General features: G+C 55.4%; 43 protein-coding genes and 1 riboswitch (2 of these 44 running past the window's edge). Of the genes, 20 read left to right on the top strand and 23 right to left on the bottom strand.

Annotated elements, in window-relative coordinates:
- From IFJ82_RS10745 to IFJ82_RS10715, 7 genes are all read left to right on the top strand, one after another.
- Positions 1-784, top strand: the 3' portion of a protein-coding gene (locus tag IFJ82_RS10745) for a dihydrolipoamide acetyltransferase family protein (RefSeq protein WP_192264523.1). Its footprint begins 467 nt before the window's first position; 784 of the gene's 1251 nt are visible here — the last part of the coding sequence; its start codon lies off the left edge, out of view; it ends in the stop codon at positions 782-784.
- Positions 785-838: 54 nt separating this feature from the next.
- Positions 839-1813: a cyclase family protein gene (locus tag IFJ82_RS10740; protein ID WP_192264521.1), complete on the top strand. Its 975-nt coding sequence runs from the start codon at positions 839-841 to the stop codon at positions 1811-1813.
- A 26-nt stretch (positions 1814-1839) separates the two neighbouring features.
- Positions 1840-2604 (top strand): SDR family NAD(P)-dependent oxidoreductase, encoded by a 765-nt coding sequence (locus tag IFJ82_RS10735; protein WP_192264519.1) that lies wholly within the window; start codon positions 1840-1842, stop codon positions 2602-2604.
- Between the two features lie 65 nt (positions 2605-2669).
- Positions 2670-4004: an MFS transporter gene (locus IFJ82_RS10730; RefSeq protein WP_192264517.1), complete on the top strand. Its 1335-nt coding sequence runs from the start codon at positions 2670-2672 to the stop codon at positions 4002-4004.
- A gap of 43 nt (positions 4005-4047) precedes the next feature.
- Positions 4048-4722 (top strand): GntR family transcriptional regulator, encoded by a 675-nt coding sequence (locus IFJ82_RS10725; protein WP_003619250.1) that lies wholly within the window; start codon positions 4048-4050, stop codon positions 4720-4722.
- Positions 4723-4752: 30 nt separating this feature from the next.
- Positions 4753-5277, top strand: coding sequence for a VOC family protein (locus tag IFJ82_RS10720; protein WP_192264515.1), 525 nt, complete (start codon positions 4753-4755; stop codon positions 5275-5277).
- 387 nt (positions 5278-5664) lie between these two features.
- Positions 5665-7332 carry a carbohydrate porin gene (locus tag IFJ82_RS10715; RefSeq protein WP_225578637.1) on the top strand — a complete coding sequence of 556 codons (1668 nt, stop codon included), beginning with the start codon at positions 5665-5667 and terminating at the stop codon, positions 7330-7332.
- Between the two features lie 86 nt (positions 7333-7418).
- Here the strand turns inward: IFJ82_RS10715 and IFJ82_RS10710 are convergent, their stop codons facing one another.
- Both IFJ82_RS10710 and IFJ82_RS10705 read right to left on the bottom strand, forming a co-directional pair.
- Positions 7419-8357, bottom strand: coding sequence for a ketopantoate reductase family protein (locus IFJ82_RS10710; protein ID WP_075595194.1), 939 nt, complete (start codon positions 8355-8357; stop codon positions 7419-7421).
- Between the two features lie 979 nt (positions 8358-9336).
- Positions 9337-11760 carry a TonB-dependent receptor gene (locus tag IFJ82_RS10705; protein WP_225578636.1) on the bottom strand — a complete coding sequence of 808 codons (2424 nt, stop codon included), beginning with the start codon at positions 11758-11760 and terminating at the stop codon, positions 9337-9339.
- A 416-nt stretch (positions 11761-12176) separates the two neighbouring features.
- Here IFJ82_RS10705 and IFJ82_RS10700 point away from each other — a divergent pair, with 416 nt between their 5' ends.
- Entirely contained in the window at positions 12177-13379 is a 1203-nt protein-coding gene (locus tag IFJ82_RS10700) for a YdcF family protein (protein ID WP_192264513.1), read from the top strand.
- 121 nt (positions 13380-13500) lie between these two features.
- Here IFJ82_RS10700 and IFJ82_RS10695 read toward each other — a convergent pair whose 3' ends face one another.
- From IFJ82_RS10695 to IFJ82_RS10685, 3 genes are all read right to left on the bottom strand, one after another.
- Positions 13501-15567 carry a phosphocholine-specific phospholipase C gene (locus tag IFJ82_RS10695; RefSeq protein ID WP_192264512.1) on the bottom strand — a complete coding sequence of 689 codons (2067 nt, stop codon included), beginning with the start codon at positions 15565-15567 and terminating at the stop codon, positions 13501-13503.
- A gap of 262 nt (positions 15568-15829) precedes the next feature.
- Positions 15830-16789: an aliphatic sulfonate ABC transporter substrate-binding protein gene (locus tag IFJ82_RS10690; RefSeq protein WP_192264511.1), complete on the bottom strand. Its 960-nt coding sequence runs from the start codon at positions 16787-16789 to the stop codon at positions 15830-15832.
- A 13-nt stretch (positions 16790-16802) separates the two neighbouring features.
- The gene (locus tag IFJ82_RS10685; protein WP_225578635.1) at positions 16803-19268 is read right to left on the bottom strand and encodes a TonB-dependent receptor; all 2466 of its coding nucleotides are present in this window, start codon (positions 19266-19268) and stop codon (positions 16803-16805) included.
- A gap of 273 nt (positions 19269-19541) precedes the next feature.
- Between IFJ82_RS10685 and IFJ82_RS10680 the strand changes: the two genes are divergently transcribed.
- The 3 genes from IFJ82_RS10680 (at position 19542) to IFJ82_RS10670 (ending at position 23294) form a co-directional block, all read left to right on the top strand.
- Positions 19542-20396, top strand: a complete 855-nt coding sequence (locus IFJ82_RS10680) for an ABC transporter permease (RefSeq protein ID WP_225578634.1) — start codon at positions 19542-19544, stop codon at positions 20394-20396.
- Entirely contained in the window at positions 20389-21141 is a 753-nt protein-coding gene (locus IFJ82_RS10675; RefSeq protein WP_003619271.1) for an ABC transporter ATP-binding protein, read from the top strand. Before IFJ82_RS10680 ends, IFJ82_RS10675 begins: the two co-directional genes overlap by 8 nt.
- A gap of 209 nt (positions 21142-21350) precedes the next feature.
- The gene (locus IFJ82_RS10670) at positions 21351-23294 is read left to right on the top strand and encodes a CocE/NonD family hydrolase (RefSeq protein WP_062809266.1); all 1944 of its coding nucleotides are present in this window, start codon (positions 21351-21353) and stop codon (positions 23292-23294) included.
- Positions 23295-23448: 154 nt separating this feature from the next.
- Here IFJ82_RS10670 and IFJ82_RS10665 read toward each other — a convergent pair whose 3' ends face one another.
- A complete protein-coding gene (locus tag IFJ82_RS10665; protein WP_192264509.1) occupies positions 23449-24810 on the bottom strand; it encodes a voltage-gated chloride channel family protein in 1362 nt (453 codons plus the stop codon).
- A 136-nt stretch (positions 24811-24946) separates the two neighbouring features.
- Positions 24947-25029: riboswitch (Fluoride riboswitch) on the bottom strand.
- A 321-nt stretch (positions 25030-25350) separates the two neighbouring features.
- Between IFJ82_RS10665 and IFJ82_RS10660 the strand changes: the two genes are divergently transcribed.
- On the top strand, positions 25351-26763 hold the full coding sequence (locus tag IFJ82_RS10660; RefSeq protein WP_192264508.1) for a M20 family metallopeptidase: 1413 nt from the start codon (positions 25351-25353) through the stop codon (positions 26761-26763).
- Between the two features lie 160 nt (positions 26764-26923).
- On the opposite strand, the gene IFJ82_RS10655 is transcribed toward IFJ82_RS10660, so the two are convergent.
- Positions 26924-27790 carry a 23S rRNA (adenine(2030)-N(6))-methyltransferase RlmJ gene (locus IFJ82_RS10655; RefSeq protein WP_225578633.1) on the bottom strand — a complete coding sequence of 289 codons (867 nt, stop codon included), beginning with the start codon at positions 27788-27790 and terminating at the stop codon, positions 26924-26926.
- Positions 27791-27841: 51 nt separating this feature from the next.
- Entirely contained in the window at positions 27842-29260 is a 1419-nt protein-coding gene (gene eat, locus IFJ82_RS10650; protein ID WP_062809264.1) for an ethanolamine permease, read from the bottom strand.
- 191 nt (positions 29261-29451) lie between these two features.
- Here eat and IFJ82_RS10645 point away from each other — a divergent pair, with 191 nt between their 5' ends.
- Genes IFJ82_RS10645 through eutC form a run of 3 tightly spaced genes read left to right on the top strand, consistent with a single transcriptional unit; the run spans position 29452 to position 32650 of the window.
- Entirely contained in the window at positions 29452-30390 is a 939-nt protein-coding gene (locus tag IFJ82_RS10645) for a polysaccharide deacetylase family protein (RefSeq protein WP_192264506.1), read from the top strand.
- A 45-nt stretch (positions 30391-30435) separates the two neighbouring features.
- Entirely contained in the window at positions 30436-31857 is a 1422-nt protein-coding gene (locus IFJ82_RS10640; protein ID WP_003619280.1) for an ethanolamine ammonia-lyase subunit EutB, read from the top strand.
- Entirely contained in the window at positions 31850-32650 is an 801-nt protein-coding gene (gene eutC / locus IFJ82_RS10635) for an ethanolamine ammonia-lyase subunit EutC (protein ID WP_192264504.1), read from the top strand. The genes IFJ82_RS10640 and eutC overlap by 8 nt, the downstream gene beginning before the upstream one ends.
- A 95-nt stretch (positions 32651-32745) precedes the next feature.
- Here the strand turns inward: eutC and IFJ82_RS10630 are convergent, their stop codons facing one another.
- Complete coding sequence (locus tag IFJ82_RS10630) at positions 32746-33738, bottom strand: DMT family transporter (protein ID WP_062809262.1); 993 nt, start codon at positions 33736-33738, stop codon at positions 32746-32748.
- Positions 33739-33999: 261 nt separating this feature from the next.
- Here IFJ82_RS10630 and IFJ82_RS10625 point away from each other — a divergent pair, with 261 nt between their 5' ends.
- On the top strand, positions 34000-37197 hold the full coding sequence (locus tag IFJ82_RS10625) for an Eco57I restriction-modification methylase domain-containing protein (RefSeq protein ID WP_192264502.1): 3198 nt from the start codon (positions 34000-34002) through the stop codon (positions 37195-37197).
- Positions 37198-37635: 438 nt separating this feature from the next.
- Here IFJ82_RS10625 and IFJ82_RS10620 read toward each other — a convergent pair whose 3' ends face one another.
- The 3 genes from IFJ82_RS10620 to IFJ82_RS10610 form a co-directional block, all read right to left on the bottom strand.
- Positions 37636-38598, bottom strand: a complete 963-nt coding sequence (locus tag IFJ82_RS10620; RefSeq protein WP_192264500.1) for a D-2-hydroxyacid dehydrogenase — start codon at positions 38596-38598, stop codon at positions 37636-37638.
- Positions 38599-39005: 407 nt separating this feature from the next.
- Positions 39006-39757, bottom strand: a protein-coding gene (locus tag IFJ82_RS10615; RefSeq protein ID WP_192264498.1) for an IS5 family transposase whose coding sequence is annotated in 2 segments (ribosomal slippage) — positions 39006-39427 and positions 39427-39757 — 753 coding nt in all. Because the reading frame shifts where the segments join, the coding sequence is not laid out codon by codon here.
- A 151-nt stretch (positions 39758-39908) separates the two neighbouring features.
- The gene (locus IFJ82_RS10610) at positions 39909-40997 is read right to left on the bottom strand and encodes a saccharopine dehydrogenase family protein (RefSeq protein ID WP_192264497.1); all 1089 of its coding nucleotides are present in this window, start codon (positions 40995-40997) and stop codon (positions 39909-39911) included.
- Between the two features lie 128 nt (positions 40998-41125).
- On the opposite strand from IFJ82_RS10610, the gene IFJ82_RS10605 reads away from it, so the two are divergent.
- Entirely contained in the window at positions 41126-41596 is a 471-nt protein-coding gene (locus tag IFJ82_RS10605; RefSeq protein ID WP_048859198.1) for an Lrp/AsnC family transcriptional regulator, read from the top strand.
- Between the two features lie 223 nt (positions 41597-41819).
- On the opposite strand, the gene IFJ82_RS10600 is transcribed toward IFJ82_RS10605, so the two are convergent.
- Both IFJ82_RS10600 and IFJ82_RS10595 read right to left on the bottom strand, forming a co-directional pair.
- The gene (locus IFJ82_RS10600) at positions 41820-43217 is read right to left on the bottom strand and encodes a glucoamylase family protein (protein WP_225578632.1); all 1398 of its coding nucleotides are present in this window, start codon (positions 43215-43217) and stop codon (positions 41820-41822) included.
- Positions 43218-43430: 213 nt separating this feature from the next.
- A complete protein-coding gene (locus tag IFJ82_RS10595) occupies positions 43431-43871 on the bottom strand; it encodes a DOPA 4,5-dioxygenase family protein (RefSeq protein ID WP_081254455.1) in 441 nt (146 codons plus the stop codon).
- A gap of 281 nt (positions 43872-44152) precedes the next feature.
- On the opposite strand from IFJ82_RS10595, the gene IFJ82_RS10590 reads away from it, so the two are divergent.
- The gene (locus IFJ82_RS10590; protein WP_192264495.1) at positions 44153-44674 is read left to right on the top strand and encodes a hypothetical protein; all 522 of its coding nucleotides are present in this window, start codon (positions 44153-44155) and stop codon (positions 44672-44674) included.
- Positions 44675-45112: 438 nt separating this feature from the next.
- On the opposite strand, the gene IFJ82_RS10585 is transcribed toward IFJ82_RS10590, so the two are convergent.
- From IFJ82_RS10585 to IFJ82_RS10565, 5 genes are all read right to left on the bottom strand, one after another.
- Complete coding sequence (locus IFJ82_RS10585; RefSeq protein ID WP_192264493.1) at positions 45113-46438, bottom strand: cytochrome c; 1326 nt, start codon at positions 46436-46438, stop codon at positions 45113-45115.
- Positions 46431-48068: a GMC family oxidoreductase gene (locus IFJ82_RS10580; protein ID WP_075595178.1), complete on the bottom strand. Its 1638-nt coding sequence runs from the start codon at positions 48066-48068 to the stop codon at positions 46431-46433. The genes IFJ82_RS10585 and IFJ82_RS10580 overlap by 8 nt, the downstream gene beginning before the upstream one ends.
- A gap of 18 nt (positions 48069-48086) precedes the next feature.
- Positions 48087-48692, bottom strand: coding sequence for a sorbitol dehydrogenase family protein (locus tag IFJ82_RS10575; RefSeq protein WP_062809256.1), 606 nt, complete (start codon positions 48690-48692; stop codon positions 48087-48089).
- Between the two features lie 347 nt (positions 48693-49039).
- A complete protein-coding gene (hpxZ, locus tag IFJ82_RS10570) occupies positions 49040-49426 on the bottom strand; it encodes an oxalurate catabolism protein HpxZ (RefSeq protein ID WP_040511838.1) in 387 nt (128 codons plus the stop codon).
- 78 nt (positions 49427-49504) lie between these two features.
- Entirely contained in the window at positions 49505-50731 is a 1227-nt protein-coding gene (locus tag IFJ82_RS10565; protein ID WP_225578631.1) for an MFS transporter, read from the bottom strand.
- A gap of 588 nt (positions 50732-51319) precedes the next feature.
- Here IFJ82_RS10565 and IFJ82_RS10560 point away from each other — a divergent pair.
- Positions 51320-52099 carry a sulfite exporter TauE/SafE family protein gene (locus tag IFJ82_RS10560; protein ID WP_075595199.1) on the top strand — a complete coding sequence of 260 codons (780 nt, stop codon included), beginning with the start codon at positions 51320-51322 and terminating at the stop codon, positions 52097-52099.
- Positions 52100-52340: 241 nt separating this feature from the next.
- Here the strand turns inward: IFJ82_RS10560 and IFJ82_RS10555 are convergent, their stop codons facing one another.
- Positions 52341-53882 carry a flippase gene (locus IFJ82_RS10555; protein WP_003619307.1) on the bottom strand — a complete coding sequence of 514 codons (1542 nt, stop codon included), beginning with the start codon at positions 53880-53882 and terminating at the stop codon, positions 52341-52343.
- Positions 53883-54012: 130 nt separating this feature from the next.
- Positions 54013-55107 carry a UDP-glucose 4-epimerase GalE gene (gene galE / locus IFJ82_RS10550; RefSeq protein WP_062809252.1) on the bottom strand — a complete coding sequence of 365 codons (1095 nt, stop codon included), beginning with the start codon at positions 55105-55107 and terminating at the stop codon, positions 54013-54015.
- Between the two features lie 420 nt (positions 55108-55527).
- On the opposite strand from galE, the gene IFJ82_RS10545 reads away from it, so the two are divergent.
- The gene (locus IFJ82_RS10545) at positions 55528-56646 is read left to right on the top strand and encodes an acyltransferase family protein (RefSeq protein ID WP_192264491.1); all 1119 of its coding nucleotides are present in this window, start codon (positions 55528-55530) and stop codon (positions 56644-56646) included.
- Here IFJ82_RS10545 and IFJ82_RS10540 read toward each other — a convergent pair.
- Both IFJ82_RS10540 and IFJ82_RS10535 read right to left on the bottom strand, forming a co-directional pair.
- Positions 56592-57461 (bottom strand): glycosyltransferase family 2 protein, encoded by an 870-nt coding sequence (locus tag IFJ82_RS10540; protein ID WP_003619314.1) that lies wholly within the window; start codon positions 57459-57461, stop codon positions 56592-56594. The two genes, IFJ82_RS10545 and IFJ82_RS10540, sit on opposite strands and share 55 nt — an antisense overlap.
- Before the next feature lie 19 nt (positions 57462-57480).
- Positions 57481-57671 carry the 3' portion of a glycosyltransferase gene (locus tag IFJ82_RS10535; RefSeq protein WP_225578630.1) on the bottom strand. 1849 nt of this gene lie beyond the right edge of the window, so the window shows 191 of its 2040 coding nt (coding positions 1850-2040); the start codon falls outside the window, past its right edge; its stop codon occupies positions 57481-57483.

Raw genomic sequence — 57671 nt, 5'->3', positions numbered from 1 at the left:
CCCAGGGGGAAGGATACTGCGTCGCGATATCGAATGCCTGCTGTCGAATGAAAAAATCATTCAGGTAAAGGAAAAGACGAAACCGGATGTTGATCGCGTTGTTATGTCGGGCATGCGACGGACCATTGCCGCGCGTCTGACGAACGCAAAGCAGACGATCCCGCATTTTTATGTTTCCGTGGATGTGCAGGTTGATGCCTTACTGGACCTGCGCGAAGAACTCAATCGCGTGGCGCCATTCCACGGCGCCCCCGATGCGTTTCGCATTTCGGTTAATGACATGCTGATCCGTGCCTGTGGTGTGGCCTTTGCCACGGTGCCATCCATGAATGTCCTGTATGCCGAAGATGCGCTGCTTTTCCCGCGGCAGGTTGATATTGCCGTGGCGGTTTCTGTATCTGATGGATTGCTGACGCCGGTCCTGCGTGACGTGGGTGGAAAATCGCTGCTCGTCACCAGTTGCGAAGTCCGCGCACTTATCATGCGTGCGCGTGAAGGAAAGCTGAGCGTGGAGGAAATGCGCGGTGGCAGCTTTACAATCTCGAATGTCGGAATGTTTGGTATTGATAGCGTGACACCGATCATCAACCCACCCCATGCTGCGATATTGGGGATTGGGGCGATCCGTCGCCTGCCAATCGTCAGGGACGGGCAGATTGCAATTGCATCCCTCATGACCTGCACCCTTAGTGTCGATCACCGCGTTGTGGATGGTGCGTTGGCTGCGCAATGGCTGGCCGCGTTCAGGAATATCGTCGAACACCCCATAAGATTGCTGACCTGATAAACGTTTTCTTCAGATGATGCCCCTGTGGATTGGGGTATGGGAGACAGGATTATGGCTGACGGCAAATTACGGTGTTATATGCCCGACCTTGGGCGTCTGCTGGAGCAGCTTCCAAAAAACTGGGGGCGGTGGGGCGAAAATGATGAGGTTGGTTCGCTCAATTTCCTGACCGCGCAAGAAGTCCTGCGCGGCGTGGCATCAGTCCGCCAAGGAAAGGTGTTTACGCTTGGCATTCGTATCGCCGCCCCCGAAGGGGACCCGATCTGGCCCGGCCGTGCGACGGCGCACCGGGTCAACGTTATGGATCGTGGCCATTTTATGTGTGGCAAGGCCGAACCCCTGTCGGGTGGGGGCGAATGGGCCGACGACATGGTGGTGATGTATCTGCAGGGATCCAGCCAGTACGATGCGCTGGGGCATGTATGGTATGATAACACCCTTTATAATGGCTACCCCGCCGCGACGACAGTGGGGGGCATGAGCAAGGCCAGTGTCCTTCCCATTGCCGAACGTGGCGTGGTTGGGCGCGGTATCCTGATTGATATGGCCCGTTTCCGGGGCAAGGAATGCCTTGATCGTGGAGAGACCTTTACACATACGGACCTTGAAGCCGCAGCAGCGCAGCAGGGGGTTGAGATCCTGCCCCATGATGTTCTGGTGATCCGCACAGGCTGGATTGGCAAATTCTATCGCACGCCAAAAGAGGAGTTCTATCGCGACTTCCTTGAACCCGGCCTGACCTACAGCCCGGAGCTGGTGCGCTGGTTTCATGAAAAGGAAATTCCCAACCTTGTAACGGATACGATCGCCAATGAAGTGACCGTTGATCCCGAAAGTGGGGTAACTCTTCCGCTGCATTGCGCATTGATGCGTAATCTTGGGGTGGCCTTTACCGAAATCATCGCCCTTGATGCACTGGCGGAGGATTGTGCTGCCGACGGGCAGTGGTCTTTCCTGTATACAGCCGCACCGCTGAAGGTGGTTGGTGGATCGGGTGCGCCAGTCAATCCGGTTGTCATAAAATAAAAATACCGCTCGGCGGAGGAACTTTCATGAAACCACTATCTGGTAGTACGGCGCTTGTGACCGGTGCAGGGTCGGGTATCGGCCGTGAAACAGCTATAGCCCTGGCAAATGCAGGTGCGGCCATTCTGGTCAATGACGTCTCGGGCGATGCCGCACGTGCGACATGTGCGATCATTGGCAAAACCGGTGGGCAGGCCACTCCTTATGTTGCGTCCGTGGCGGACCCGGATGCGGTACGCGCCCTGTTTGAAATATTTGATGATGAAGGGAAAACGCCTGATATTTTGGTCAATAATGCAGGGATCAGTGGAAATGGACCAACATTGGACCTGACGGATGAAAGCTGGCTGCGTGTCGTGGGCATCAACCTGAATGGAGCATTTTTCTGTAGCCGTGAGGCCGCGCGTCGCATGAGCGCAACGCGGAAGGGGACGATTGTCAATATCGGCTCGATTTATTCCATTGTCGCCGCCCCGCAACGCCTGTCCTATTGCACGACAAAAGCTGCGATTGCGATGATGACGAAATGCCTCGCGCTGGAGTGGGCGGACGCTGGCATTCGTGTCAACTGCGTGGCGCCTGGATATGTGGACAGTGCCTTGACGCGCGAACTTGCCGCGGCAGGGCGGCTTGATATGGCGGCGCTGGAGCGTCGTACACCACAGCATCGCCTGGGCAAGGCAAGCGAGATTGCAGACGCGGTGTTATATCTGTGTGAACCGCGCAGCGCGCATATCACGGGTCATGTCCTTTCGGTGGATGGTGGCTGGACAGCAAATGGATATCTCTGATCTGTGTCTGCAGGCTGTTTCCAAATATATCGGTATCGAATCCATGGGAATGAAAGACAGTCATCATGGAGCAATCCCATCCGGTTCCAAGGTTCAGATGGCGTATCGGCTGTCTGCTCGCCCTTGGGGTTTTCGTCAACTATATTGATCGTATCGCCCTTTCGGTGGCTTCACCGCAGATACAGGCTGAATATGGTCTTGATAGCATTCAGCTTGGCTGGCTTTTCAGTGGTTTCTTCTGGGTCTATGCATTTGCCCAGATCCCCAGCGGGCTGCTGGCTGACCGATATGGTGCATGTGCGACAATGCGGGTCAGTACTGTCCTGTGGACGGTTTCATCCGGCCTGATGGCATTGGCGCGTGGGTTCCCCGGCTTCTTTGCGGCACGTATGCTGCTGGGACTGGCGGAAGCTCCTGCTTATCCGGCTGGTACAAAAGCGACCGGATACTGGTTCCCACGCAGTGAACGTGGAACGGCTACGGCGGTATTCGACGCATCCGCACGGTTTGCGAATGTGCTTGGGGTTCCGCTGGTGGCACTTGTGATCGTTTACCTGGGCTGGCGCTGGGCATTCGTCATGACGGCATGTTTCAGCCTGTGTTACGCGATTACATTTTTTCTTGGTTATCGCGATCCATCACAGCATCCGCGACTGAGTTCACATGAACATCGTTATATGCTGGCGGGTGGTGCCTGTGTCGAAGGGGATGCAAGCGCAGGAAGTGGCTGGGCCACTATTCCACACCTTCTGCGGCAGCGTAAAATATGGGGTATCATACTGGGGTTTGCGGCATATGGGTATTTTTTTACGCTGTTCCTGACATGGATGCCAAATTACCTGGTTCGTGAACTACATGTCGGCACGATGCAGTCGGCGATGTATGTCATGATCCCGTGGGGTATTGCCACGCTTGGCGAACTGTTGGTCGGTGGCTGGTTTATTGATGCGCTCTGCCGTCGCGGGTATGACGATACATGGACGCGCAAGGGGATGCTCCTGCTTGGTTTCATTCTGGGCATGGCCATGATCGGCGCCATTTTCACGCATCGTCCCGGATGGGCGGTATTCTGGATTTCACTTTCCCTCGGGGGCTTGTCGAGCGCCGCGCCAGTAATCTGGAGCTTGCCTTCTCTTGTCGCACCACGTGGGGTAGGGGGAACGGTGACTGGTATTGCCAATTTTGTAAATAACGGCGCGGGCATCGTGGCAACGATTCTGACCGGGTATCTGGTCAATCTGACGGGATCGTTCGGGGCGGCGTTCACGTGCGCATCAGCGATGTTGCTGGCGGGTTTTGTCGCTATTGCCATCCTTGTGGAATCCTTTACACCCGTTGGGGAACCACCGGAATGCGTGATTACAATACCCTTGTCCGGCAGATGGATGAAGGGACGGTGAAGCCCTGAGGGTGACAGGGATAATTTTCCATGCTGGGTAACGTATGACAGAGAATGCCGCTTCGCAGCCATTGGCCCCGACCGCCCGCCGGATTGCAGATGCATTGCGACATGACATCCTGTCGGGTGTGCTTGTTCCGGGAACACGTATCCGGCAGGAAGATTATTCGACCCATTTCGGTGCCAGTCGCATTCCCGTGAGGGAAGCCCTCAAAGCCCTGCAAAGCGAAGGATTGCTTGTCCTTCAGGCGAACAGGGGGGCATGGGTTGCCCATATGAACCAGGCACAATGTCTGGAGATCTATAAGATACGCGAACGTATAGAGCCACTGGCCCTGAGCGAAAGTACGCAACGCATGCCATCTGCAACCATGGACGTGCTTGAGGAACTTGTCGATCGTATGGAGCAGGCGGAAACTGTTGATGCGTTCATTCCCCTGGATCGGGAGTTCCATCTACGAAGCTATGAGCATTCATCACTTCCTGAACTGAATGCGATGATCCTGCGATACTGGAACACGACGCAGCAGTATCGTCGGACATATATGAACGAGGTGGGATTCAGCCTGCGCACGATCGTCGATTCTGAACACAGGTTGCTGATGGATGCAATCCGGCGACGTGACAGTTACAATGCGGAATGCCTGCTTCAGGTGCATATCCGTCGGACACGCCTTGAGTTTGAAAAAAACAAGGTTGTCGCGACAGGGGAGAGGTAACACCATTTACCATACGAAGGGAATGCGGTCATGGTCGGATTGCCGGGATTGCGCGGTGTGGAACATATTGGTTTCACCGTGCCGGATATTGAAGAAGCCACGCGTTTTTTCGTCAATGTCATCAGATGTGAATATGTCTATTCTCTGGGACCGTTTCAGTCGCCTGATGATTGGATGACCACGCATCTGAACGTTCCTGCAGATGCGGTTATGCGGGAATTAAGGTTTTTCCGGTGCAGAAATGGTCCAAACTTTGAGGTATTCCAGTATGAAACACCAGCCCAGCATTGTATCCCGCCCCTGAACAGTGATGTCGGTGGGCATCATCTGGCCTTTTATGTAGATGATTTTGACGCAGCACTTACACATCTGAAGTTGCATGGTGTCCGTCTACTGGGCAAGCCCACATACCGCAATACGGGGCCAAGTGCTGGTCAGACATGGGTATATTTCCTGACCCCATGGGGGATGCAATTGGAATTGGTAAGTTTTCCAGAAGGCAAGCTGTATGAACGCACAGCAACCACTATGTTGTGGCAGCCTGCGTCAGCCTGAATGACAGTAATATTCATTTGAATGACCGCAACCCATACAGAGCAGTGTTCGTTATGACGGGCAACGAAATTCTTGCAATGTGTGGATGGGTTATAAATGGCAGAATGAAGTATTTTTGCACTATGTAAGTAATATATTTTTCTGTACGTTTTGGGAAAATATTCCTTAAGTCCGTGTTCCAAAAAATAAAAATAATTCATGAACCAAGCGAACTCAGGCTGATGCATAAAATCAACATGTCCATGGATGTTAGCTTAAGGAACATAAGGTAATAGTTCCTGGGTAATGGTGATGTTGTCATGGGTATCCATGGATCAATAATTCGTATTGATATTATCAGCGCTGGTTGATTCTGGTTCATGATCTTCATCGGATGAGGTTCAGGGCATGCGCGTCCTTCATGAATCATTTCTTCTTTATGTTTTAAATCATATCCGCTCAGCAACATGGACTTCACGAAGTCGGAATGCCGTGAAGCTTCCATTGGGGATCGCCGCCTGTTTTGGCTGCTGTCTCCTGCTTCAATCTGTGGCACTGGCTGCAACAGATCAGGATTCGGTAATTCTGCCGGTTCAGCAACAGCAAACAAAAGCGGCAGATCAAGATACGCAGGATGTTAAACTGCCACGCTGGATTCAGAAAATACTAGGAAAAAAAACCAAGGCGACAGGTCCAGAGGAGGTATCAAACCCTACGCCATATGCCGAAACGCAGCCCACAACGCCGTTTTATCTTGCGATACCGGGATTTTTACAGGCACCATATGGCCCACCTTCTTTTGGTCCGCCATTCGGTACTACCCATTTGCTGGGTGATTGGGGCGGGGTGCAGCCTTGGCTTCAGAAACGGGGGCTATATTTTGCATTTGATGTTTATGAGGATCTTGCCGGAAATGTGGCTGGTGGTAAAAAGCGTGATTACAGTGTGGCTGGACAGGTCGGTTCTACACTCGACGTGGACTGGGAAAAATTGCTGAATGCCGGATCATGGTCAAAGGATCTATGGCTGCATCTGCTTGTTGTAAATGGGCATGGTCGGAATCTGAGTCGCCTGTTTGGTGACAATAGCAACCAGGTGCAGCAGATATATGGAAGCCGTGGTAACGTAATTGCACATATGGTCTGGGCTTATTTTGAAAAATCCTGGCTGGATCACAGGATTGATTGGTCCATGGGTTGGATACCAACCGGCGTTTTCTTCCAGAATTCTCCATGGGTCTGTAACTATATGAACGTGTGGTTATGTGGTGGGGAGGCACCTACAAAATTCTTGACGGGTGGTCGTGGCTGGCCATCGGGGAATATTGGGACGGTCCTGCGTGTGATGCCGACAAAACAGGTATATGTCATGGGCGGATTGTTCGCCGTGTCGCCACATCCCTATAATGGTGGTATTTCTGGATGGTCCTGGGCGCAGGATGGGTTGGGAAAACTTTCGACACAGGTTGAAATCGGCTGGATTCCTGCGTTCGGTCGCGACCATCTTGTAGGGCATTACAAGGTTGGCGTGATGTATGATAATTCCCGTTACAGTCATCTGTATGAAGATATCAATGGCAATCCATGGGTGTTGACCGGTCAGCCCGCACGCAGAGAGAGCGGCCAGACATCATTGTGGGTGATTGCAGACCAGATGTTGGTTCGCCATGGGCCAGGAGAACTGAATGGTCTGATACTGGGTGGATATTATGCCTATGCATCCGGTCAGACGTCGCAGATTAATCATGCCTTTGTGGCGGCCCTGATGGATACCGGCGCGGCATGGAAACGTCCGTTGGATAGTGTGGGTATTGCGTTCTTATGGGCCAGTTTCAGCCGTTCCGCAATCCTGTCACAAGAAGCTGCTGCTGGGCATGGGCTGTCACTGCCAGGGGCAAATTTCGGTGTTCCATATGGTATTCAGGGGCATGAGAGCATTTATGAAGCATATTACGGTTTTCATATAATGGATGGCCTGTCGATCAAGCCGGATTTTCAGTATATAAATCATGTTGGTGGCACAACAACCTTCAGAGATGCTGTTGTGTTGAGCACCGCTGTCAACGTTGCGTTCTGATTTTTCAAGACTACAGGAAGCCGTGGCATGACTTGCTACGGCTTTTTTGTATTTATCCTTAATAAAAGGTATTTTCCAAAAATGGTTTATGTAAGGGGTATTTGATTGTGCTGTTGCTCATAAACACCCAGATTTATGTTTGTGAGGTCAAGGAGGGGAGTTGAAAGATCATGCTTGCGTGCCCGTATCACAAGATCACCAATAATCTGCTGGGCTTCTATCGGTCCACCCCGGCAAAGATCACGAAACATTGATGATGTCAGGGAGGAGTCTTTCTTACTCAGTAGCTTTATAATGCCGTCTATGGTTTGTCCATCAGGGCAATATCCTGTTGCTGTGGCAATGGCAACACATTCGTCAATGACGGCGTGTATAAAATTTGTTCCGTATTTTTGGCTTGATATTTCCCCAACTGTTCCGCGCATCAAGCAACAAATACTTCCAAGAGATGCAAGAAGTACCCACTTATTCCACATATCTTGCAAGATATGCGTCGAACATATTGTTTCAAAACCAGGGCTGGAAAGAATTTTTTCGATTTGTTGTGCTTTGACTGTTTCCCGACCGGATATTTCCCCAAAAGATAGCCGCGGCATGGAGCCGCTTTGTTCGATATGTCCTTGCTTATTCAGTTTGCTGACAATAAAGCATGTTCCGCCCATGACGGCATGTTGGCCGAAACGTGCTGTCAGGATATCAAGATGTCGCATGCCATTGAGCAGCGGTATGATATGGGTGGCTGTACCGACAGCAGCAGAAAAATCATCCATGGCAGACGCAAGGGAATAGGCTTTTACGCTGAGCAGCACAATGTCATACGGATTTGTGATATCTTGGGTGCTGGTGGTTTTGGGCGTGAGTGTAATATCTCCGATGGTGCTGCGCAGGCAAAGGCCGTCTGCCAGTAATTGGGACCGCCGTTTTGGGCGCACAAGGAATGTCACATCATGTCCGGCTGCGGCCATGCGGGCACCAAAATATCCCCCCACAGCGCCTGCGCCGACAATAAGGATTCTGCTAGTCATCGGGCGATTTCCTGTCTTTGTTGAGGCCTGACCCAGGCAAAGGAATTCAGTGAACGCATTCAGTCAGATATTAACCTATCACACGAAGGTTTACATCTGGCTGAATGCGTAGGCAGTTCAGGCCACTTGATTTGTGATTCAATATGATGCTCGGGTGAGGACAGATCATCATATCGATGGTATTATCAATTAGCTTATTTGTATGTACACCTGACAGCAACAGATCCATAATCTGCATGGATTGCAAAGCTACCCGAGCATCATCAGGACTGATACACATTGGCGGAAAGGGGGCGCATTCTGATTGAGGCCCTCTCAATCCTTGCTCAGGTGCCGATCGCGGCTTGGACAGGAGAACATGCGTTTCACAATCCAGCGTTCGGATAAAATTTCCGCATCGCATTGTGCACGATTTCGACGTTTACAGCGCAGCAAACCTGGTTCAGTCCTTGCCGAAATTTCGATCTCTGATAGCCAGTGCTGATATAGAAGTTTCAGAAGGAATGGATGCAGCCCAAACAAGGTTGCCATTAACAAGCCCTGTGTATCGACGAGGAGATGACGTTTCTTCCCCTTGATGTTTTTGCTGCTGTCGGGCAGCCATAATGGGTCGTCTGTTCTCAACACAGGACGTAGAACGCATGGTGCAGACGATCGAGTGTGCCCTCATGTTGCCAGCAGCGAAAGTAGTAGTTCACTGTGCTGCACGACGGCAGATCTTTCGGGATTGCACGTCACTGGCAACCTGTTCCAAGAACATACATCAAGTCGTGTTTGAAACATGCTGACAGATTGTGAACATTGCAATCTACAAGTGCTGCCTAAAAAGCAACTTTCTGTCAGGAAATAGCGGTTTCATCTTTGTCCATCAGGCATTCATAAATCTGATACAGTTTATAAAGATATTTCCTGACAGACTCTATAATACATTCCGGCATTCCATTATTCAGGGTTGGTTTTGGAATGCCGGAACTGTTAATCAGAAATCAGCACTTAATGAGACCATGGCCGTAAAGGCAGAACCAACGACATAAGTCGGTGTCGATGCATGAACCGTGTTGCCCTGAAGACCTTTCTGGGTCACGGCAGCCATGCCAAAACCGTTGATGGAGGAGAGGTAGTTAACCCCTCCCATATTCACCAAGTTAAGCATAATTCTGGGGCGAACATGTGTGTGGAATGACGGAAGTGTCCTGCCTATATTCAGGTCCGCGGTAAAATATCCGGGAATTTTCTGGTCATTCATCAGGGTTGAATACTGCTTCCCCTGATAGCGCAGGTTAAAATTACTGAAATAGGTGCCATCATCATATGTCAGGCCAATCGCACCACTCCATTTAGGAGAGCCCGGTTCTTCTTTTCCTTTGGTCGGCAGATAGTCAGTGCCTGCATTCACGTTATTCCCGATGGTTGTATTTAGATACTGCCCTGAAGCATAGGCACTGATATGATGCCATGGGCGGGTACCAATTTCTCCCTGGAAGCCCCATGCTTCCTCGCCGCCAGCAGAAATGGGCGTACTGATCAGTACGCTTGTTCCCGGAAGGTAGGATGAACTTGAAATCTGGTGGTTCGTCAGGTTGTAGTGAAACCATGCCGCAGAGAAATTGACAGGACCATTATGTCGGAACCCGACTTCCTCCCCAATAAAATATTCAGCATTCAAGTTGGAAGTAGGCTGGCTGGAGGGTTTAGGGGATGTCATGGAGAACTGCTGTACGTAAGGACTCCATCCGGCAGGAAGTCGATAAGATGTCGTCGCATTCATATAAACCTGATCAGATTTGGTAATATTATAACTGGCCAGGAATTGTGGTGTAGGTTCAAAATAATTTTTCCCAGCCTTGTAAGGTGAAGCACCGGGCAGATTTTCTGTTGAAGTCACTGAAGCCATGGAGGCTTTGAAACCAGCATCAAGGACAAGCCTGCCCCCGAGCAGGATAACCTTGTCATCAATACCTATGGCATTGACCTGCTGACGTGTATTTTCCTGATATCCGGTAACACGCATCCCATTGGCCGTCAGGTATTTTTCGCCATAATTCCACGATCCCGTGGCCGACAGAGGATACTGGTCCTGATATTCGGTATGCCCCCCATAGGAATACCAATAAAATACAGACAGTGAATTATGCTTTGTCTTCCAGTTGAGGTTTGTCGTAAAGCCACTGGTATTCTGACGCCAGGGATGGACACTCTCAACAGTGACGGTGCCTGATTGAGCTGCATAACCATCAAGGTGATCATATTGCTGTGTGCCGATATAACCACCAGAAATGGGAATTGTGGAACCGTAATTATTCGGGCCGCTCTGAAACGTTGTATAAGGTTCGACATGTAATGTCAGGCCGTTCCCAAGGGCAAAATCATTATGTATCGCACCAAAAACGACATTCGTAAAACGTTCGTTGATGGCGTAATAGTTTGAATCCCCTGCCTTATATTTCCCGTCGTAATTGAAGCTGGTTCCGTACTGGTTCCACTGTGCAAGAGATGGATTACGATAAATATTCTGGTGCGATGTTGTATATCCAAATACAATATCAGAAGAACTATTTTTTGACCAACGTTTTTCAAGATTCGCATCAATATGATAACGCTCGATATTACCCATTCCACGCCATAGGTTGCCAGCGGAATGTGAAAAAGAAGCAAAGGCCCTTACATCGCTATGGCCGATTTCGCCTGAATTAAGACGAATGAACTTCTTTTGCAGACTATGAGTGCCGCCAGCGAAGTCAACGCTGCCACCAAATTTATCTGATGGGCGGATTTCCTGCATGGAAACAATTGCGCCATCGGCATTGTAAAGCGGTGCAGACAGATCAACAGATCCCTGTGTTACCTTTACCGAAGCGATATTTTCGTTATCAACCATCGATGATGCCCAAGGGGCATAGCTGAAAGCATCCGAAACTGGAACACCTTCAAACAGAAAACCGATCTGGGTCTGGTCAAGGCCGCGGATATGCATGGTTTCCGTTTCGGTATTCAATGGCCCTTCATTGCCGGCCTGAACACCCGGAAGGCTGGCGATCAACTGAGTTGGTGAAACGGTTGGTACCTGTTTTGAAATATAGGCGCGCGAAACCTCACTGACTGACACTGGGGCCGTCTGCCGTACAAGAAGGCCACCACCAGAATTATGGTGCTGCGCGGTGACGCTCAGTTCTTCATTCTGCGGAGGCTGCTTGTTCTGGCTTGTGGTGGGTCTATGTGAGGCTGAGGAGCCTGATACCACCTCTTTGGCTTTGCGAGGGGATGGTTGCTGGTCTGATCTTGCCGCAAGGGCATGCCCCGTGGTCATCAGAATGCCACAGCTCATCATGATGCATGAAGAGAGAAGATGGCGACGCAATCGGCCATGTCGGGTACTATCTCTTCCGATGGTCAGAATCGTCATAGAATAAACCTTGGATTGATAAAGATGTTGGACAGGAAGATATGGTTTACAAACCATAGATTTTTGCATGTAAAAATCAGGGCAGATTGCATGGAAAGACAGCACACATCCTGAATGAGAGGCAGTTTGTGATCCTGTTCGGTATCGACAGGTTTCTGGTCATTGCGTATCAGAACATATCAAGCAGCCTCGCATATGCGCCCTTTTGGGGAGAAGAAGATGCTACAAAATCTATGAGAGGAGACATGTTATTATTTTATGATATTTTTGTTTCTATCGTGTAAAAACGATTTATTAATATTTTTGATTTTCTTTATTTTTTCTGGATCAAGTATCGTTTATGATGTCTTGTAATTTTTGAGGATGTAAAAGTCAGTGTTGATAATGCTGATGGATATTGACACGGGGAATGGAATTTGAAGAAAATCTTATATAAGACGTCTCTGGTGCTTGTATGCGTAGGCTCTCTCAGCTTCTCGTTGCCAGCGGTGGCACAAGAACTTCCGCAAATACATGACCATGTCACAGAAAGCCTGCAGCGTCGGATATTTCCGCAACTTTCTGCCATGATAGCTGATGCTGGTTGGAGAAAAATTTTCTTTTCTGATCAGAATATACAGAAAATATTACAAGACCGCCGTGCCAGGTTTTCAGATATAACCAAATGTATTCCTGCCCCTCATTGTGTTGTGGAGGCATGGAAAATCACCCCCGATGAACGGCGCATCATTGGGGAGGTTCTTGGACAGATATCCTCTCATTTGCCGGTATCCCGTGGTTATGGCATATCTCAATGGGAACATGATGCAGATGCAATTAACTACATCCTGTCAGTGTATGGCGAAGGTAGCCCGCCTCATTATCCACATATTGACGCGATGACACAGGATACAACGTCAAAAGACTTTAATCAGTTGATTTCAGGTCTGCAATTGCAGGAGCTTCAGAACTGGCCACAACAGGACATGGATATTTTTTCTGCCCCTCTGCGGTATGCAGCGATCCTGCTTGATATGAATGATCGTGATGATGCCATACATTTCCCGATGTTATGGCAGACGTGGAATGCGCCAGCCCTTCATCTCGCGCAGAATCTTGACTGGCGTCACTATCCTTATACAGCAATCATTGTGCCTGGGGCGGGGCCGGAGGCGCAGGGCGTATCTTTGTCGGCAATGGGAAAGTTGCGACTGATGTTGGCGGTGGATGCTTTCCGTAAGAAGCAGGCGCCGTTTATCCTGGTTTCAGGTGGAGCAGTTCATCCCGCACAAACCCATTATGTTGAGGCGCAAGAAATGCGTCGTGAGTTGATTTCCCGCTTTGGTATTGCGGAACGCAATATTATTATAGAGCCCTATGCAAGGCATACGACAACCAACCTGCGTAACGCATCAAGGCTTCTTGCCACGATGAACGCACCACGACAACAGCCTGCCTTGATTGTAACGGATCAGGATCAGAGCGCATATATTGCAAGTCAGACTTTTGCACATCGTAACCTGAGGGAGTTAGGATGCGCGCCAGGCGTGCTTGATGCACGTATATCCCTGTTTGCCATCCCGTTTCATCCTGATGTGCATTGCAATGTTACGGACCCGATGGACCCGCTTGATCCATAAAGATCAAGCGGGGGGCAGGATATTACAAACACAAGGAATACAAGTTTTTTGATGAAAATTTAAATATATTTTTGCATGCTCTTGGGCGGATACTTAGGAATATCTCGACAAGGGTGAAATTTTATTTGCTATAGCGTCCAATTGCCGGGTCTGTTGTGCTGTTGCTTCCTGTTTCAATATGCCCAGCAATATGCCATCGAATATGGTGATGATGATTGTTGCGTAAGATCAGGTCATACCACCCGGATGTGTGCCGTGTATCAACCTCGATACGAACAGGGGCGGGGGTGGGGGCATAATCCGTCACATGGCCTGTATAACCATTTTCTATCTTCAGATGAGTGAATGGGGAATGGAATGTAAGAATGCAGATGCCACGCTTGGGGTCATTTTCTGTTGAAATCGATGTCTTTCCATAATCATGATGCATGTATCCCGAAAAGCTACGAAAGAAGCCATTAGGGCCATGGATATCGATGTCATAATGACCGTGCTTTGTTGTCCACCTGTCTGCAAGGGTGCTTCCCGGCTGGACACTATAGGATCGGGGCTGGGTATTGTCGGTAATGTCACGGACATGAAAAACTGCTGCGGCTTTTCCGGTATTGATAAAAACAAGACTTATTTCCTTATCCGAATTGTCAATCCCTGCCGTCACATGCAAATCATAGGGAAGGGGCCGGGCACGACGGATGCCGGGTTCCTGGATCGGCATGGCCTGGTGCCGTGGAAGGGTGATGTTGGAATTGGGATGTGTTTTCTGGTCCTGTGGTGCGTAGGATTTGGTGGAGGGAAAAGCCGGCAGGATCGTATTGGGATTCGTAAAATCAAATGCTGATGTCAGGTCGCCGCAGATGGCGCGCCGCCATGGGGTGATTTGAGTTTCCATAAGCGTTGGATGTTCGTCCCTGAACCGACGTTCAATGAAACGGATGAGGGAGGTATGATCAAACACTTCTGAGTTGACCCAGCCTCCTTTACTCCATGGGGAAATGACCAGCATGGGAACGCGTGGCCCAAGGCCATATGGGCCTGCATCATGCGTGGCGTTACCTGGAAAAATCTCATGTTCTGGTGAAATGTTGGATTGTCCCTGCATTGGATGCGCCGGTGGGGTGGGGGGCATGACATGGTCAAAAAAACCATCATTTTCATCATATGTAATGAACAGCGCTGTGCGGCCCCATATATCCGGATTGGATGTCAATGTCTCGATGATCCGCGAGATGAACCAGGCCCCGTAATTTGCAGGCCAATTTGGATGTTCATCATATGCATTGGGGCACATCAACCATGAAACTTGCGGCAGTGTACCATTGGTCACATCTTTCTGTAGGTCATCAAACAGCGTGCCGGAAACGGCGATGTTCGTACCGGTTCGTGCTTTGCGCGCCAGTGGACTTTGCATCGTTGCATTCTGGTAATTGACAAAGCGCAGTAGCGTATTGTTGGCAGAGTTCCCGATATAATGGTTTGGGTCATCGCCCCAGTTGTTTGCTGCTGTCAGGCCGCTGCCAACATCCTGATAGATTTTCCATGACAGACCCGCATGCTCCAGCCGTTCTGGTAAGGTGTGCCAGTCACAGACCATGTCATTCGTGTCAAGTTGCGGTCCATATCCCTTGCCATCATTGCCTGTCCATCCGGTGAACATATAATTGCGGTTGGGGTATGTCGGTCCCATGACCGAGCAATGATAGCTGTCACAGATGGTGAATGCATCTGCCATGGCATAATGGAACGGAATGTCGGTGCGGTTGAAGTGTATCATGGTTGACGGCGTCTTGTGTGCAACCCACTCGTCCCATCGCCCCTGGTTCCAGGCGCGATGTGTACTGTTCCAGTCATGGGGGGTATCCCCGATGAAGCTCAGGCCCAGATTGTCGCTGGCAGGGCGAAAAGGCAGCAGGACATCTTTGCCATATGGCTGTTTCCAGACGGGTTGTCCGTTGGGTAATCGCATCGCCCGTGGATCACCAAAGCCACGCACGCCCGACAAAGTCCCATAATAATGATCAAAGGAGCGGTTTTCCTGCATGAGGATGATAACGTGTTCCACATCCTTGATGGAGCGTGTGCGGGTATTGGCAGGTAGGGCAAGTGCCAGCCGAATGCTCTCCTGAAGTGCGGTGACAGTCGCGCCTGCTCCAAGAAATTTTAAAAAGGAACGGCGATCCGACCGTTGCATGGCATGCTCCTAAGGTAACATCAGGAAGGAAGATGTTATCTTAGGGTAATTTATGTTCAGGAAGTGTACGGTTTGAATGAAGATTTTATGACAGCGGGCGGCGTCCAAAACCCCTTCGGAATGGTTCAATCAAATCCCGGGGCTTCTTTTACTGATGAATTTCTGGCCCCGGAATATGTGTGTTTCTTGTAAAGATATTTATTGGATGGATATTCCCTGAATGGGTTTCATGTCTTGGGTCTATGAAACCTGTATCTGGATGTTACCTGTCCAGTTGGGCAATACTTTTTCTGATATCAGGCTGGGTGGTAATCAGCTTTTCCTTGTAGAACGCCGCTGCGATGGCCTCTTGCTGCGCAATCGCGTCGTCATCCATGGTGTTGAAGCTGAAGGTCAGTTTTTCAACGGAATTCCCCACAATGTCCGGTGACAGACCAGTACTGCTGGCAAGGATATGCGTGACATCTTCCTTATGTGTCTGTGCCCAGTTGTCGCATTCAATGATGGCATTTCTGACGATGGACAAAAGGTTGGGATTGTTTTTGTAAAATGGAAGGCTGGCAAGATAGAATGCCATCGCCCCTTTGATGTCTGCGCCCGTGGCAAGGGGGCGGACCTTCTGACCTACGGCGGAAAGGTAGGGGTCCCATATGGCCCATGCGTCAATGGTTCCGGCCTCAAACGCCGGTCTTGCCGCCGCAGGCAACAGGTAGGAAAGGTGAATGTCATGGAATGACAGGCCTTTTTGCAAAAGGGATGACAATAGCAGCCAGTTGGCGTCCGATCCCCTTGTTACGGCGACTTTCTTGCCTTTCAGGTCTTCAATGCTGCGGATTGGGCTGTCGTCATGGACGATGATTGCCTCACTCGATCCGCATTTGGGTTCATGTCCGAAATATACAATTGAATCCGGTATGTTCGCCTGTGCAAATACGGGGGGCAGATCGCCAGTCTGTCCTATATCTATTGCACCTGCGGCCATGGCTTGCAGCAATGGTGGCCCAGCAGGAAATTGTGACCATTCAACCGCAATGCCTGTATTGGCAAGTGCCGTCTCCAGAAATCCTTTTTCCTTGAGCAGGATAAGCGTACCATATTTCTGGTATCCGATCCTGATTGTCTGGGGCGCAGCAAATGCTTTCTTTCCCATCGACATGCTGGTAAGGGCAGACAGCGTGAATGTCATTAAGCTGCGTCGGTCCAGCATCATCCTGTTTTCCATAAAAACGTTCCCTTCAAAGGTGATAGGTAAATTCGCCGCCAAACATGGCGGGATCACCCAGTTGCCCGTAAAACATTCCCCCGTGCGCCTGTGGGGTCATTGTAATGAAATAGCGTTTGTCCAGCATGTTATGTCCCCAGAAACTGACATCCCATTTCCCGGAACGTGGGCGTGCACCGATATGGGCGTCAAACAGGCCATACGGCGCGATCCGGGTATAGGCAGATTCAGATGGGTCTGCGTAATAACTGCTGCGATAGGTATAGTCTCCACCGATATAGAGCAGGAGATCCGATCCCCAGTGTGACGATGTGGGCAGGAACGATTGAAACGGGATCGTATATTCCAATCCGGCGGATAGGTTCCATTTGGAATTAAGGGGAATCTGGTTTCCAGAAAGATCGCGCATGGTTTTGATATTTGAGGACTCCAGCGGCTGTGTCGCATTTCTAAACGATGCATAGAAGGCATCGGTGTAGGCAGCGGAGAGGCGTCCTTCCAGCCCCGGTGCAATCGTTCCGCGCGCATCAAGTTCGAATCCCCGTGAAACCACGTGCTTTGCGTTGGTAAGATAGGAAATGATCGTGCCTGTAGGCGTATAATAGCTGGCGCTGGTGATATAGTTATGGACGTTATTCCAAAATGCCGATGCGTTCACCAGCAGTCTTTTGTTGAAAAAGGCGTTCTTGACCCCAAATTCAAACATGTCATTCAGTTCAGGCTTCACATCGGGATTCGCCCCTTGTGAAACATTCAGGTTGGCCACATTGATTCCCCCGTTTCTGACGCCACGGCTGTATGTCGCATACAGCAGGTGTGCCTCACTGGGCCGGTAAACCAGACTGAGGCTACCGCTGGGTTCCGTTTCACGGTGAAACGCACGATAAGACATGGCCGATCCAAACATGGAATTGCGCAATGTCGCGGCCGTACGGGCATCCGTTGCCGACAGACCTGCAAATGACGCGCCTGAACTTGTGCTGGACTCATATCCTCCTGATTTGGTTACGAAAGAATATCGGAAGCCACCTTCGATCGTCAGTTGGCGGTTGATCTGGTATTTCGCCCTTACATATCCAGCAAGGGAATTCGTGACCGGATCGTCTGATGCGCTATATCCATATCCGTTCAGGGCGGCGTTATAGACGGCCGGGCTGTATCCATAACCATAATATTTCGCCCCTTGTGGCGTGATGGCGTCATAGATTGAATCAGGTACGGCTTCGTACATGTAAAATACCCCGCCGCTGACCTGCCATGGTCGGTTTTCTGGTGAAGATATACGCAGCTCTTCGGTGGCATGCTGTTCATACACCTGATTGTTTCCGGCGGTCTGGGCCCATATGCCCGGAATGATACCCGTGCCACCGGTATAGGCATTGTGGGGATACCAGTACCAGGTTCGCCACGCCGCGATGTTTTCCAGCTTCCAGCCGTGCGCAAGCCGATAATTGAGGTTAAGCGACACGCCAGAGGATTCCTGGTCATAGGCCTGGCTGCCTGGCCCGCTGATCAGCATGTCACGAAAGCTGTGCGCCGGGATTGCCGTCGCCCCCGCATAGGCCGCGCGTTGTGCATAGGTCCCGGCAATCGCCGCGCCGTTGGCGTAATGCGACAGCATGGTGGAGGGAACGGACACGCAGCAACTGCCGCGCATGTGGGTATAATCGGCGATCAGGCGCAGATTCAGTCTGTCTGTCGGGTTCGCGAGTATCTGTCCCTTGACGCCGATATCATGGTAATCCTGATACATGCGACCAGTCGTCACATTTTTTATATACCCATCACGATTATTGGAAAAACCTGAGATACTGTAGGCAACCTTGTCACTGTTTCCGATCGCCCCTGTTGCGCGGAGCCGTATATTCCCCGTGTTATAGCTGCCGTAATCCCCGGTGATGCTATACTGTCGCTTGAATGACGGGGCGGCTGTGTCGATATTGATCATCCCGCCATCGTTATCGACGCCACCACGTGTCGCCTGTGGCCCCTTGAGCACTTCGAACCCACTCAGGTCACTGATATCGTAAAGGGCAGATCCCGGTCGTGTCTGGTAAACTCCGTCGATATAAACCGCCGTCCCGTTTTCCAGCCCGTCCTGCGCCGTGGAACTGAAATTCCCAAGCCCACGTATATTGATTGCCGTATTACGTGGGTTCGTGACCTGAAGGGTAACGGACGGCATCAGTTTCTGCGCCTGTTGAAGATTGGTGATCTGGTGTGACTGCAGGTCTTTTTCCGTCACGGTTGTGACGGAAACCGGGTCATTTTGGTGTGCAAGCGCCTGACGTCGGGATGTCGAGGCCGCAGCACGCACATGTATGGTTTCCATGCCGCTGCTTTTGGCATTTGCTGTGGTGTCTCTGGCGGCGCCTGGTCTGCCTTGGGCGTGGTGGGTTGCGTGTGGTGTGCCGGTCAGGTCGGCTGCATGGGCGTCGGCAGCGCTGAACAGGCAACAGGCAAAAAGGGTCGAGGTCATGACAAGGCGTTCCGGGGCGTTAAGGGCCGCACGGTTCGTCATGTGCCGGGATGTTGGATGCTGCCTGTTTGTGAAAGCCATAAAACAACACTACCGAATCGGTTGAAGGTAAAACAACATCCAATGATCGTGAAAAATTAGCAATAGTTTCGTAAATATGCATTGACATTAGTTATATGATGGATTTGCATGCTCAGGGGCGTGAAAGCGCGACAGGAGCAAGGCGCGTGAGGGGCCACAGGTGCTTACGGGTCAGGAGGATTAATCAGGCGCATGAAGGAATTAACGGGAATCAGCGCGCAATGCCGACATGACGGGACAGACCGCGTGCAAGAGCCCGCCGCGGATCGCGCGCGCGGGGGGCTGTGGCGCCATGGGTGGCAGCGTTATGTATCATCCGTGATCGTGCTTTGTGCATGGCAGGCCGCGTCCTGGGGGGGCATCATCCCGCCGCGCATCCTTTCATCACCCCTTCAGATCCTGCAGACGGGGTGGGGATTGGTCGTTGATGGGACTTTGCCCGCCAATCTGGAAATATCGCTCCTGCGGGCATCGGCAGGGCTGGGGCTGGCTGTGGTGGTGGGGGTGGTCCTGGCGCTTGTGGCGGGCCTGTCGCGTGTGGGGGAAAACATTGTGGACGCCCCGCTGCAGGTGGTCCGTACGTTGCCCGCGCTGGCATTGGTGCCACTGTTTATCCTTTGGTTCGGGATTGGGGAATGGCCCAAGATCCTGCTGGTCGCATTGGGGGCAATGTTTCCCGTCTATCTCAACCTGCATAAGGGAATACGCGCCGTGGACCCAAAGCTGATGGAAATGGCGTCGATCCTGGGTCTGTCGCGATGGGCAACCATCCGGTTCGTTGTGATCCCGGGTGCCATGCCTGATTTCCTGATCGGCCTGCGTTTTGCCGTCGGGATTTCATGGCTGATGCTTGTGGTGGCGGAACAGGTCAATGCGGAAAGTGGGATCGGCCATATGATGATGGATGCGCAGGACTTCTTGCGCACTGACATCATCCTTGTCGGCCTCGTGATTTATGGCGTGCTGGGATTGGTGTCCGATCAGGTCGTACGGTTTTTGGAAACACGTCTTCTGTCATGGCGACCCGCCAGCGAAAGGAATGCGTGACATGGTGCAGTCCCAACAAACCCCGCATATTGTGCAGCAGCGTGGTGAGGTGCAGGTGCGTGCGCTCATGCATCGCTTCGGTGCAGGGCGACCCGTGCTGGACAACCTTGACCTGACGATCAGGGCGGGGGAGTTCGTCGCCCTGCTTGGCAGGAGTGGTTCGGGAAAATCTACACTGTTACGCATGCTCGCCGGGTTGGGGCAGCCCACGCGTGGGGAGGTGCATGTCCCATCAAACAAGGCGGTTGTGTTCCAGGAAAGCCGCCTGTTGCCATGGATGCGCGTATGGCAGAACGTCGCGCTGGCTACCCTGCCGGAAGGAAAGGCCGATCGTACTCGTGCAGAACGCCTGCTGGGGGAGGTCGGGTTGTCGCATCGAACGGATGCATGGCCCCTGACGCTGTCGGGGGGGGAGGCGCAGCGGGTCGCCCTGTCGCGTGCGCTGGTGCGTGATCCGGATTTCATCATGCTCGATGAACCCTTTGGCGCGCTGGATGCACTGACACGCCTGCAGATGCAGCATCTGGTATTGCGGCTATGGGCGCGGCATGCCTGTTCGATCCTGCTGGTAACGCATGATGTGGACGAGGCGCTTTTGCTGGCGGATCGGGTATTGGTGTTGCAGGAGGGGCATATCCATATGGATGTGTGCATCGACATACCCCGTCCACGCCACCATGCCGACCCTGATTTTGAGGCATTGCGCACGACGCTGCTCAATGCCTTGGGGGTTTTTGTGGATTAGCAGGTCATTGATCGGGGCAATGAAATCTGGTGGGGAAAGTATTTTTGAAAATATGACCTGACTTGTGGAGATTTCTGGATACGGATTCACCAAAATATTTTCCATATCCCGTGTGATGTAGCGTGAAAATATCGTGGGTGTTCAAACGGTTTGTGCAGGGGATTTTTTTGTGACACAATCGTATCGAAACCCATGTAACCGAGATCCCGATGACCCCAGGATACCGTCCCCCGGCCTTCAGAACGCTGCTTCTGCTTTCCGCCCTCGTGCTTCCTGCGCTATTGCCACCCGGCAGTGCCCATGCGGATGCCGTGGGGGAGGCCACGACCAAAAGTGGCTATGTCGTGAAAGAAGTGATGATTGCCATGCGCGATGGCGCGCATCTGCAGACCGTGATCGTCACCCCCGCCCACCAGAACGGTCCCTTGCCGATCCTGATTACCCGTACACCATATGGTGTGCCGGATCAGGGGATCGTCGATCGGGAATCCATCAAGCCCGTCTCCAGGGAATTGCCAAGCTGGCAGGCCTTCCAGAAGGACGGCTACATCATGGTTTATCAAAATCTCAGGGGGCGGTTCAAGTCCGAAGGGGAGTTCCTCAAGACCTCGCGCTATGACAAGAACGATCCCAAGCAGGCCAATGAGGTCAATGACGCCTGGGATACCATTGACTGGTTGGTGAAAAATGTCCCGCAGAATAATGGCCGTGTCGGGATCTATGGGGTTTCCTATGCTGGTCTGACGGCCGGCCTGACGCTTTTGAACCCGCATCCCGCGCTTAAGGCGATCAGTGAGCAGGCGTCGCCCGCGGATCAGTGGATGAATGATGATGATCATCATTATGGTGCGCTCAGGGAAGCCTATACATTTGAATATACCGTATTGGAGGAGGCGAGCCGGACTGCGAACACAAACTTTGATTTCAGTAAACATGATGTCTATGACTGGTATCTTTCGCTTGGTCCGCTAACGAATATCAATGCGAAATACCTGCATGGCAAACTTGATTACTGGAACAGCGTCATGGCGCATCCAGATTATGATGCGTTCTGGAAAGAGGAAGCGTGGGTTAACAAGGTTCATGCCTCCACTGTTCCAAACCTGAATGTCGCGGGTTTCTGGGATCAGGAGGACCCGTGGGGGCCGTGGAAAATATTCCGTGGGGCAGAACAGCATGACCCGGACAACACGAATTTCATTGTCGGTGGTCCATGGTATCATGGTGGCTGGCAGCGGACGGATGGGGAAAATATCGGCCTGCTGCCCATGGGCGGGCACAGGACGGCGGAGGAATTCCGCGGACAGATAGAAGCCCCCTTCTTTCGCTATTACCTGCATGAAAAAGGGGAAAAGCCGAACTGGAAGGCCAAGATGTTCGAAACCGGCTCGAACGAGTGGCGCCAGTACGCGACATGGCCGCCTGCGGGTGCAACGCTGAAGGAACTGTATTTCCATTCCGACGGCACGTTGTCCTTTACCGCGCCAAAGTCTGGCGAGGTCGCATTCAGGCAATATGTGTCGGACCCGGCCAATCCCGTTCCCTATCGTACGCGTCCGATTTCGCCCACCTATCCCACGCCGGAATGGCGGACCTGGGAAACCAATGACCAGCGCTTTGTCGATCATCGCCCTGACGTGCTGACCTTCACCAGTGCGCCGCTTGAAGAGGATCTGCGCGTTGCAGGCCCGCTGGAGGCACACCTGTTCGCGTCCACGTCAGGTCGGGATTCGGATTTCGTGGTGAAACTTATTGATGTCTTCCCCGAAAAAGACCAGAAGGCTTTCGTCGCGCATCCTGATGCTGCGACATGGGCGGATTCCCTTGATGGATATGAACTGCCCATCGCCATGGAGGTCCGGCGCGGGCGTTACCTGCATGATTTCTCGCATCCTGCACCGCTTGTCCCAGGCAAGGTAGAGGATTGGGAGGTGCCGTTGCGTGACCACGATCATGTATTCCTCAAGGGGCATCGCGTGATGGTGCAGGTGCAATCCACCTGGTTCCCGCTGATCGACCGTAATCCGCAGACATGGATGGAGAGTATCTATCAGGCAAAGGAAGCGGATTTCCGCCCTGCCACGCAAAAGGTTTTCGCAACCCCCGCCAGCCCGTCACATATCACGCTACCTGTGCTTCCTGCAGGGGATTAAGCCCGCCGGTCCTGATATCGGGTGATGAAACCCCTTGGATGATGCCTTGTGAAAAGGCATCATATTTTCAGGATGTTTTTGAAAAAACCGTAGTCCAATGAGGCTGTTGGGGGGCTGATTTGGTCAACTGGCGTATGCCGTGTCGTGATGGTTTTCAGGGCATTTCATGGGTGGCTTTTTCAGGCACGCCCATCAGGCTTCGCGCCTGCCGCAGGGGCATGTTCGCCACGATCAGCGGATGGGTATGTTTCGTGACCCCCACCCGTTGGGACAGGTAGATGCCTGAATGGCCCGAACATAGGTAGGCCACGAAGCAGCCTGTGGCGATATAGACAATATCAGTTGCCCCAAACAGTTCGACCCCCATAAAAGTACAGGCCAGCGGTGTATTGGCGGCCCCAGCGAAAACCGCGACAAAACCCACACTGGCCAGCAGGTCGGCGGGAACGCCCAGTATGCCGGACAATGTATTGCCCAGGCCTGCACCAATGAAGAACAGGGGCGTGACCTCGCCGCCCTTGTATCCCGTCGCCAGCACAACAACCGTGAACAGCAGCTTGTAAAGCCAGCTCCACGTATAATCACCCGCGTGAAAGAAGTTTACGATCGACGGCGCGTCATGTCCCATGGACACGACACCAAGGCCAAGGTAATCGCGTGACCCGACAAGATAGACCAGCAGAATGGTTGCAACGCCACCAATGGCCGGACGTAGCCATGGGACAGGGCAGGCACGACGGACCAGCGGGGTCAGGCGATGGATGCCCTCCGCAAACAGCAGGCTGGTAAGGCCGAAGCAGATTGCGGCAAGTCCAACCTTGATCAACAGGGCAGGGTGCGTGTGAAAGACGCTGCCGCCCCAGTCAGGAATAATGCCGGATGCCACGTGGTAGGACGTATGGTGGATCCCCCAGGCGTGGCATACCCAATCGGCCAGGATGGAGGAAAAAGCAGCAGGTAGTAGGGGGCGGTAATTGATCTGTCCGAGACTTAAGACCTCCAGCGCGAAGATCGCCCCGGCAATGGGGGTTCCAAAAACCGCCCCAAAACCTGCGGCCACGCCCGATACCAGCACAATGCGCACCGCATCGTGGTCCAGTCTGAACAGACGGCCAAAGCCGGATGCAATGCTGCCCCCGATCTGTACGGCTGTCCCTTCGCGGCCGACAGATGCACCAAACAGGTGGCTGATGACGGTGGCAACAAGGACGAGGGGGGCCATGCGCAGGGGGACGCCCCCTCCGGGTTCATGGATCTGGTCAATGATCAGGTTGTTCCCGCCCTCAGCACATCGCCCGAGATGGTGATAGGTCAGTCCAACACCTACACCAGCCAGCGGCAGCAGCCATAGCAGGCCCGGATGGGCGATGCGGTCGTTTGTAACCTGGTCCAGTAGCCATAGAAATATCGCACATAATGTACCAATACACGCAGACATTGGTGCGAGAAGCCCCCCCCATTTCAGAAGGACGCGCATGTTTACCGCCGACAGCGTGATGAGCCGGGAAAGATTCATGGGAAAATATGCCTGTGCAGGATCGGGGATGGCGTCCCGGCAGCCGGCGCATGGCCAAGGCTGACAAGTGACGGACGGAGGTCGTGGGACGGGTATTTCATGGCTCTGTACAAATTCCTCCCTCTGTTGCCGTTATGGCGAGGTAGGAATCATCAGCCCAAGGGGCGGTTCGGTTCGCCGTGAAGGCTGCACCTGGCAGAGTCCATTGCCGGGTGACAGGATGCGTTTTGCACGATGTGAAAGTCAACCCATGTGATGCTCTGATCCCTGATCCTGCGTGTGCGAAGATGCGCCTGTCTCGGGTCATGCGATCTGTATGTGATGTGGCTGTATGTGATGCGACTGGCATGCGCAACGCGGAGCGTATAATGTTGCCACTCCCGCCCTGGTTGGCGGGGGCGGGGATCGGATCGCGCGATGTTCCTTCCGGCAGGGCGGGCGTGGATGCCTTGTTTTCCTGCCGCATGGCCCATTGTTGCGGCATCCATGTGCGATGCCAGCCCGAAAAGCGGCGAAACCAGTTTTGTGCGGTGGGGAAACATGAAAAATACCGATGAAATATGGGGCGGCGTGGATGCGCTTGGGGCGGCATTTTGTGGTTTTGCCGACCGCATATGGGATACGCCCGAACTTGCATATGACGAATATCGCTCTGTCGAGACACAGCGCGACATGCTTGAACGCAATGGGTTCAGGGTTACGCGCAACCTTGCGGGAATCCCTACCTCCGTCATGGGGGAGGCAGGTGAGGGCGGCCCGGTCATCGCCTTCCTTGGTGAATTCGATGCACTTCCCGGCTTGAGCCAGCAGGCCGGGGTCGCCAGTTGCAATCCGATGGACGGGACGTCCAACGGCCATGCCTGCGGGCATAACCTGCTGGGCGGGGGCGCGATGCTGGCGGCCACGGCGCTGAAGAACTGGATGGCGGAAAAGGGGATGCCCGGACGGGTGCGCTATTACGGCTGCCCGGCGGAAGAAGGCGGCGCGGCCAAGACCTTCATGGTGCGTGATGGCGTGTTCGATGACGTGGATATCGCGCTGTCATGGCATCCGGGGTCGATCATGGGGCCGTTCTATCCGGCCTCCCTTGCCAATACGCGCATCGACTTTACATTCCTTGGGCGCGCATCGCATGCTGCGGCGGCACCGCATCTGGGTCGTTCCGCCCTTGATGCGGCGGAACTCATGAATATTGGCGCCAACTACCTGCGTGAACATATGCCATCGTCCGCGCGGGTTCATTATGCCTATATGGATGCAGGGGGGCAGGCCCCCAATGTGGTGCAATCGCGGGTCACGATCCGTTACCTTGTACGGGCCGATGACCTGCGGCAGTTGCGCGAACTGGTCGAACGGGTGCGCGCGATTGCCCAGGGCGCGACCCTGATGACCGAAACAACAGTCCAGGAACGTGTCGTAAGCGCGGTTTCCAACCTGATGGGCAATCTGCCGCTGGAAGATACGCTGTTCGCCAACCTTACCCGTCTTGGCCCGCCTGTATATGCACCTGAGGATTACGACTTTGCACGAGAGATCCAGGAAACCCTAAGTGCGCAGGATATCCGGGCGGCCTATCTGGCGGCGGGAGTTCCCCCCCGTGATGGCAGCCCTTTATGCGAAGTGATTGCACCGCGTGAGTTCGTGCCGCCGCCATTCGGGTCCACTGATGTGGGGGATGTCAGTTGGGCAGTGCCAACGGTCCAGGCCTGGGGGGCGACATGTGCCATCGGGACGCAGTTGCATTCATGGCAGATGACAGCACAGGGCAAGAGCGGTATCGCCCATAAGGGCATGATCCATATGGCCAAAGTGCTGGCTGCGACGGGGCGTGACGTGCTGCAAAATCCGGTCCTGCTGGACCGTGTGAAGGCAGACCATGCCCAACGTCTGGCACAGGATCCCTATGTCTGTCCGCTGCCGCTGGATGTCATGCCGCCCATCGGGCAGGGATGACAATCGCGCAACAGGGATGGCAGAAAATACCACCGGGGCAGGCTGCCAGCCGCAAAGGTTTTTGGTAAATCTGTTTTCTGCTCTTCCTGAACAGGCATTGCCTGGTCAGGAATGAAGGCGATATCCTGAAATCCCCGCCAGTAGAACCCTTGCGCAGCGCTTATTCCGGCACGGCCCATTCCACATGTGACTCCGCTTGCCCATCCCCAAGGAAATGGCACAGCGATGTAAGGATGGTGCGAGCCTCTTCTTCAAAGCGGAAAGGAGGATTGGCGATGATGATGCCGCTGCCGTTCAGGCGTGACGGGTCCAGCGGTGGCCGTAACGTCAACTCAAGGGTCAGCAACTTGCGTTGTCCCGCATCCTTCAGGGTATTGACGAAGGCGCGGACGGGGGCGCGATGTTTTATGGGATACCACCCCGCGACAATGCCTGCGGGGAATCGCTGGCGTGCCGTCATGATGGCGGTGGCAAGGCGCTGGAACTCATCACCGCGTTCGAAAGGCGGGTCCATGAAGACCAGCCCGCGTTTTGCCTGCCGCGGGGGCAGCAGCGCCGTGATGGCTTCGTAACCATCGCGCCCATGTACGCTGACATGGCGATCATGGCGGAACAGATGGCGCAGTGTCTGCTGGTCTTCGGGGTGGAGTTCGCAACAGATCAGGCTGTCGCCCGGACGCAGAAGGCGTGCGACCAGAGCGGGGGAGCCGGGATAGGACAAGCGCCCTGCCTGCTCATCCCGCATGACCGTACGGATGATCCGCAGCCAGTTTTCCACGCCCGGTGCCGGGGCGGCGGCAGATGTGGGGTGGGATGGGGCGTCAAGCAGACGGCCGATGCCATCGCGCCATTCCCCTGTTGACTGTGCCTGTATGCTGGAAAGGTCATACAGGCCAGTGCCCGCATGGGTGTCGAGGACACAGAAGGGCGAAGGTTTGCGTTGCAGTACCTCGACCAACGCCATCAGCACGACATGTTTCATGACATCAGCGAAATTGCCCGCATGGTAGCTGTGTCTGTAATTCACGCTCTTTCGGCCCCACAGGTTGATCCACCCCACGCATGGGGTGGGTGAGTGTTAATGCATGGCCGTATCCTTTTCCATCGTCGCGCGGTTTTTTTGCCATCTTGCCAGTAGATGCATTCCAACGCCCGTTCCCATGATGAGGAGATAGAGGCCGAACGCCGCAGGGTTGCTGATGGCCATGCCCATAAACGACAGCACCGCGGCGACAAGGGCAAATCCGGGAATGATGGGATAACCCGGCGCGCGCCATGGGCGGTGCAGGTGCGGCTGCGTGTGGCGTAGTCGAAACAGGCTTCCCATGGCGAAGACATACATCGTCAGCGCCCCGAAGACGGACATGGTCACGATATTGGCCGTCAGCGGTTGTCCCCCGATGGTGACGTACTGGTCTGCATAAATCGCCACCAGTCCGACACTCCCCCCCACGAGTATCGCTGCCCATGGGGTTCCGAAACGTGGATGTACCCGTCCCAGCAGGGCCGGAAGATAACCTTCGCGCGCCATGGCATAGATCTGGCGTGAATATCCCATAATGATCCCGTGAAAGGAGGCGACGAGGCCGAACAGCCCCAGCCACACCAGCATGTGGACATACCCGCTACGCGGTCCGACGACGCTCAGCATCGCCTGCGGCAACGGGTCATTAAGGTTTGCCAGTAATTTCCAGTTGCCAACACCGCCCGCCATGATCATGACACCAAACGCCAGCAGCATCAGTGTCGTGATCCCTGCGATATAGGCCATGGGGATGGTGCGTTGTGGTGCGTGTGCCTCTTCCGCCGTCATGGCCACACCTTCTATGGCAAGGAAGAACCAGATCGCGAACGGCACGGCGGCGAATATGCCGATGATGGCGTGAGGGGTGAACGTATCCGACCCCGCCCATCCGTCATGGATGAAATGCCCCCAGGAAAATCCTGGTGCGACCACGGCCATAAAGATCAGGAGTTCCACAATCGCGGCGATGGTGACGATCAGTTCGAATGTGGCGGCGATGCTGACGCCTGCGATATTGAGCGCCATGAAAATTGCGTAGGCCCCGGTCGCCGCCATTTGCGCGGTGATGGATGGATATTGCACATGCAGATAGGCCCCGATCGCCAGTGCGATTGCCGGGGGAGCAAAGACAAGTTCCACGATGGAGGCGAACCCCGCGATAAAGGCCGGCACCGGCCCGTAAGCCGCCAGTACATAGGCAAATGGGCCACCGGCGCGCGGGATGGAGGTTGTCAGTTCGGTATAGGAAAAGATCAGCGCCGCATACATCAGCGCGACCATGACCGTCGTGATCAGGAATCCCAGTGTGCCCGCTGTGGCCCAGCCATAACTCCAGCCGAAATATTCGCCCGAAATGACAAGGCCGACCGCGATCCCCCACAGGTGAAAAGTCCCCAGTCGCCGTTGCAGGGAGGGCGCCCCCGTATGGGAATGGGGCGAATGCGAAGGCCGTTCGGAAGGTGATGCGGGCATTGTCCGAAATCGTGCGAGAGGTGGGATGGATGGCGGGCATGGTGCGCGCGCCGTCATGATAGCGGGCCACGATGTCATGTTATGTTATTATTATGTAATGATGTTGACGCCCCGGCAATGTGGGTGATGATGAAAAGAGATGTCCATCCCCGCCGCATGATCGGGATGGCGTACACGCATGCAGGACGGGAATGGTCATGGAGAGGAAAGTTTTGCGGCCGGATGGGAATGAACCATGGCAGTGGCCCGAAAGCCGGTGGCGCGGGATTGTCAACCGCGTCAGGGCCGGGCGCAGCCTGCGGCCGCCCTCATGGTCCGGTGGTGCACGCTGTGCTTTTGCGGTTTCCTTTGATGCGGATCACGATACGATCCCCCTGCGGGATGGGGATGAAAGCCCCATGCGCATCAGTCAGGGTCATTATGGCAGCAGGCGTGGCATCCCGCGTATCCGCGCCCTGTTGCAGGCGGCGGGGATTCCGGCGACGTTCTTCTATCCCGCAGTATCGGCCATGCTGTATCCTGACGAAGTGCGGGCGTTGGTGGGCGACGGGCATGAAATAGGCATTCATTCATGGATACATGAACGCAATACCCTGCTCCCGCCCGAGGATGAATTGCGTCTGTCATTGCGTGCGCGCGAAGTGCTTGCGGAGATTGGCGGCGTGGAACCCGTCGGCATGCGGACCGCAAGTTGGGATTTTTCCGTCCATACCATGTCCATCATCCAGCAGATGGGCTTATTGTATGACAGCAGCCTGATGGCGGATGACGACCCGTATGAACTCCTTGCCGATGGGCGGCCCACAGGAATTGTCGAACTGCCACCCGAATGGATACGTGATGATGCGATCTATTTCAATTTCGAACGGTTTTCCGCCCTGCGCCCCTACACGCCGCCTTCGGGCGTGGCGGAGGTTTTCCGGGCGGAGTTCGATGGGGCCTATGCCGAAGGCGGCCTTTTCCTGCTGACGCTGCATCCGCATGTCAGTGGACATCGCAGCCGGATTGGCATCATCTCCGACCTGATTGCCCATGCGCGTGCGCGCGGCAATGTGTGGTTTGCGACGCATGCCGATATTGCGCGATGGTGTATGGCAAACGCAACGTCGGGAGATGGCGCGGTCCCGTAATCACGTTGCGCATACGCCCGTTTTCGTATCGAAGGTCAGCATATCGTGGCATATTACGCATCCTTGGCAGGGGAGCGTTTTACGTTCCCCTCCCTCAAGCAGGTTCTGGCCCATGCCTCGCCTTATCGCAGTGGCGATGAACTGGCCGGGGTTGCCGCCCCAGATCCCGTGCGTCGCGCCGCCGCGTGCGAGGCGCTGGCCAATATCCCGCTTGCGGCATTCCTGAACGAGGTTCCGGTTGCCTATGAAGCGGACGAGGTCACGCGCCTGATTATTGATACCCATGATATGCGCGCCTTTGCCCCTGTATCGCACATGACCGTGGGGGAACTGCGTGACTGGCTTTTGTGTCATGAAACCGACGGCGCGTGCCTGTCCGCCCTCGCCCCGGGACTGACGCCCGAAATGGTGGCGGGTGTCAGCAAGCTGATGCGTAATCAGGACCTTGTCGCGGTGGCGCGCAAGATCACTGTGAAAAGCGCATTTCGCAATACGCAGGGCCTGCCCGGACGCATGGGGTCGCGCCTGCAGCCCAATCATCCTGTGGACAGTCTGCCGGGAATTGCGGCGGCGATGCTTGATGGGCTGCTGCTTGGCGCGGGGGATGCGGTTGTGGGGATCAACCCGGCATCCGACAACATGGCCACCGCCCACGACGTCCTGTGCATGATCGAGGATGTACGCCTTCGTCATGCCATCCCGATGCAGCACTGCCTGCTGACGCATGTGACCAATACACTGCAATTGATGGAACGTGGGACACCGGTTGACCTGGTGTTCCAGTCCATCGCCGGCACACAGGATGCGAATGCAGGTTTCGGGGTTTCGCTGTCCCTGCTGGAGGAGGCCCGCCTTGCCAGTTGTGCGCTGGGACGTGGCACGGTTGGCACGGACACCATGTATTTCGAAACGGGACAGGGGGCGGCGCTGTCGGCCGATGCCCATCATGGAATGGACCAGCAGACGGCAGAGGTCCGTGCCTATGCCGTTGCGCGTGCGTTTTCACCCTTGCTGGTCAATACCGTTGTCGGGTTCATCGGCCCGGAATATCTTTATGATGGCAAGCAGATTATCCGCGCGGGGCTGGAGGATCATTTCTGTGGCAAGCTGATGGGCCTGCCGATGGGCTGTGACGTCTGTTACACCAACCATGCGGAAGCAGATCAGGATGATATGGACAACCTGATGATGCTCCTGTGTACGGCAGGCGTGAATTTCCTTATCGCCGTCCCCGGCAGTGACGATATCATGCTTAATTACCAGAGCCTGTCCTATCATGATATCCAGACCTTACGCTCTGTCTTTGGTGTGCGTGCTGCGCCAGAGTTCGAAGACTGGCTCCGTATCCGTGGCCTGATCGACGGGCGGGGACGGATGCGTCTCAATTCCCCTGCCATGTTTGCCGATATGTTTTCCAATATGTATCCGGGCGGCGATGCCCGTTTGGGGAGGCATGGCGATGAGTAAGGCGCCTGTCGTGTCATGGGATATCCTGAGGGCGCAGACATCGGCGCGGATCGGGCTGGCACGCACGGGGGATACGATGTCAGGCGCGCATGTGCGGCAGTTCAGGCATGCGCACCTGCGTGCGCGGCATGCCGTGTCCATGGTGATGGAGGCATCGCGCCTCGGGCTCGACCGGCCATGGATGGAGGTCGAAAGCGCGGCGCGTGACCGTGATGAATTCGTCCGTCGTCCCGACCTGGGGCGGCAGCTCTGCACCGACAGCCGGGCACGCCTTGTGCGGGCGGGACATGATTGCGCGGTCTATGGTCCTGATGCCTATGGTCCCGGGCGCTCCTATGACATCGTGTTTGTGATTGCTGACGGATTGTCGGCCCGCGCGGCAGAACGACAGGCGGCGGGGGTGCTGTCCGGGGTTTTGCCGCTTCTGACGGGGTGGCGTATCGCACCTCTGGTGGTTGCCCATCGTGCCCGTGTGGCGTTGGGCGATGAAATCGCCACCTGCCTGAACGCGCGCAGCGTGGTCATGATGATTGGCGAACGCCCCGGCCTTGAATGTGCCGAAAGCCTGAGCCTGTACATGACATGGAACCCGCATCCCGGTATGCGTGATTCCGCACGCAACTGCATTTCCAATATCCATGGACAGGGGGGACAGTCGCCGGTGACGGCGGCAAACCGCCTGGCATGGCTGCTGAAGAATGCGCGCCAATGCGGGTATAGCGGTATCAACCTCAAGGATGAAACCTGCCTGATCGAAGGGGGCGTCTCTCACGCATTATCAGGTAAAGGCTGAGGGTGGAGGCCTGATAAGGCGTCTTTCGAAGCTTTTTGGAAAAAGCTTCACCAAAAACCTTTATCATTTCATGATCTTATCTTGAACCAACCCGATCAGGTGGAGAGGCGCGACGTATCATGGCGGGCATGGTCCCTGTTGCGCGATGGCGGTGCGTGCGCGAAGGTGCAGAAGACGACACTCAGCACAAGAAAGATGACGGCACCTGCCTCCATCACGGTGGGCCATCGTCCCGTCCACAGGCAGCCATAGAGCAGCGCGAACAGGGTTTCTCCTACCGCCATCTGCCCACTGAGCGTCATGGGAAGGAGGCGGCAGGTGCGATTCCAGAAAATCCCGCCCAGCAGTGATGACACCAGCGCGATACCTGTGCCAAGCGCAATGAACCACACCCATTGAGATGGCGTATGCGATGCCGCGCCATGGCAGGCGAACGGGATGAGGAACAGCGCCTCGGCCCCTGTGGCAACCCCGGTCAGCAGGCCCCATTCCTCCGCACTGGTATCAGGAAGCCGCCTGAGCCAGCGTGCATTCGAAATGGCAAAGATGCTCCATGATGCCAGTCCGCCGACAGCACATATGAAACCTGTAAGGTGGGCGGTGTCGAAACCTGCCTGCGTGTCAGGTGCATACAGGGCCTGTACGGCGGTCAGGCTGATCCCCATCAGCATCAGCAGCATGGATGGCACAAGTCGGCGCAGGTCCAGCCCATCGCCTTCACGCGTGCCCAGCACCCCGACAATTACCGGCAGGAAACCTGTGACGATGGAGGTGATGTTGATACCGCAGAGCCCGACCGCTGTTGCGATCAGGATGTAATAGCCAAGATTGCCAGTCAGTCCCAGCCACAGCAGGGCGGGGCGTCCCCCACGCGGGATGCGCGCGGCAAGGCGACCCGCGCGTGGCAGCAGCAGCGCCACGGAAAAGACCCCGTACATAACGTAGCGTACCGTTGCCAGTTGCAGCGCCGTGAAATCCGGCATCATGGCCGGTGCGACGAACACCAGGCCCCAGCAGGCCCCGGCGGCCACGCCATTGCCCAGGCCAGCCAGCAGGGAAGAAGGAGACCCGGCGCGTAAACTGTTCATGTCCGTCCTGTTTCAGGTGTCTGTGGTCAGTATGGAATAGTGCAGGCGACATGGAAATGCCACGGCCATGCATCATGTTATGGCGGCGGTTGGGCTTCTGACGCTGATGGGTGCATGGACGGGTTTCGGCCTTGCCTCCACGCCGGTGAAAGGCGATGAAAGTTTGTCCTCAGATGCTCTCTTTACAGGAATAAGATGCCATCCCGATCGGAGCCCATATATATTTCCTCCTCCAGGTCGGGGACGGAGGATGCCTTCCCTTTGGGCGCTCCTGATAAAGTGGAAGGACAGGCGACCGGGGGCATCCCGCCGCAGGGGGAAGCATGCCTGCGTGCTGGGGTCAGGGCGGCCCTGCTGGCACTTGGGCAGGGAGTACTCGATGCCAATGCGGATATCCGTGACGCGGTTGGGGCGGATGATCCCATATTGTCGCGCCTGTTTGACGAACTGCTTCGGGTGGTTTGTCGCCTTGCATTCCTTGCGGGGATGGAGGCGCGTGGCCTGCTGCATCATGTAGAGGGGGATGCAGGGCGTTATTTTTCATACTGGCTGGCGCGGGCCTGCGCACCGGACGGGGCGACGGATGACAGGGTTTGGGAAAGCCTGCGCCGTGTCCTTGCCGCAATGGATGTTGGTGATCCTGAGCGCGGGATTCCGGCATTGGGGGCGTGGGTGGATCCGGTGGGGATGCCTATGCTGATGTCCGCACGGATTGGGGATCAGGCATGCCTGTGTGCAATTCGTCACCTCGGCTTTATTGGCGGCGAAGCGCATGCATCGCTTCGGGTTGACTGGTGCCGTGTTGGCAGCGGGGATCTTGCGACCGTGTATGAAAGCCTGCTGGAAATACGGCCCGGTAGTGTCGGCGGTCTATTCACGCTTGATGATGCCGGGCGCGGTAACGATCGCCGGACATCGGGAAGTTACTATACACCTGACAGCCTTGTTCAATCCCTGCTCGACAGTACGCTCGATCCCGTCATGGACCGGGCCGAGGCGTCCGGCGGGGCGGCGGCCCTGCTTGCGCTGCGGGTGATTGACCCGGCCTGTGGTGGGGGGCACTTCCTGCTTGCTGCCGCACGGCGCATGGCCATGCGTATCGTGCGCCACCATGCCCCGAAGGGGGGAGAATATCGCACCATCCTGCGTGATGTGGTGGCGCGTTGTATATATGGGGTCGATTGCAATCCCATGGCGGTGGAACTGACGCGCATGGCATTATGGATCGAAACGGGCATCCCCGGACGTCCTTTGTGCTTTCTGGCGGCGAATATCCTGTGTGGGAATGCGTTGCTTGGCGTGGCTGATGTGGCGGTGCTCCAGCAGGGGGTGCCAGATACGGCCTATCGTGTAATGGGCAATGATGATCCCGCCATCGTCCGTCGTTGCCTGCAGCGCAACCAGCGCGCAAAGGCTGAATTGCCCCCACCAGACGTTCTGCCGCTTCATGCCCCTTTTGTGGCGGGCCTGTCCGGCCTGCGGGAAATGGCGGAGGATACGGTGCATGAAATCGCGCGAAAGCAGCAGCTTTTCGAGGACTGGTGGTCTTTCGTGTCCTGTTCCGCCCTTGGCCGGGCCTGTGACATGTATGTCGCGGCGTTCATGCTGCCCCGCCCCGTGGGCAGCACCGCCGACATGGTGCCTACGACGGCGCAGATATGGACGCGGCTGTCGGGTGATCCTCCCCCCGCCGGGTATGAGGACGCGGCCATTCGCATTGCACGCGGGGCACGCGTATTGCACTGGTCACTGGCCTTTGCCGACATCATGGGGGGGCATGGGGGATTTGACGTCGTGATCGGCAACCCCCCGTGGGAGGTAATGCAACTGGAGGAGGAAGAGTATTTCGGGTCACGCTTGTCCGAGATATCCACCCTGAAGGGGGCGGCGCGCAAGGCTGCGATTTCAGCACTCAGCACAGTGCGACCCGACCTGTTCGCGCAGTTTGCCCATGCGCGGCGACATAGCGAGGCGATGGGTATTTTCGTACGTGCCAGCGGTCGCTTTCCCCTTGCCGGGCGGGGCAAGGGAAATACCTACGCGCTTTTTACCGAACTGTTCCTCTTTCTTGTACGGCGTGAGGGGCGGGCGGGGCTGGTGGTACCGACCGGCATTGCGACCGATGCCACGACTGCGCCACTGCTGGGGCATCTGGTGGGGAAAAGGCGATTGGCGCGCCTGATGGATTTTGAAAATAGCGCACCGCTGTTTCCCGGGGTTCATCGCAGTTTTAAATTCTGCCTGTTGACGATTGGTAACGCGATTATGGAAACGGAATTCGCCTGTTGCCTGACCGATACGCAACAGTGCCACGACATGCGGCGCTGCTTTTCCCTGTCGGCAGAAGAAATCGCGCGGATCAATCCCAATACGCGGACGATGCCTGTTTTCCGTTCACGCATGGATGCCGCCTTGACCACCGCGATTTATGCCCATGTCCCCGTTTTCGTGCATGAGTCCGATGGATCAGCCGGGAATCCATGGGGGGTAGAGTTCCGTCAGGGCCTGTTCAACATGACAAGTGACAGCCGCCTGTTCCGCACTGCGGCCCAGTTGGCGGGGGGAGGCTGGCGACGCAGGGGGGTGGACTGGGTCCATCCTGCCCCAAGGGCAAAGGATGCGGCGGAAGATGGACATGCAGGACGTTATGTCCCGCTGTACGAGGCCAAGATGGGGTATTTTTATGACCATAGGCATGCGGGTTACGGCGCGCGCAAAGGGGAGCGTGGCCATCGCGTCCTGCCGCAGACCGGGTTGCGTGAACATCGTAATCCTGCATTCGAGATCACGTCCCATTACTGGGTTCCGCAGGCAGAGGTCGTGCGCAAGGTCGGGAATATAGCCGATACACCGGTATTTTTCGGATTTCGCAACATCATGTCCCCCACGAACGGGCGCACCTTCATCTGTAATCTATTACCGCCATGGGGGGTGGGGAACAGCATGACCCTGCTGTCGCCCCGCATGGGATGGGCCGACCCGCGGGCAGCCTGTCTGGTTGCCAATTTGTCGTCGTTGCCATTTGATTTTGTCTGTCGGCAGAAAGCGGGGGGGGTTAACCTGAATTTCTTTATCGTACGACAGCTTCCCGTGCTGCCCCCTGATTTTTATGGTACGGATGATGTAGCATTCATTGCGTCGCGGGTGCTGGAACTGACCTATACCACCGAGACCATGGCCCTGTTCGCGCGGGGTATGGGGTATGGGGGGGCACCTTTTGCATGGGATGTGGCACGGCGCGCATTGCTTCGCGCGGAACTCGATGCATGGTACGCGCGCGCTTATGGCCTGGATCGCAGGCAACTGGAATATATTCTCGATCCCCACGATGTCATGGGGACCGATTATCCATCACAGACGTTCAGGGTACTGCGCAAGCACGAAATGGCCACCTATGGCGAATATCGTACCCGTCGCCTTGTGCTGGCGGCCTATGACCGGCTGGAATGTAAAAATTAAAAAGAATTGAACGACATTGATTATTTAACAGGGCGTCGGATTGGAGTTGAAATGGATATTATTCATAACTGATGAAAACATATTTATTTTTTCATTGAAATTCTATGGTTATTCATAATTCACGCAATGCCGTTACGTAAAAAATCCCAATCCGACAACCTGTCAGAGGCTGTTTGAAAAGTCAGGATTAATAACATCCTGAAATTATAAAGGTTTTTGGTGAAGATTTTTCTAAAAATCTTCAGAAGACATCACATTTTTCAAAAAAATCGGTAATTAAAAAATTCTGGATATTTTTAAAATTAAGTCGTGCTTTTGGAATTTTCAAAAACACTCGCCAGACATTTTTATTGTTTCTGCGGATTTCTGGTCCTGCCTTTTCAACCGATCCCGTTATTCAACGGATCGGTTGAAAAAAGGCATCCCGTAGATCAGGTTTCAGATGATCTGGTTTGTCATGACGCCACCGGTTTCGAGTGCTGCAAGATTCTTCATCAGGATATCGACGACATTGCGTTCATAAAACTGGGTCTCCCCCGCCGTATGCCCGGTCATTACCAGATTGGGGCGCGACCAGAGTGCGGAAGACGATGGCAAGGGTTCCTCGTCATAGGTGTCAAGTGCCGCACCGGCGATCCTGCCCGCATCAAGCGCCTCGATCAGGGCTGTTTCCTCCACCACCGGGCCGCGCGCCACGTTCACCAGGCAGGCATCGTGTTTCATCGCGCCAAATGCAGCGGCGTTGATGAGGTGGCGCGTCTGCGCGGTGAGCGGGCATGTCAGGATGACGTAATCCGCCACCTTCAGGCCGGAATGCAGGTCATCCATGGCGATCTGCTCCACCCCCACGACGTCGAGGGGACGTGCGCTGTGGCGTGCGCCACTGACCTTCATGCCCAGTGCAAGGCACAGGCGCGCGACACGATCGCCGATCGTGCCCATGCCAACGATCAGTACATGCTTTTCCGACAGTTCCTGAAGGCGTGGGCGCGGATCAGTGCCTGTCGTTGACCAGTGGCGGAGTTTCTGGTTGTCGCGTGCTTCGTAAAGGCGTCGCGCAAGGTTGAGCATCAGGGCCAGCGCATGTTCTGCAACCGCATTGGCGTTGACGCCACGGGCGTTGCACAGTCGGATACCGCGTTTCTTCAGGCGGTCCAGGTCGAACTGATCCACGCCGGAACTGATGGACTGGATCAGGCGCAGCCGGGGCGCCATGTCCAGCAACTCGTTCCGCCAGAGCATGGAAGTCACAAGCACTTCGGCTTGGGGAATGATCGCCTTGAGGTCATCCAGGGTGGACACCTGCGTACAGGCCGGTGCGCCGGGCCGCTTTTCCAGTTCCTGGCGAATATCGTAATATGCGTGCGCCGCGTAGATGTGCTGTATCTTGTCCTGGGGCATGGCGTGTTGACAGATTCCACGATTGGGATGGGTGTCAGCGCATATATGGTCAGGTTCAGGCCGCCAGCACCCCTCCGGGAAAGGGATGTATACATTATGATGCTATAATGACGGGCCGTCTTGTTCAATACAGAAACCGGCAGGGGGCGATGCCGGTGCTATGCAGAAGCAGAATAACAAACGTATTTTTATAAGGTATTGATAAAAATAAACATTTTTATGTCGCCTTTTGAAGGGCGACATCTTTGCGAAGTTTTTTTAAGAAGTTTTCCCCGTGAGACACGGGACCATAGCATTATCGGGTCGGATGATGCTGTTCATGTCTCAGAGATTGTTTGAAAACAGATCATTGATAAAAAAACAGGAAAAGTTTCTGGGTGCCGCCTTTTTTCAGGGCGTGTTGGGAATTATCGTGAATTGATGATAGCGGCTGTGAGATAGATCATGGCAGCAAAGGATTTATCTGTCTTCTCGCTCCGCATTGCGATGCGCTTGAACTCCTTGAGCTTGCAGAAGAAGTTCTCGATGAGATGGCGCGCTTTGAACAGGGCTCCATCGAACGTGCGCCTGTCGAGGCGGTTCTTGCGCTGGGGAATGACTACACAGGCCCCTTGCGCATGTAGGGCGTCCACGATCCAGTGGACATCAAACGCCTTGTCGGCAAGAAGCGCCTTGAAATCCGCCGGTTCCAGAAGGGGCGCAACCCCGACCGTGTCGTAATGCTGGCCGGGGATCAGCGTGAAGCGGACCAGATTGCCCAGGACGTCGGTCATGGCGATGATCTTGGTCGACCATCCCGTCACACTGCGTCCTATCGCCTGGCTTCGGGTCCCCCTTTTGCGCCCTGGCCGTGGCGATGAACCCGAACCACCGTGCCGTCAATCATCGCATATTCCATGTCGGCATCGTCAGAGACGGCCTCAAAAATTTTCTGGAAAACTCCGGCTTTCGTCCAGTCGCTGTAGCGCGAGTAAACCGAGTTCCAATGCCCGAAATATGTCGGAAGGTCCCGCCATGGGCTGCCCGTCCGCGCAATCCATAAGACCGCCTCGATAAAGAGGCGGTTATCCTTCCCGCTGCGCCCGCGATCCGTTTTCTTGCCAAGGCACAGCGGTTCCATCTTCGCCCATTGGGCATCCGTCAGTATGAAGCGATCCATAGGATCTTTGAAACACATCTGGATCCTTTAGAAAACTTAATTCCAAACAGGCCCCAGAAAGGCGGCGTCTTGTGAAGCTTTTTGGGAAAAGCTTTACCAAAAACCTTTATGATCTCATGATGTTATCACGACCGACTTTTCAGACAGTCTTTCAGTGCTTGTGGTTCTGGTAAAACTGTCCAAAGCGGTTTTCGAGGAATTGCGACAGGGCGATGTCTTCTTGCAGGATCAGCCCGGATGCGGGGATGCGCCCTTCGGCCAGCAGGTCAAGCACCGTGCAGATTGCACCGGCCGTCGTGATCTGGATGCCGGTACGTGCGCGACCGTTGACGGTTGTGCCATGAATGGCACGTACAAACGTCTCCTGCGTCAGGCGGCCGTCACGTTGCCCAGAAACCGTCACAAGAATGATGATGACGTCCTGCATCGTGACCGGCAGGGCATGTTCAAAGATCGACTTGATGACATCGCGCCGTTCAGACAGGCGCAGGTCATTAAGCAGCACCTTCATGATTGCGGCATGCCCCGGATAGCGGATGGTGCGATAGTTCAGTTCCCGCACGCGCCCATCATATGTATCGCACAGCGACCCAAGCCCGCCGGAGGTATTGAATGCCTCGTACTTCACGCCGTCGATCGTCAGGCTTTCCAGCCCATCCAGCGCGGGCACTAGGCGGCGCTTTCCGCTGACGATGGCTTCGCAGGGTTCGATATATTCATTGATGACGCCATCCGTACTCCATGTCAGGTTATAACCCAACGCATTGGTGGAATATTCCGGCAGCGCGCCGACACGCAACTGAATCGTATCCACACTGTCGAACCGGCGTGCGATGTCATGGGCCACGATGGAGACAAAGCCCGGGGCAAGGCCGCATTGCGGGATAAAGGCCACCGATGGTGCCTTGGCCGACAGTTCGCGCACGATCTTTGTGCTTGCAACATCTTCCGTCAGGTCAAGATAGTTGACCCCGGCCGCTGCGGCTGCACTGGCGATGCGGGTTGTCAGATGGAAAGGGGCGGCGGAAAGCACCGCGAAGCAGCCTTGCAGCAGGTCGGGCAGTACATCCCCGCTTTCAAGGTCGGCGGTGACGCGACGCACAGAGTCCGGGACGTTGGCGGTATTAAGCGTGTGTTGGTCACGATCGGTCAGGGTGACGGTGTAATCGCCCGTACTGGCGAGGAAATCGGCAATGGTGGACCCGATGTTTCCGGCCCCGATGACAAGTATTTTCCGCATGACCATCCTCTGCATGTTCCATGGCATATGACCCTTGGATCAGACCGCGCCCCACTGTCGGCAACAAGCCGAGGATAGACGGCAGATGGCACTTTTATTTCGGCGTTATGCTGCTAATTATCGGCATTATGCATATCGACGCCACTGATCGCCTCATCCTCTCCCTGCTGGAGGAAAATGCCCGCATGCCGACGGCCGAACTGGCCCGGCGTGCAGGGCTGTCGCGCACGACCGTGCAAAGCCGGATCGAACGGCTGGAACGTGGTGGTGCAATTGCCGGGTATGCGGTGGTGATGGGGGCGGCTGCGCGTGATGCGATCCGGGCACATGTCATGATTACGCTGGCGCCACGGCATGTTTCCTCGGTCGAAGATGCGTTACGCCGCTTTCCCGAAATCCGTGAACTGCATGCCGTCAGCGGACAGATCGACATGATTGCGGTTGTTGGCGCACAGACGACGGAGGCCATCAATGATGCGATTGACCGGATTGGCATGCTCGAAGGGGTGGACCGTACGACATCCGCCATTGTGCTGTCCACGCGTGTGGTAAGGCAGGGGGCGGTTGCCGCCACGCCACCACGTCAGAAGATACGTTAAGAGATTGTTTGAAAACAAATCATTGATAAAAAAGAAAAGTTTTTGGGTGCCGCCTTTTTTCAAAAAGGCGGCGTCTTCTGAAGTTTTTTAGAAGACGCTTCACAAAAAAACTTTATGATTTCAGTATGTTAAAAAGACAGACTTTTCAAACAGTTTCTAAGGGATGTCTGAAGATAACCTGTTGATGAAAATGAATTTCCGGGCCTGATTTTTCCCCTGCCCATCAGGGCAGGGGCATGATTTTGGCGATTTTCATCACAGGGGAGGAAGGGGTAAGCCATCCCCCCTGAAACCCTGCACGCTGCAATCCTGCGCGAATATAGGGATTATGCTTCATGACATTCCATACCAGCCCGGAGCGCCAGTTTTCAATCATGAGCAGGATCGGTCCCTGATCGATTCCAAGATATTCATTGTCAGACCAGAATGACGTTCCGTTGCGAAAGCTGGGATTGAACGCATCGACAAAACCGTATCTGCCGTAAATCCGGCTGCCATAACGTGATTTCATGTCCCTGACCGTTGGCAGGACGATTTCCGGTGCGAAGGCGATCGACCCAACGGCAGCGGTTGGTGCAATGGTGCCATCATCTTGCGTATAATCCCGTCCCGCCCCACGTGCGGAATAGGACAGGAAATGCCGGTCCTGTCCATCCATCCGCTGTGTGACCTCGCCAGGTCCGTCACAGGCGGTCAGCCCCCATGTCGTCGCGCTGTAATCGCGCCATTTCCCAGGGTTCGCAATGGCATAGGCACGTTGCGCATATACGGCGCGGCGGCTGTTTTCGAAATAATCAATCTGCTTTTCGTGTGCCCATTTATCCTGGATGCCGCGGAAATCAATCCATGCGTGACTGTATTGATGGCCAAATAACGGTGCGAAATTCAGGAAGGTCTGCCCATAATAATCCCCCCACCGACGGTTATTGGTCGCAAGCCATGCCTGCCACGATATCGGGTCCAGTGCATGTGTTGGGGACCCAAGCCCAAGGATATAGGCCATCATCCCTTCGCTATAGCCTTCCCAGTAACTGGCGATGAACTGGTGTTCGGGACTCCATCCCATGCTGAGGCGGTTATCCGGGCGCCGCATCCATTGCCAGTTGACACGCCTGTAAAGCTGGTCGGCCATGTCGCGTATGTCGTGCTCCGGCTGGGTCTCCCTGTCGTAGAAGGACTGAGCGAACAAGACGCCCTGCATCAGCAGGGCCGTATCAATGCTTGATAGCTCGATATCACGGTTCAGGCGTAGTCCATTGTTTTTCCTGAGGAAGTGATAATAAAAACCCTTATAGCCGGTCGCACCGTCTTCGCTGTCATTCTGTTCGCTGTGCAACAGGTAATGCAAGGTGGCGCGTGTCCGTTCTGCGGCCTGTTCACGGGTGATATATCCACGCGTCGCGCCAATGCCGTAGGCGGTCAATCCGAATCCGATTGAAGCGACGCTGGCCTGTGTCTGATCCGAAGGATAACGATCTGGAATCAGTCCCGAAGCCGGGTCCGCCGACTCCCAGAACCATTGGAATGTCCGATGTTCAAGATCGTCTATCAGGATGGTGTCTGCGGCACCGGGATCAGGTGTGGTCGCCGGTAAGGGGGCCGGGGGCTGCGTGATGTTCATGCCCTGCCGATCAAGGGCATGGGCCGGCGGGGGGGGAGATGAGGCACAACACAGGAGAATTGATACAAAGGCGGTAATATGCCGCCCACCCATTTTCCGACAATGCAACGTCTTGGCTCCTGAGCGCTACCCGTCGGCATTTATGAATTGAGGGGGGGATAAATTGCAATCCCGTTATGGTTCCTTTCTCGGGCTGTTACAAAACATAAAAAATCATGCACGCATATTGGGATCAGGTGTGGTGTTGGGCGGCCCGGCTTCATCTGCCGATGGATGCACCAGTGGCAGGATGCCGGTGCGCAACGGCAGTGGCGTGCCCAGCCACAGGCTGTCACGATCATGATCGTGGCGCGGATAGGTCGTATTGGGATGGATCAGGATCGTCAGCCCGTTGCGATTCAGCATAAGCCAGGGCACGAAGGTTGCGAATAACGACGTTTCAAATGCAACCTGAAACATATTTGCGGAATGTGGCCCCACAGGGGTCTGGTGCATATGGCCGACCCGAACGGAAAAACGGGCCGACAGCGCGTCCCGCAGGGCGACGGCGCCAGGCATTGTCTCGGCAGAAAAATAGATGTGCGCGTGATAGCTTGCAATTTCATCAATATGCCGTACGGCGGCGGCCGGAAAGTCCATTGCCGGGGTGTCCATTGTCAGTCTTTCCTTCACATAAGAGAGGGTGTCACCCGTATCATACAGGTTTTACCGTGATATCGCAGGTACAGGGGATGAAGTGGTATCGCCACCATCGTTGATGACATGATGTTGCACCCCAAGGTGTGCGGGCAGATTTCTGATGATGGAGGGCCTGATGGGCATCGATCCGTGCCTTTATATGGACGTAAGGCCATGGTTGCCTGCGCAAGGGGAATGGGCAAGATGTCGTGATGATGTCGGGCAACCGACCCCTGAAGGACTAAGGAGGACATGCCATGAGGCATCGTTGTATTCGGCTTGCGGTTCCATTGGCATTCTCCCTTGTGGGGGCAGGGATCATGGCGTCTCCGGCTGATGCGGCCCATGTGCCGTATATTCAGTTGGCACAGTGGAGTGGGGCGCAACAACAGCAGATGCAGCAGATGCAGGAACAGTTCCGCCAGCAGCGCGAACAGTTGCGACAGCAGCATGAGCAGCAACGCCAACAGATGGAACAACAGCGCCAGCAGATGGAAGAGCAGTACCGTCAGCAACAGGACCAGTTGCGCCAGCAGGCCGAGCAGATGCGCGGACAGCCAAATGCCGGATTCCAATTACAGAAGCGTCAGCAACAGATTGAAATGCAGCGCCAGCAGCAGATGCAACAGATGCAGCAACAATACCAGCAGCAGGAAATGCAGTTACGTCAGCAGGCGCAGCAGATGCGTCAGCAACAGATGCAGCAGATGCAACAGATGGGGGGAGCAGGCTGGAATGGCCAACAGTGGAACAACGGCCAGGACTGGGGCAACTGGTAAACCGATGGCGTCAGATCTGCATGAATGAGGTTATGGAAGATTTGGGTGAACCTTGTCCCAAAATCTTCGGGTCATGCCACCCGTAGCAGGTCGTCTGAAAATTTGTATCGATTTCCTGCTGGAATGCCGGGAGATTGTTTGAAAACAACTCATTGATAAATAATAAGAAAAGTTTTTGGGTGCCGCCTTTTTTCAAAAAGGCGGCGTCTTCTGAAGGTTTTTGGAAAAAGCTTCACCAGAAACCTTTATGATTTCAGTATGTTATCTGGTCTGACTTTTCAAACAGTTCCTTAAATAAAGGGAGGCACCCTTTATGGCACTTGTTATCCCATGAAACTGCAATGGCTGTCTTTTGGGGAATATAGCAAAAGGAAAACCGTCATCCGTCACATGCGCGGCATGTAATGAATGACGGTTCCATTTCACCCTGGGAAATGCTCAGGGTGTGTTCTGCGGACCGGCTGGGCGCAGCTTCGCGACCTGTGCCGCAGTGACGGCAGGGTCGCCGCTCCCGAAGGTTTTCATGACGTAATTGACCACATGCGCGATTTCGGTATCGCTAAGGCGCTGGACATCCGAACTGGCGCCAAAACCCGGCATATGCGTATGCAACCCATCTGCCGTCCGGTCCACGCCCTGCAGGACTGTCATGATCAGGTTATCGGGGCGCCCGGCCCCTGTGACCGAGTTATGGAACAAAGACGGGGCATAATGATCGGCCGTGCCCGCCCCGTTCATGCCATGGCATGCGGCACAGTTCGCGTCATAGACATGCTGTCCGTCCATTTCCGTCAGGTCGTCGATGCGCGTCAGATTGCCGCTGCGTATATCTGCCTCTTCCACAGGGTGACCAAAATTCTGGCGGGGTTTCTGTTCGACGCTGTCTTCTTTGGCCGGTACCTGCAAGATATAGGCGGCAAGTGCATGCAGGTCCGCATCCGTCAGGTGGCTCGTGCTGTGTTCGACCGCTTCACCCATCGGGCCTGCAGCCTGGCTGAGGCCCGCGACATGGCCGGTATGAAGATACTGAACAAGGCTGTCCTCGCTCCATCCACCGATACCGCTTGTCTTGCTTGATGTGATATTGGGGGCATACCACCCCGCCAGCGGCGCACCGGCAAGGTAGTTGTCCTGCTCTTCGCTCATCATCATGTTGCGCGGTGTATGGCAGGTGCCGCAATGTTCAAGCGCGGTTGCCAGATACTTGCCACGCCGCATCTTGTCGAACGTTGCGGAATCGCCACTTTCCGGCGGGACGGTGCCTGCCACCATATTCCATGCACTCATGGCGATACGCAGGTTGGCCGGAAAGTTAAGCGACGTGGTGGGCGGGCTTTCCGCCACCGGTTTTACACTGTGCATGAACCATGCATACAGCGCCTTGACGTCCTCGTCCGTTATCCCGGAATACGATACGTAAGGCATTGCGGGATAAAGGTGGCTGCCATCACGGCGCAGGCCATGGCGCAGACTTTTTTCAAAGTCTTCTTCGGTATATTTTCCAATCCCGTGGTCGGGGTCGGGCGTGATGTTGGTGGAGATGACATCGCCCATCGGCGTTGCGATCTTCAGCCCCCCGGCAAAGGGCTTCCCACCCGGAGCGGTATGACAGGCCACGCAGTCGGCGGCCGTGGCCAGGTATTCCCCACGGGCGAGGACAGCCGCCGATGTATCCTGCGCCCGGGCGGCGGGGAACGACAGCGAAGCAAGGGTCGTCCCTGCCGCCATGATGGACCACAGGGCTTTGCGCACGATATCAGGCATGGGAGAGTTCTTTTTTCAGCGTATCGGCGACACGCAGGGCAAGGGCAGCCACCGTCAGGGTAATATTGCCGGTTCCAACCGAAGAGAAGACCGACGAACTCGCCATGAACAGGTTCTCATGGTCATGTGTGCGGCAAAAGCCGTCCACTACGGAATCCTTCGGGTCCGTGCCCATGATGGTACTGCCGGCGGGGTGGTCCTGCGGGAAATATCCCGGTGTCCATTGTTCGTCCGTGCCATGCATCAGGCCGATCAGCTCACGGAACATGCCGCGCGTATGTTCGCAGCTTTTTACCGTGTATTCGGGAAGCTTGTAATAGACTTCCGGGTGCGGAATACCCAGTACGTCCTTGTGCGTCTGGCTCAGTGTCAGGCGGTTCTGCGGGTCTGCAATCCCTTCATTATGGCTGAAGAGCCGGACGGTATGGGACGCGAGATAGCGTATCTGCTCCTCCAGTTCGCGTCCGACATACCCCTTGGAAATCGCCAGCGCCGTCGCCAGATCCACCTGGTTGTCATCGACCATGTGAACAAGGTAGGCACCACGGGTGTCACGCCATGCACCATCGCGGAAATTGTCGATGACGTTTGTTTCCAATGGCCCGCGCCCAGGCCATAGCGCCTTGTCCCCACTGATGAAACTGACCTGCACGCCGGTATGGTCCATCATGTTGCGACCGACATGGCCCGAACTGTTGGCGATGCCGTCGGGGCTTTGCTCGTCCGCGGAAACCAGCAGCAGCTTTGCCGTTTCGATGCAATGGGCCGCAATGACGAAATACTTGCCCGTCACGCGGTGGCTGCCCTTGTCGGGGTCATAATAATGGACCGCCGTCACGCGCTTGTTCGCGCTGTCGCGCTCAATCCGGTAGACCACGGCGTTGGGGATGAACTTCGCGCCCGCCGCCTCGGCATGATAAACTGAATAGCTGCCATTATACATTGCCCCGATGGGGCAGATCGGCATGCAGTTATTATGCCCCTCGCAGGTGGGACGGTTGTCATAGGGACGCGTGTTGCGTGCCTGCGGTTCATGCACGACGCGCCAGGGGGTCTTCTCGCTGATCAGCTTGCGGAACTGTTGCGCGGCATAGGAGATCGGCAGCGCTTCCATAGGGTATGGTTGCTGGCGTGGGGAACCGAGGTCTTCCACCGACGGGTCGGGACCACAGACGCCCATCATGACCTCGGCCTGGTAATAGAACGGCTCAAGGTCTTCGTATTTCAGCGCCCAGTCACGTCCCTGCCCATAGCGGCTTTTCAGTTCGAAATCAGACGGCAGGTAACGCCATGCGCAGCCGGCCCAGTGCCATGTGGTCCCCCCCATCATGCGCAGGTACACCTGCTGGTACGCTTCGGCATCGGGGCCGGTCGTATGCAGGTATTCGTTGGGGGTGATCTGGTTGGGGGGATGGATCGCCCACGGTACCGATGGGAATGGCCCCTGATAGGAGGGCTTGTTTTCGAGGTTGCGGAAATTTTCCACGAAATGCTGGCGGTCCACCCTGGGGCCAGCCTCCAGCACGATGACGGAAATACCGGCCCGGGCCAGTTCGTTGGCGATGGAACTGCCCGCGACGCCGGACCCGACGATCACGACATCCGCAGAAAGGGTTTGTTCGGAAGACATTGCGCGACGCTCCGGCTGTCAGGTGGGTTCCACGACGAATGTCGAGGGCGAAAGGGCTGGCTCGCCGGTTGGAACGGCCACTTCCGGTGGGGTCTGGGTCCAGTAGAACGGGCCACCCGCCGCATAGGTCTTGGGATAGACGGCGTCCTTGGTGATGTCGAACATCAGGGCGGAGCGGTAGACGACGACCTTGTGATCCGCAAGGCCGCGGTACCACCCCGTCATGATGTCATGGATGACGTCCTTGAAACCCGGGTCAGCCTGTTCGGCGGCCTTTGCCAGGTCATGCGCGCTGGCAAAGCTGTTTTTGGTCATCAGGTCATGCAGGCGGCTGACCTGGTCGCGGCGCGTGGGCGTGGCATGAACGATTCCCGCGAACAGGGCATGGCCAATTCGCATGTCGAGGGTGTCACGATCCGTCAGGCGTTGTGACACGGCCATGAATGCCGCGATGTCGGCATCATCGGATGTGGCGGCCGCAGCCCCGGTGGCGCCAGCCAGTGCGGCCCCCATCCCACCCATCAGGACATCACGGCGCGACATGCGCAAAAGCCGGTTCAGTCGCGCACCGTTGGGGGTGGAAAGATGTAGGTCAGCAGGAAAACAGCGCTGCTCTGTAGCCATTTAGCGTCGCCTCTCGAAGACGTTTGGTCCAACCGCGATGTCCATGACAGGGTATGGCCGTAACGATGCAATAATGTCCGCATCATTACAGCTTTTTCATTTATTCCGGCAACCTCTGACCTACTCACCTATGGAATGGCTGCCGCGCGAACAGGTGGTATATTCCATATGGATTTCATAAAATCCGCATATTACAGCCAAAAAACAGGGGAATTTCCTCCCTGTTCCTCAATCGTGATGAACAGATTTTCGGCTTGTGGGTAAAGATGATCCGGCGGCAAGAAAAGATGTATTTTTATTCCGGGTTTTTACGGGCTGTTATGGGTGGGAAAGCCCGTATTTACGTATCAGGAGATGTCGGCCATCAGCGAAACATGCGCGGCGATGACTTTCCACCCGTCGGGTGTACGAAGCCAGGTCTGGCTCTGGCGGCCTATGCGGGTTCCCCCGATACGCTGGAATTCAAGGTCAACCGTCGCCACATCCTGCCCCAGTGTGGTGATGACGCGTCGCAGGACCGTGCGTGGCGGCGACCCACCGGTACGGGCTCGGCGGAAGGCTGCGATCTCTGCCGCGCCATAAAGGTTTTCGCCCACGCCATATCGTACCGTTTCCGGACCGTCATAAAACAGGCCATCAAGGGTTTCGATACGGTTATCGGCCAATGCCTGTTCATACAGGTCTGACATGGCGGTGACTTCCGCGAGGGTGGCGGGATTGTTCAGTTCCGGCATAGGAAGCTCCTCGGTCTGCGCGCATCGTGTCGTAATATGTGCTTTGGCGGTCTGTGGCTGGGTGCGGGGCATGATGTTTCAGGATTGCAAAGGCACCGGCCCCGAACCTGACCCCGACGCGTCCGCATGGGGGGCAGTATTGCGTACTCTATCGCGGGATTGGAAATATTGCGCCACCATAACCAATCCGAAGCCGATCGCGGCAAATCCTGCCGACAGGATCGGCAGGCCGCCATATGATCCGTGCATTCCCACCAGAATTCCCCCCGCCCATGCGCCTATGGCATTGCCGAAATTGAACGAGCTCTGGTTCATCACTGCGGCAATGTTGGGGGCAGATCCAGAACAGGCCACCACATAGGATTGCAACGGCGCCATGGGGGCATAGATACACACGCCCCACAGGAACAGCAGGACGAGGCAGCTCCATACATGCAGGCTGCCTGGTGCAAGCAGGATCTGGATAATGGCCACCGCGCCCATCAGGCCCGCGCAGGATGGAAGCATCTTCCAGTCCGCCAGCCGCCCGCCCAACAGGTTCCCAAGACACAGGCCCGCGCCAATCATCAGCAGGACGCCATCAATCACATGTTCCGTCAGGCCCGTCCGGATGTGCAGGAATGGCGAGATATAGGTGAACAGCGTGAACATGCTGGCGGATGTGCACATGGAAACCAGCATCATTGTGACGACCAGCGGGCGCGTCATGGCGCGAAACTGTTCATACAGGCGTATGGTGGGGCCAGCCTTTCCGTCCTGTGGAATCCATAGCCATATGGTGCCCCAGGCGGCAGCACCCACACAGCAGATCAGCCAGAATGCGATACGCCATGACGTCATCTGTGCCACAACCGTGCCAAGCGGGACGCCCAGGATCATCGCCAGCGTCAGCCCGATATAGACGAGGGACAGGGCCTCGGCGCGTTTTTCTGGCGGAACGAGCTTGCCCGCCATGATGGACGCTGCGCCATAGAACGTGCCGTGGGAAAATGATGTCAGAACCCGTGCGATCATCAGCGACCAGTATCCCGGCGCCACTGCGCTGCAGGCGTTTCCCGCGATGAAGATCGCCATCGTCAGCAACAGCGTATCCCGACGCGACAGGCTGTTGGTCATGATTGCGACCAGGGGGGAGGCAATGGTCACGCCGATCGCATATCCCGACACAAGCATTCCGGCCTGTGCGATGGTAACGCCCAACCCATCGGAAAGTTGGGGCAACAGGCCCATGACGATTGTTTCGGTGGTCCCAAGCCCAAACGCCCCGATCGCAAGGGCCAGCAGTGCAACAGGCAAGAACGTCATCCTTTTTGCGCAGGTCATGCAGGCGGACGGCATCCGCCATGTCATTGGGTTTTTCATACCGCCTGTGGCTGCGCCAGTGCTGGCATGGGGCGTCTGATCTTCGTGATTTACTATTGATATCTGGCAGGAAAACTGAAACGTCTTCAGGAAACCCTGTCCGTCCGCTAGAGATTTGTAATATTCTGAATAATAAAAGCTTTTTGTGAATCCCGTTCCGGGAAAAACATCAATGGCGTCGTCTTTCCTGAAACAGGGGCCGCAGGTAAAACGTTTGCCCCCACTGCAACCGTGGGGGCTTCGGCATGAAATTGTGCCTGGCGGTTTGTAAGGCCGGTGACGTCATGCACTGCATAAAATACATGCATTGCACGGGCATTATATTGGCGGGTCCGTCGGGATGGGTATGTATGTTGATTCCCGCAGTCCCCCTGCGAAGTCATGGAAGCGGATTTTCAAAAGGCTGCTGATACCTGTAAACGTATCACGGCCTGCCAGGTGCGGGCGGGCGCAGTAAGTGGCGGGCCGTGGGGCCATGACAGCAGGGGGCGGTATCGATGCGTGTTTTTACATTTTATGGGTGGTATGGGCATGTCACCTGAGATGGTGCATCTGTTGCTTGAACTTCTGTCTGGCGTGGTCGTGGGGTTTACACTCGGGCTGATCGGGGGGGGCGGGTCGATCCTTGCCGTGCCGCTGATGGTATATGTCGTGGGTGTGCCCAATGCACATGTGGCAATCGGCACCAGCGCCGTCAGCGTGGCAGCGAATGCGCTGGCCGGGTTGGGGTACCATGCACGGGCACGTACGGTTAAATGGCGGTGCGCGGGCATCTTTGCCTCATGCGGGATCCTTGGCGCGCTTGTCGGTGCATCGGCGGGCAAGGCAGTGGATGGGCAGAAACTTCTGCTGTGTTTTGCGGTCCTGATGATTGGTGTCGGGTTCCTGATGTTGCGTGGGCGGCATGATCGGGGGTGCGCCGATGCGCAGTGTAATCGCGACAACGCACCGCGTGTCATGGCCTTTGGTGGGGTGACGGGGCTGCTGTCGGGATTTTTCGGTATTGGAGGTGGGTTTCTGATCGTACCCGGCCTGATCGCATCGACACATATGCCCATACTCAACGCCGTGGGCACGTCACTGGTGGCGGTGGCGGCATTCGGCCTCAGTACCGCCATCAGCTACATGATGTCGGGATATGTTGACTGGGGGCTTGCGGTGTTGTTCATCGCGGGGGGAACGCTCGGCAGTTATGGTGGCATGCGGGTGTCGCGCCGTATGGCGGGGTCATCCGGGATGCTGACCGTTTTTTTCGCCGGGGTGATTTTCTGTGTGGCGACGTACATGATCTGGCGTAGCCTGCATGGCTGACCATGGTGTGTCACACCATCTGCCCCATTAATGCAGACCCCCATGACACGCGCATGGGCCTGATGCCCGCTCCTATCGAACGGCAGCCTGTTTCTTGCCTGTCGGATACGTACCCATGATATTGGGGGCAGGCCAGTATAATAGAGCAGGCTGTCAGACCGCAGCAGTCCCAGCACCCTCATTCCCCGCCGCTGGAAGGCAACATGGCGGATATTTGCCGCCTTCACGGTTCAGGCCGTGTTCAGCCCTGAGAGCGCCAGCGTAGGCCCTGTCGGCCAAGCATCCATGCCTGGGCCATGCCGTGTCGCAGGGAGGCCCGTTCCTCGTCGGCCAGTCCCTGCCGCCACAGCACGGTATAGAACACCACAAGTCCACCGGCCCCGATGGCGCCGCCCAGCAGGTGCGTAATGTTCGGTAATGCAAGGAGCATCGTGCCCACCCCGGCGATTGCCGTGGGAATGAGGTGGCGCAGCATCTGTGACAACCATGGATAAAGGCGGATACCCAGGCGTATGCGCACCACGCAGTCCATCACGCTACGGCTGGCCCAAGCAAAGGCGGCACCATCAACTCCGAACCAGTGCAGGAACAAAAGCAGCAGCGGGATATAGACCACCACCTCCACTACCGAGAGGATGGCGTTCATTTCCGCCCGTCCGATCCCATCAAGGAAACCGGCGGCCACCGCATCCATGCCAAAGACAAAGACCCCGATACTGAGGCATTTCATGATCAGTGTGCTGTGCAGCGCGAAATCCGGCCCGACCCACAGCGTCAGGATATCGTGACTGAAAAGGGAGCCGAGCAGGCAGAACGGAAACAGCAATCCCACCACTGTCAGGATGCTGTTGCGATAAAGTGCGACCGTTGCGGTGGTATCGGTGCGCCAGCATGCGGCCATTGCAGGATAGGCCGTGCTGGTCACTGCCATGGTGATCATCGACAGGCGTGCGACCACGTCAAAGGCGGTGGTGTAATATGCCGTGACCGCAGCGGACAGGACGGTGGCGATCATAAAGCGGTCCATATAGGACAGGATGGGAAACATCAGGTTGGAAATGGTCATCCACCCGCCAATCCGAAACAATGGGCGCAGCAGGCCGAACGCCGGACGTGCGCGGCGCAGGGATGGCATGATACGCAGGCAGACCGCACCATATCCCACAGTCATCGCCAGGCGGCACAGCGCCAGTACCAGCATAACGCCCACCAGGCTGTTCCAGACCTGTAATACAAGCAGCGGGCCAAGATAATACATGATGGAAATTGGGATATTGATCAGGTTGGCCGTGCGGAATGCCTGATACGCCGACATAACGCCCCACATGGCGGCGTTGATCATCACCAGTGGCGCGGTGCCACACAGCACCCACATCGCAATCATGGTCTGGTGTTGCAGGTCGGCTGGAATCTTCAACCCGTGATAGACCCAGAACCGCACGCACAATGCTGCGATCCCGCCCCCGATCACCCCGAAAAGGCCAAGTGTCAGGATGCCCGTTAACGTCAGGCTGGCGCTTTCTTCTTCTTCCCCGTCCGCGATACGTTCTGCGATGGCGCGTGTCAACGCGCGGCCCAGCCCGAAATCAAAAATACCGAATGTCCCGACAAGGCTGAGCGCAATGGTCAGCACCCCCCATCGCGCCAGCCCCAGCCGGGTAATCAGCGGCGGTGTCACCAGCAGGGCGACGGCAACCGGCCCGATACGGCCAAGCATGTTCCAGCCTGCATTGAATAATACTGTCTGCATTCGGGTCAGGCGTGCATGGTCCGTGGGTGTCATTGAAATATGATCCTGCCCGTTCTGCGATACTGATGCATCAGGTGATGGTGACGTCCGCCATGGCATGGCAGCCGCGATCGGCTGACCTGGCGGGAAGAGGGGAGGGCGTGGCGCGGAAATCTTCCCGCTATCAGGGGGAGGACGGCCGGAAGGCCTCTTCTGGTGTGGCGGGTAAAGGAAAATCTGCGACCAGGGGGATGGCAGGGCTGGTCTCTTCCACCGCCCGCACTGTGGTGGGGGACGGCAGCGCATATCCGTCGGGATGGATCAGGCGCCAGCGGAATGCGGTTTCAACAATGTCATCAAGTGCGGCGATACGTGGCGTCCACCCTGTTTCACGACGCAGGCGTTCCGATCCCGCGATCAGGGTGGCAGGATCGCCCTGCCGTCGCCCTGACCATGACCAGTTCACCGTGCGCCCTGTGACGCGTTCGACCGCACGTATGACGTCAAGGTTTGAAAATCCTGTTGTATTGCCAACGTTATATGTAACGCTGCGGGTCTCGATCTGCTCCAGTGCCATAAGATGTGCATGGGCAAGGTCGGTGACGTGAATATAATCACGCACGCATGTCCCGTCTGCCGTTGGATAATCCGCGCCAAAGATCGACAGGTCGGGGCGACGGCCCAGCGCCGTATCAATCGCCAGCGGGATCAGGTGGGTTTCGGGCCGGTGGTCTTCGCCTGCGCGCCCCATCGGGTCAGACCCCGCCGCATTGAAATAGCGCAGGCATGCACTGTGCATTCCATAAATCGTTTCGGCCCAGTGCAGGACACGTTCAATCAGGAACTTGCTTTCCCCATAAGGGGAGCCGGGATTGACCGTGGCATGTTCCATGATCGGCTGCTGTTCAGGGGTGCCAAACAGGGCTGCTGTGGATGAAAAGACGAAACGTGGAATGGCATGATGGATGCACATTTCAATAAGTTGAAGGCTGTTGAGGTAGTTTTGGCGAAGGTAGGTAAAGGGAACACGCATGCTGTCCCCCACAAGGGACAGGGCGGCAAAGTGCAGGACACCATCGAAGCGTTCATGCGTCATAACCGTGTTAAGGAGCGCCTGATCCGACAGGTTGCCGACAACAAGTGTGACATCCGGCGGAACCGCGGCACGATGCCCTGTGCTGAGATTGTCAAAGACCACGACGGAATGGCCTGCATCGCGCAAGGCAAGGACAACATGGCTGCCAACGAAACCGGCGCCCCCTGTGACAAGGTAATGCATCGTATTTTCCCTGTGGTACTGCACTGCGATATGAACGGGTGTGGCAGGGACATGCCGGTGGGACCATGCCTCTGGCTGCTTTTCGCGAACGACAGGGCTGTGGCTACGGTTGCATGATGTTGGGGGATAGAGTGAAATTTAATATTTCATTTCTGTTTTATTATATCACGGAATAATAAAATATATCGTATCGTGCTGTATTTGGCGGGGAATTTTGCATCCCCTGCCGGGATTGCCATGCCGTGTCATGGGTGGGTTGTAGTCTTTCCTTGCTCTGTAAAGGAATGAACAGGATCATCTGTTACGGAAATCGCATGGCGGGATGGAAATATTTTTGATCCCATGTAAAACCCGTCCGGTGACTGGCCTGTTCCCTTGCGGAGGTCATGCAGCAGACAGGATCTGCGAAAGGAACGGGACATGGATGCACCCAGACATCATTACGCCGCTTTGGATGGGGTGCGTGGCTTTGCCGCCCTGTCGGTGATGATCTATCACCTTGGGCACTGGCTGGATGTGCCACAACTGGCGGTCAATAGCGGTCTTGCCGTGGACCTTTTTTTCTGCCTCAGCGGTTATGTGCTGTCGCTTTCATATGACACGCGCATGACGGGGTCGCGCGGCCTGTCGATGGGACAGTTCTTCAGCCGGCGTCTTGTTCGCCTCATGCCTGTGGTCGTTGTGGCCACTATTCTGGGCGGGGCTTATGTCATATTGCGGGCGTATCTCAATGGTGGGGATGTCCCCTATGCGGCGTTGTGTGTTGCGCTTGTCCTGGCGTTACTTGATCTGCCATATCTCTTTGCGCCCCATGAGATCGGCGGCCCGCAGGTTTTTCCGCTCAATGGGCCGCAATATTCTCTGTTCCTTGAACTGTTCATCAATCTGTTGTGGTGGATGACCCGTCGTCTGGATCAGCGCCTGCTGGCGGTGGCCATGGTGGGAGTGTGCCTGCCGCTGGTATGGATGACCGGACTGGGGGGGGATGTGCCCGCCACTTTCTGGAGCGGTTTCCCAAGGGTTGGCGCATCCTTTTTCATGGGGGTGGCGCTGTATCGTTTCACGCAGGTTATTCCGGCTGCCATTTCTGGCGTGTCCATGTTCATGACATGTTTCTGTCTTATGTTGGTACTGTTCTTCTGGCCCGGTGTGGCCTCACGCGGGGTGGAAATGGCATGGATTGCCATCTTCTCCCCCCTGCTGGTCATTTCTGGCGCCCGGGTCAGGATGCCGGCTGCCCTGACGCGGCTGTCCCTTTTGGGGGGGGAGGTCTCCTACCCGCTTTATGCGCTGCATTACCCGGTTTTCTGCTGGGTTAATGGCCTGTTCCAGGCAATGGTGCATGCACGCGTTGCGATTGTCGAAATCCCGCTGGTCTTTGTCATGGCTATTATGGTTTCTGTATTTGTCCTGAAGAAGGTTGATGAACCGGTCCGTCGCATGCTGTCGCACCGCAGTCCCCCCAATGCACCGGGTGGGCGTTCCTATCCGGTGGTGGGGGAGGCTTCGGCTGTCATGCCAGTGCATAATGAAAGATAACCCCTGACGCGACCAAGGAATGTCATTGCATAATAACGGAAAAATGGAATATTCCCCTTGAGCAGATAAAATGCGCTTCCCCCGATGGGGCGCAGCATGAATGTAAGGACGGTGCCGGGGCTGAGGTGGTTGTTGCGCATGACCCGCCCCATCCCCGCGCCATAGCTGTAAGCGCGTGCGATATTAAGGGAAACGGGCTTGTCAGGATGGATGATGCGCAGATCAGGAAGATAAAGACCTGAAAATCCTTTTTTCAGAAGGCGTAAGGCAAGGTCCTGTCCCTCGGCGGAGCCAAAGGGCGTGCCCGGCCCGATATTTTCATCAAACCCGCCGACAGCATTGAAGGCGTGACGACGAATGAAGAAATTGAACTCGATCAGGCATGTCCAGACAGTATGGGTGTCGATGACGGTTTCCTCGGCCTTCCATCGTCCTGAACGACCTGTATGGCCTTCATGCGTGATGACGGAACCGGTTATGAATTCAGGCGAACGCACACCGCTGAATGTTCGGTTGACGGTCTTAAGGATGTCTTTTGTATAAGCACAGTCATCATCAGGGAATGCAAGTATATCGCCCCCCGCGCGACTGGCGCCGAGGTTGCGGGCATGGTTGCATTTTCGGATGCTGCTGCGCAGGTGAAGGATACTCAGCCTGTCATTGAACTCCGTCACGACGGGGGCAAGCCGGTCATCGCCGTTCTGGTCCACGATAATGACTTCAAATGTCCTGAGCGACTGCTGCGACAGGGAAAGCAGGAGGTTGCGTAATTCTTCAACCCGTCCCAGCGTCGGTACGATCAGTGAAAAGAACATTGAAAAAAGCCCCCATGGGTTAAAGTGTCAGCATTTTTTCAGGTGAAATGCGCCCCAGGATCGCGTCACGTATGGCAAGCCAGTTGCCAATGATACGCCCCCGACGGTCGATATAGGGTTCGGGCCACAGGCTGCGTATGGCATTCATCGCCATGTTGCGGCCAATACTGCGCAAGGCATGGTCCAGGGGGAACGTTCCCTTGCGCGACA

Source organism: Novacetimonas hansenii (assembly GCF_014843995.1).
In the GTDB taxonomy this organism is placed as follows: Bacteria; Pseudomonadota; Alphaproteobacteria; order Acetobacterales; family Acetobacteraceae; genus Novacetimonas; species Novacetimonas hansenii.
The sequence above is the reverse complement of the archived record's forward strand: the minus strand, read 5'-3'. Positions and strand labels throughout refer to the sequence as shown.

What these genes read in the sequence shown, in the direction of transcription:
- IFJ82_RS10740 (WP_192264521.1), top strand. Translation starts at nt 839, where the DNA reads ATGGCTGACGGCAAATTACGGTGTTATATGCCCGACCTTGGGCGTCTG.
- IFJ82_RS10735 (WP_192264519.1), top strand. Translation starts at nt 1,840, where the DNA reads ATGAAACCACTATCTGGTAGTACGGCGCTTGTGACCGGTGCAGGGTCG.
- IFJ82_RS10730 (WP_192264517.1), top strand. Translation starts at nt 2,670, where the DNA reads ATGGAGCAATCCCATCCGGTTCCAAGGTTCAGATGGCGTATCGGCTGT.
- IFJ82_RS10725 (WP_003619250.1), top strand. Translation starts at nt 4,048, where the DNA reads ATGACAGAGAATGCCGCTTCGCAGCCATTGGCCCCGACCGCCCGCCGG.
- IFJ82_RS10720 (WP_192264515.1), top strand. Translation starts at nt 4,753, where the DNA reads ATGGTCGGATTGCCGGGATTGCGCGGTGTGGAACATATTGGTTTCACC.
- IFJ82_RS10715 (WP_225578637.1), top strand. Translation starts at nt 5,665, where the DNA reads ATGCGCGTCCTTCATGAATCATTTCTTCTTTATGTTTTAAATCATATC.
- IFJ82_RS10710 (WP_075595194.1), bottom strand. Translation starts at nt 8,357, where the DNA reads ATGACTAGCAGAATCCTTATTGTCGGCGCAGGCGCTGTGGGGGGATAT.
- IFJ82_RS10705 (WP_225578636.1), bottom strand. Translation starts at nt 11,760, where the DNA reads ATGACGATTCTGACCATCGGAAGAGATAGTACCCGACATGGCCGATTG.
- IFJ82_RS10695 (WP_192264512.1), bottom strand. Translation starts at nt 15,567, where the DNA reads ATGCAACGGTCGGATCGCCGTTCCTTTTTAAAATTTCTTGGAGCAGGC.
- IFJ82_RS10690 (WP_192264511.1), bottom strand. Translation starts at nt 16,789, where the DNA reads ATGGAAAACAGGATGATGCTGGACCGACGCAGCTTAATGACATTCACG.
- IFJ82_RS10685 (WP_225578635.1), bottom strand. Translation starts at nt 19,268, where the DNA reads ATGACCTCGACCCTTTTTGCCTGTTGCCTGTTCAGCGCTGCCGACGCC.
- IFJ82_RS10680 (WP_225578634.1), top strand. Translation starts at nt 19,542, where the DNA reads ATGAAGGAATTAACGGGAATCAGCGCGCAATGCCGACATGACGGGACA.
- IFJ82_RS10675 (WP_003619271.1), top strand. Translation starts at nt 20,389, where the DNA reads ATGCGTGACATGGTGCAGTCCCAACAAACCCCGCATATTGTGCAGCAG.
- IFJ82_RS10670 (WP_062809266.1), top strand. Translation starts at nt 21,351, where the DNA reads ATGACCCCAGGATACCGTCCCCCGGCCTTCAGAACGCTGCTTCTGCTT.
- IFJ82_RS10665 (WP_192264509.1), bottom strand. Translation starts at nt 24,810, where the DNA reads ATGAATCTTTCCCGGCTCATCACGCTGTCGGCGGTAAACATGCGCGTC.
- IFJ82_RS10660 (WP_192264508.1), top strand. Translation starts at nt 25,351, where the DNA reads ATGAAAAATACCGATGAAATATGGGGCGGCGTGGATGCGCTTGGGGCG.
- eat (WP_062809264.1), bottom strand. Translation starts at nt 29,260, where the DNA reads ATGCCCGCATCACCTTCCGAACGGCCTTCGCATTCGCCCCATTCCCAT.
- IFJ82_RS10645 (WP_192264506.1), top strand. Translation starts at nt 29,452, where the DNA reads ATGGTCATGGAGAGGAAAGTTTTGCGGCCGGATGGGAATGAACCATGG.
- eutC (WP_192264504.1), top strand. Translation starts at nt 31,850, where the DNA reads ATGAGTAAGGCGCCTGTCGTGTCATGGGATATCCTGAGGGCGCAGACA.
- IFJ82_RS10630 (WP_062809262.1), bottom strand. Translation starts at nt 33,738, where the DNA reads ATGAACAGTTTACGCGCCGGGTCTCCTTCTTCCCTGCTGGCTGGCCTG.
- IFJ82_RS10620 (WP_192264500.1), bottom strand. Translation starts at nt 38,598, where the DNA reads ATGCCCCAGGACAAGATACAGCACATCTACGCGGCGCACGCATATTAC.
- IFJ82_RS10610 (WP_192264497.1), bottom strand. Translation starts at nt 40,997, where the DNA reads ATGCGGAAAATACTTGTCATCGGGGCCGGAAACATCGGGTCCACCATT.
- IFJ82_RS10605 (WP_048859198.1), top strand. Translation starts at nt 41,126, where the DNA reads ATGCATATCGACGCCACTGATCGCCTCATCCTCTCCCTGCTGGAGGAA.
- IFJ82_RS10600 (WP_225578632.1), bottom strand. Translation starts at nt 43,217, where the DNA reads ATGAACATCACGCAGCCCCCGGCCCCCTTACCGGCGACCACACCTGAT.
- IFJ82_RS10595 (WP_081254455.1), bottom strand. Translation starts at nt 43,871, where the DNA reads ATGGACACCCCGGCAATGGACTTTCCGGCCGCCGCCGTACGGCATATT.
- IFJ82_RS10590 (WP_192264495.1), top strand. Translation starts at nt 44,153, where the DNA reads ATGAGGCATCGTTGTATTCGGCTTGCGGTTCCATTGGCATTCTCCCTT.
- IFJ82_RS10585 (WP_192264493.1), bottom strand. Translation starts at nt 46,438, where the DNA reads ATGCCTGATATCGTGCGCAAAGCCCTGTGGTCCATCATGGCGGCAGGG.
- IFJ82_RS10580 (WP_075595178.1), bottom strand. Translation starts at nt 48,068, where the DNA reads ATGTCTTCCGAACAAACCCTTTCTGCGGATGTCGTGATCGTCGGGTCC.
- IFJ82_RS10575 (WP_062809256.1), bottom strand. Translation starts at nt 48,692, where the DNA reads ATGGCTACAGAGCAGCGCTGTTTTCCTGCTGACCTACATCTTTCCACC.
- hpxZ (WP_040511838.1), bottom strand. Translation starts at nt 49,426, where the DNA reads ATGCCGGAACTGAACAATCCCGCCACCCTCGCGGAAGTCACCGCCATG.
- IFJ82_RS10565 (WP_225578631.1), bottom strand. Translation starts at nt 50,731, where the DNA reads ATGACGTTCTTGCCTGTTGCACTGCTGGCCCTTGCGATCGGGGCGTTT.
- IFJ82_RS10560 (WP_075595199.1), top strand. Translation starts at nt 51,320, where the DNA reads ATGTCACCTGAGATGGTGCATCTGTTGCTTGAACTTCTGTCTGGCGTG.
- IFJ82_RS10555 (WP_003619307.1), bottom strand. Translation starts at nt 53,882, where the DNA reads ATGACACCCACGGACCATGCACGCCTGACCCGAATGCAGACAGTATTA.
- galE (WP_062809252.1), bottom strand. Translation starts at nt 55,107, where the DNA reads ATGCATTACCTTGTCACAGGGGGCGCCGGTTTCGTTGGCAGCCATGTT.
- IFJ82_RS10545 (WP_192264491.1), top strand. Translation starts at nt 55,528, where the DNA reads ATGGATGCACCCAGACATCATTACGCCGCTTTGGATGGGGTGCGTGGC.
- IFJ82_RS10540 (WP_003619314.1), bottom strand. Translation starts at nt 57,461, where the DNA reads ATGTTCTTTTCACTGATCGTACCGACGCTGGGACGGGTTGAAGAATTA.